General features: G+C 61.6%; 45 protein-coding genes and 2 tRNA genes. 31 read left to right on the top strand and 16 right to left on the bottom strand.

Annotation, left to right across the window (positions count from 1 at the left end):
- Positions 1-94: 94 nt before the first annotated feature.
- The 7 genes from lpdA to sdhC all read right to left on the bottom strand — a co-directional run bounded on the left by lpdA (position 95) and on the right by sdhC (position 9,489).
- Positions 95-1,534: a dihydrolipoyl dehydrogenase gene (gene lpdA / locus A9O65_RS02885; protein ID WP_064698103.1), complete on the bottom strand. Its 1,440-nt coding sequence runs from the start codon at positions 1,532-1,534 to the stop codon at positions 95-97.
- 48 nt (positions 1,535-1,582) lie between these two features.
- Positions 1,583-3,181, bottom strand: a complete 1,599-nt coding sequence (gene odhB, locus A9O65_RS02890) for a 2-oxoglutarate dehydrogenase complex dihydrolipoyllysine-residue succinyltransferase (RefSeq protein ID WP_064701301.1) — start codon at positions 3,179-3,181, stop codon at positions 1,583-1,585.
- 42 nt (positions 3,182-3,223) lie between these two features.
- Positions 3,224-6,055: a 2-oxoglutarate dehydrogenase E1 component gene (locus tag A9O65_RS02895; protein WP_064698101.1), complete on the bottom strand. Its 2,832-nt coding sequence runs from the start codon at positions 6,053-6,055 to the stop codon at positions 3,224-3,226.
- 216 nt (positions 6,056-6,271) lie between these two features.
- Complete coding sequence (locus A9O65_RS02900) at positions 6,272-6,982, bottom strand: succinate dehydrogenase iron-sulfur subunit (RefSeq protein WP_064698100.1); 711 nt, start codon at positions 6,980-6,982, stop codon at positions 6,272-6,274.
- Between the two features lie 12 nt (positions 6,983-6,994).
- A complete protein-coding gene (gene sdhA, locus A9O65_RS02905; RefSeq protein WP_064698099.1) occupies positions 6,995-8,767 on the bottom strand; it encodes a succinate dehydrogenase flavoprotein subunit in 1,773 nt (590 codons plus the stop codon).
- 3 nt (positions 8,768-8,770) lie between these two features.
- The gene (gene sdhD / locus A9O65_RS02910) at positions 8,771-9,118 is read right to left on the bottom strand and encodes a succinate dehydrogenase, hydrophobic membrane anchor protein (protein ID WP_064698098.1); all 348 of its coding nucleotides are present in this window, start codon (positions 9,116-9,118) and stop codon (positions 8,771-8,773) included.
- Positions 9,112-9,489, bottom strand: coding sequence for a succinate dehydrogenase, cytochrome b556 subunit (gene sdhC / locus A9O65_RS02915; protein WP_064701344.1), 378 nt, complete (start codon positions 9,487-9,489; stop codon positions 9,112-9,114). Before sdhC ends, sdhD begins: the two co-directional genes overlap by 7 nt.
- 452 nt (positions 9,490-9,941) lie before the next feature.
- Here sdhC and gltA point away from each other — a divergent pair, with 452 nt between their 5' ends.
- Complete coding sequence (gene gltA, locus A9O65_RS02920) at positions 9,942-11,228, top strand: citrate synthase (protein ID WP_064698097.1); 1,287 nt, start codon at positions 9,942-9,944, stop codon at positions 11,226-11,228.
- A gap of 98 nt (positions 11,229-11,326) precedes the next feature.
- Positions 11,327-12,211 (top strand): NAD(P)-dependent oxidoreductase, encoded by an 885-nt coding sequence (locus A9O65_RS02925; RefSeq protein WP_064701302.1) that lies wholly within the window; start codon positions 11,327-11,329, stop codon positions 12,209-12,211.
- 436 nt (positions 12,212-12,647) lie between these two features.
- Here A9O65_RS02925 and A9O65_RS02930 read toward each other — a convergent pair.
- The 8 genes from A9O65_RS02930 to A9O65_RS02975 all read right to left on the bottom strand — a co-directional run bounded on the left by A9O65_RS02930 (position 12,648) and on the right by A9O65_RS02975 (position 20,573).
- Positions 12,648-12,723, bottom strand: a tRNA-Glu gene (locus tag A9O65_RS02930).
- 23 nt (positions 12,724-12,746) lie between these two features.
- A tRNA-Ala gene (locus A9O65_RS02935) sits at positions 12,747-12,822 on the bottom strand.
- Positions 12,823-13,024: 202 nt separating this feature from the next.
- Positions 13,025-14,503 carry a glutamate--tRNA ligase gene (gene gltX / locus A9O65_RS02940; protein WP_064698095.1) on the bottom strand — a complete coding sequence of 493 codons (1,479 nt, stop codon included), beginning with the start codon at positions 14,501-14,503 and terminating at the stop codon, positions 13,025-13,027.
- Positions 14,504-14,614: 111 nt separating this feature from the next.
- Positions 14,615-15,196, bottom strand: a complete 582-nt coding sequence (locus A9O65_RS02945) for a hypothetical protein (RefSeq protein WP_064698094.1) — start codon at positions 15,194-15,196, stop codon at positions 14,615-14,617.
- A 173-nt stretch (positions 15,197-15,369) separates the two neighbouring features.
- Entirely contained in the window at positions 15,370-15,930 is a 561-nt protein-coding gene (locus A9O65_RS02950; protein ID WP_064701303.1) for a CBS domain-containing protein, read from the bottom strand.
- Positions 15,931-16,028: 98 nt separating this feature from the next.
- The gene (locus A9O65_RS02955; RefSeq protein ID WP_064698092.1) at positions 16,029-16,334 is read right to left on the bottom strand and encodes a hypothetical protein; all 306 of its coding nucleotides are present in this window, start codon (positions 16,332-16,334) and stop codon (positions 16,029-16,031) included.
- A 1,411-nt stretch (positions 16,335-17,745) separates the two neighbouring features.
- Positions 17,746-18,801, bottom strand: a complete 1,056-nt coding sequence (locus tag A9O65_RS02970) for a phage portal protein (protein WP_064701306.1) — start codon at positions 18,799-18,801, stop codon at positions 17,746-17,748.
- Positions 18,798-20,573 (bottom strand): terminase large subunit domain-containing protein, encoded by a 1,776-nt coding sequence (locus A9O65_RS02975; protein ID WP_064701307.1) that lies wholly within the window; start codon positions 20,571-20,573, stop codon positions 18,798-18,800. The genes A9O65_RS02970 and A9O65_RS02975 overlap by 4 nt, the downstream gene beginning before the upstream one ends.
- Before the next feature lie 146 nt (positions 20,574-20,719).
- On the opposite strand from A9O65_RS02975, the gene A9O65_RS02980 reads away from it, so the two are divergent.
- From A9O65_RS02980 to A9O65_RS03055, 16 genes are all read left to right on the top strand, one after another.
- On the top strand, positions 20,720-21,538 hold the full coding sequence (locus tag A9O65_RS02980; protein WP_064701308.1) for a GPO family capsid scaffolding protein: 819 nt from the start codon (positions 20,720-20,722) through the stop codon (positions 21,536-21,538).
- 9 nt (positions 21,539-21,547) lie between these two features.
- Positions 21,548-22,570: a phage major capsid protein, P2 family gene (locus A9O65_RS02985; RefSeq protein ID WP_064701309.1), complete on the top strand. Its 1,023-nt coding sequence runs from the start codon at positions 21,548-21,550 to the stop codon at positions 22,568-22,570.
- 11 nt (positions 22,571-22,581) lie between these two features.
- Positions 22,582-23,298, top strand: coding sequence for a phage terminase small subunit (gpM, locus tag A9O65_RS02990; protein WP_064701310.1), 717 nt, complete (start codon positions 22,582-22,584; stop codon positions 23,296-23,298).
- A 107-nt stretch (positions 23,299-23,405) separates the two neighbouring features.
- A complete protein-coding gene (locus A9O65_RS02995) occupies positions 23,406-23,876 on the top strand; it encodes a head completion/stabilization protein (RefSeq protein ID WP_064701311.1) in 471 nt (156 codons plus the stop codon).
- Positions 23,876-24,088 carry a tail protein X gene (locus A9O65_RS03000; protein WP_064701312.1) on the top strand — a complete coding sequence of 71 codons (213 nt, stop codon included), beginning with the start codon at positions 23,876-23,878 and terminating at the stop codon, positions 24,086-24,088. Before A9O65_RS02995 ends, A9O65_RS03000 begins: the two co-directional genes overlap by 1 nt.
- A gap of 2 nt (positions 24,089-24,090) precedes the next feature.
- A complete protein-coding gene (locus tag A9O65_RS03005) occupies positions 24,091-24,390 on the top strand; it encodes a hypothetical protein (RefSeq protein WP_064701313.1) in 300 nt (99 codons plus the stop codon).
- Entirely contained in the window at positions 24,387-24,734 is a 348-nt protein-coding gene (locus tag A9O65_RS03010; RefSeq protein ID WP_064701314.1) for a D-Ala-D-Ala carboxypeptidase family metallohydrolase, read from the top strand. Before A9O65_RS03005 ends, A9O65_RS03010 begins: the two co-directional genes overlap by 4 nt.
- A 15-nt stretch (positions 24,735-24,749) precedes the next feature.
- Entirely contained in the window at positions 24,750-25,187 is a 438-nt protein-coding gene (locus tag A9O65_RS03015; RefSeq protein WP_064701315.1) for a 3TM-type holin, read from the top strand.
- A complete protein-coding gene (locus A9O65_RS03020) occupies positions 25,184-25,669 on the top strand; it encodes a phage tail protein (RefSeq protein WP_064701316.1) in 486 nt (161 codons plus the stop codon). The genes A9O65_RS03015 and A9O65_RS03020 overlap by 4 nt, the downstream gene beginning before the upstream one ends.
- Positions 25,659-26,114 (top strand): phage virion morphogenesis protein, encoded by a 456-nt coding sequence (locus A9O65_RS03025; protein WP_064701317.1) that lies wholly within the window; start codon positions 25,659-25,661, stop codon positions 26,112-26,114. The genes A9O65_RS03020 and A9O65_RS03025 overlap by 11 nt, the downstream gene beginning before the upstream one ends.
- A 61-nt stretch (positions 26,115-26,175) precedes the next feature.
- A complete protein-coding gene (locus A9O65_RS03030) occupies positions 26,176-26,808 on the top strand; it encodes a phage baseplate assembly protein V (protein WP_064701318.1) in 633 nt (210 codons plus the stop codon).
- Positions 26,808-27,146 carry a GPW/gp25 family protein gene (locus A9O65_RS03035; RefSeq protein ID WP_064701319.1) on the top strand — a complete coding sequence of 113 codons (339 nt, stop codon included), beginning with the start codon at positions 26,808-26,810 and terminating at the stop codon, positions 27,144-27,146. Before A9O65_RS03030 ends, A9O65_RS03035 begins: the two co-directional genes overlap by 1 nt.
- Positions 27,143-28,033 carry a baseplate assembly protein gene (locus A9O65_RS03040; protein WP_064701320.1) on the top strand — a complete coding sequence of 297 codons (891 nt, stop codon included), beginning with the start codon at positions 27,143-27,145 and terminating at the stop codon, positions 28,031-28,033. The genes A9O65_RS03035 and A9O65_RS03040 overlap by 4 nt, the downstream gene beginning before the upstream one ends.
- Positions 28,026-28,565, top strand: coding sequence for a phage tail protein I (locus A9O65_RS03045; RefSeq protein WP_064701321.1), 540 nt, complete (start codon positions 28,026-28,028; stop codon positions 28,563-28,565). The genes A9O65_RS03040 and A9O65_RS03045 overlap by 8 nt, the downstream gene beginning before the upstream one ends.
- Before the next feature lies 1 nt (position 28,566).
- Positions 28,567-31,905 carry a phage tail-collar fiber domain-containing protein gene (locus A9O65_RS03050; RefSeq protein ID WP_064701322.1) on the top strand — a complete coding sequence of 1,113 codons (3,339 nt, stop codon included), beginning with the start codon at positions 28,567-28,569 and terminating at the stop codon, positions 31,903-31,905.
- A complete protein-coding gene (locus A9O65_RS03055) occupies positions 31,902-32,450 on the top strand; it encodes a DUF4376 domain-containing protein (RefSeq protein WP_082920100.1) in 549 nt (182 codons plus the stop codon). Before A9O65_RS03050 ends, A9O65_RS03055 begins: the two co-directional genes overlap by 4 nt.
- Before the next feature lie 74 nt (positions 32,451-32,524).
- On the opposite strand, the gene A9O65_RS03060 is transcribed toward A9O65_RS03055, so the two are convergent.
- Positions 32,525-32,857 carry a YegP family protein gene (locus tag A9O65_RS03060; protein WP_064701324.1) on the bottom strand — a complete coding sequence of 111 codons (333 nt, stop codon included), beginning with the start codon at positions 32,855-32,857 and terminating at the stop codon, positions 32,525-32,527.
- Positions 32,858-33,120: 263 nt separating this feature from the next.
- On the opposite strand from A9O65_RS03060, the gene A9O65_RS03065 reads away from it, so the two are divergent.
- The 13 genes from A9O65_RS03065 to A9O65_RS03115 form a co-directional block, all read left to right on the top strand.
- Positions 33,121-34,632: a phage tail sheath protein gene (locus A9O65_RS03065; RefSeq protein WP_064701325.1), complete on the top strand. Its 1,512-nt coding sequence runs from the start codon at positions 33,121-33,123 to the stop codon at positions 34,630-34,632.
- A gap of 12 nt (positions 34,633-34,644) precedes the next feature.
- Entirely contained in the window at positions 34,645-35,157 is a 513-nt protein-coding gene (locus A9O65_RS03070; protein WP_064701326.1) for a phage major tail tube protein, read from the top strand.
- Between the two features lie 66 nt (positions 35,158-35,223).
- Complete coding sequence (locus A9O65_RS03075) at positions 35,224-35,544, top strand: phage tail assembly protein (protein WP_064701327.1); 321 nt, start codon at positions 35,224-35,226, stop codon at positions 35,542-35,544.
- Between the two features lie 26 nt (positions 35,545-35,570).
- Positions 35,571-35,696, top strand: coding sequence for a GpE family phage tail protein (locus A9O65_RS16870; RefSeq protein WP_074749300.1), 126 nt, complete (start codon positions 35,571-35,573; stop codon positions 35,694-35,696).
- A 12-nt stretch (positions 35,697-35,708) separates the two neighbouring features.
- Positions 35,709-38,948, top strand: coding sequence for a phage tail tape measure protein (locus tag A9O65_RS03080; RefSeq protein ID WP_064701328.1), 3,240 nt, complete (start codon positions 35,709-35,711; stop codon positions 38,946-38,948).
- A gap of 11 nt (positions 38,949-38,959) precedes the next feature.
- Entirely contained in the window at positions 38,960-39,409 is a 450-nt protein-coding gene (locus tag A9O65_RS03085) for a phage tail protein (RefSeq protein ID WP_064701329.1), read from the top strand.
- On the top strand, positions 39,406-40,419 hold the full coding sequence (locus A9O65_RS03090; RefSeq protein ID WP_064701330.1) for a phage late control D family protein: 1,014 nt from the start codon (positions 39,406-39,408) through the stop codon (positions 40,417-40,419). Before A9O65_RS03085 ends, A9O65_RS03090 begins: the two co-directional genes overlap by 4 nt.
- Before the next feature lie 61 nt (positions 40,420-40,480).
- Positions 40,481-41,560 (top strand): hypothetical protein, encoded by a 1,080-nt coding sequence (locus A9O65_RS03095; protein WP_064701331.1) that lies wholly within the window; start codon positions 40,481-40,483, stop codon positions 41,558-41,560.
- Between the two features lie 73 nt (positions 41,561-41,633).
- Complete coding sequence (gene dcm, locus A9O65_RS03100) at positions 41,634-43,082, top strand: DNA (cytosine-5-)-methyltransferase (RefSeq protein WP_082920101.1); 1,449 nt, start codon at positions 41,634-41,636, stop codon at positions 43,080-43,082.
- 85 nt (positions 43,083-43,167) lie between these two features.
- Entirely contained in the window at positions 43,168-44,379 is a 1,212-nt protein-coding gene (locus A9O65_RS03105) for a type II restriction endonuclease (protein WP_064701332.1), read from the top strand.
- Positions 44,380-44,393: 14 nt separating this feature from the next.
- On the top strand, positions 44,394-45,086 hold the full coding sequence (locus tag A9O65_RS16875) for an HNH endonuclease (RefSeq protein WP_074749301.1): 693 nt from the start codon (positions 44,394-44,396) through the stop codon (positions 45,084-45,086).
- Between the two features lie 17 nt (positions 45,087-45,103).
- Complete coding sequence (locus A9O65_RS03110) at positions 45,104-45,571, top strand: very short patch repair endonuclease (RefSeq protein ID WP_064701333.1); 468 nt, start codon at positions 45,104-45,106, stop codon at positions 45,569-45,571.
- 9 nt (positions 45,572-45,580) lie between these two features.
- Positions 45,581-46,539, top strand: a 959-nt coding sequence (locus tag A9O65_RS03115; protein WP_146077109.1) for a DUF4365 domain-containing protein, incomplete at its 3' end; no start/stop codon positions are given.

Consider the following 46,539-nt stretch of genomic DNA (forward strand, 5'->3'; position numbering starts at 1 on the left):
TACCACCGACCCCTTCCGGTACATGGCCGAAAGGGACGCGCCGTCCTGGAGCGTCGGCAACTCTGCCAATCCTTTCCAGGCGGCGCTTCTTGTCTTACTTGCGCTTCTTGCGGTTGGCCATGTGGATGGCATGGCCACCCACGGCCAGGGCCGCCTCGTGCACCGCTTCGGAGGTGCTCGGGTGAGCGTAGCAGGTCAGCGCCAGGTCCTCGGCACTGGAACCGAATTCCATGGCGATCACGCCCTGAGCGATCAGTTCACCGGCGTTCTGGCCGAGGATGTGCATGCCCAGGATACGGTCGGTCTCGGCGTCGGCAACGATCTTGACCTGGCCATCCGGCGCATTGTTGGCCAGGGCGCGACCGTTGGCGGAGAACGGGAAGGAACCGGTCTCCACCTTGATGCCGGCGGACTTGGCCTCTTCCTCGGTCATGCCGACCCAGGCGACTTCCGGCGCCGTGTAGATCACGCTGGGAATGGCGTCATAGTTCATCTCCGCCTTATGGCCAGCGATGATATCGGCCACCATGACCCCTTCCTCGGACGCCTTGTGTGCCAGCATCAGGCCGCGCACGCAGTCGCCGATCGCGTAGATGCTCGGCACATTGGTGCGGCACTGGTCATCGACGCTGATGAAGCCACGCTCGTCCAGCTCGACGCTGACGCCCTCACCGATCACGCCCTTGGTGTAGGGACGACGGCCGACACAGACGATCAGCTTGTCGAAGGTGATTTCCTGCTCGCCCTTGGCGTCGGAGTACTTGACCACGACCTCGTTGTCCTTGACCTCGGAGCCGGTGACTCGGGCGCCAAGCTTGATGTCCAGGCCCTGTTTCTTGAACAGCTTCTGGGCATCCTTGGCGATGGCCTTGTCGACCATCGGCAGGAAGTCGTCCATGGCCTCGAGGATGGTGACCTCACTGCCCAGGCGACTCCACACGCTGCCGAGCTCCAGACCGATGACACCGGCGCCGATCACGCCGAGGCGCTTCGGAGCCTCCTGGAATTCCAGGGCGCCGGCCGAATCGACGATCAGGTCGTCGGTCAGTGGCGTCGGCGGAATTTCCACCGGCACGGAGCCGGCGGCGACGACGATGTTGTCGGCCTCGTAGGTCGTGGCCTTGCCATCATGGTCGGTCACTTCCACCTGCTTGCTGCCGGTGACCTTGCCGGTGCCGTCGATGGCAGTGACGCCATTGGCCTTGAACAGCGCGCTGATGCCACCGACGTTCTTGGCGATCACCTTTTCCTTGAACTCGAGCATCTTGGCGATGTTCGGCGTGGGCGCTTCCATGTCGATGCCGATCTCGGCGAAATGGTCGCGCGCCTCGACGAACTTGTGGGACGACTCGAGCAGCGCCTTGGACGGAATGCATCCCACGTTCAGGCAGGTGCCGCCATGGACGGTCTTGCCTTCCTTGTTGACCCACTTCTCGACACAGGCGGTCTTCAGGCCCAGTTGGGCGGCCCGGATGGCGGCGACGTAGCCGCCGGGGCCCGCGCCAATGACGATCACATCAAACTTGTCAGCCATGTCGGCTCCTATCGTTGCTCTTCGCTGAGAGGCTCGTTATCCCGCGGCTCAGATGTCCAACAGCAGACGCGCCGGATCCTCGAGCAGTTCCTTGATGGTCACCAGGAATTGCACCGCGTCCTTGCCATCGATCATGCGGTGATCGTATGACAGCGCCAGGTACATCATGGGACGGATCTCGACCTTGCCGTTCACCGCCATGGGACGTTCCTGAATCTTGTGCATGCCCAGGATCGCGGTCTGCGGCGGGTTGATGATCGGTGTCGACAGCAGCGAGCCGAAGATACCGCCATTGGTGATGGTGAAGGTGCCGCCCTGCATCTCGTCGATGCCGAGCTTACCGTCACGCGCCCGCTTGCCGAAGTCGACGATGCCCTTCTCGACGTCGGCGATCTTCATGCTGTCGGTGTCCCGCAGCACCGGCACCACAAGACCGCGGTCGGTGGAGACGGCCACGCCGATGTCCTGATAGCCGTGATAGACGATGTCGGTGCCGTCGATGGAGGCGTTGACGTCGGGGAAGCGCTTGAGCGCCTCGGAGGCCGCCTTGACGAAGAAGCCCATGAAACCGAGCTTGGTGTCGTGGGCCTTGAGGAAGGTCTCCTTGTACTGGGCTCGCAGGTCCATCACCGCGCCCATGTCCACCTCGTTGTAGGTGGTCAGCATGGCGGCGGTCTGCTGGGCCTGTACCAGACGCTTGGCGATGGTCTGGCGCAGCCGGGTCATCGGCACGCGCTTCTCGGGACGCTCGCCCTCGACGGCGGGCGCTGCCGCTGCCGGCTGCTTGGCGCCGCCACCGCCGGAAGACTTGGCCGTCTTCTTGGCAGAGCTATCCTTCACGGCCTTCTGCACATCCTCCTTGAGGATGCGTCCGCCCTTGCCGGTGCCTTCGATCTTGTTGACGTCCAGATCGTGCTCGGCCACCAGCTTGCGCGCCGCCGGTGCGAGGATCTTGTCCCCGACCTTCTCGTCGCTCTCGCCATCGTCGGCGGAAGCCGCAGCCTTGTCCTCGCCGGCACTGGGCGCGGCATCATCGCCACCGGCACCCTCGCCGAACACCGCCAGAACGGCTTCCGACTCGACCTGGCTGCCTTCCTCGGCCTTGATCTCGATCAAGGCACCATCGGCGGGCGCCACCACTTCGAGTACCACCTTGTCGGTCTCGATCTCGGCCAGCACCTCGTCGCGCTTGACCGCTTCACCGACCTGCTTGTTCCAGCTGGCCACGGTGCCTTCCTGGATGGACTCAGGGAAGGTCGGCGCCTTCACTTCATGCTTCGCACCGTCAGCGGCAGGCTTGGCATCGGCCGAGCCGCCGCCGGACGCCTTCTCGTCTCCCTCGTCTCCGGCACCGGCGTCGTCATCTTCGGACTTGGACGTGCTGTCGTCCTGGGATTCGCCACTCGCCTGGCCTTCGCCGAGGCGGCCCAGCACCTGCTCGGACTCCACGGTGTCGCCTTCTTCCACCAGCACCTCGCTCAGCGTGCCGGCCTCGGGTGCCACGACCTCGAGCACCACCTTGTCGGTCTCGATCTCGACGATCAGCTCGTCGCGCTCGACGCTATCACCCGGCTTCTTGTGCCAAGCAGCCACGCTGCCCTCGGCAACGGATTCCGGAAAGGTGGGTGCCTTGATCTCGGTAGCCATGTCGTTTCCCTTATGTGTTCTCTCTCGTCCCGGTGGTTCGCCTCAGAGGTTGAAGGCGTCTTCCACCAACTGGCGCTGCTGTTCGGTATGCACGGACATGTAGCCCGCCGCAGGGGCTGCGGAAGCCGGGCGACCGGCGAACTTGAGTCGTCCGCCCAATCCCGACTTCAGTCGTTCGACTGCAGCCCGCATGTGATGCTGGCTGGGATACCAGGCGCCCTGGTTCAGTGGCTCTTCCTGGCACCACACCGCGTCGGTGACGTTGGTGTAGTCCTTGATCGCCTCGTAGAGCTCCTCCTCGGGGAAGGGATACAGCTGTTCGAGTCGCAGGATGGCCACGTCGTCGCGGGCATTTTCCTCGCGCCAGTTGGCCAGGTCATAATAGACCTTGCCGGCACAGAGGATGATGCGCTCCACCTTGGCGGCGTCACGCTTGCCCTGGTCGGGCAGCACCATCTGGAAGTGGCCATTGGCCAGCTCATCGAGACTCGAGGTTGCTTCCTTGTGGCGCAGCAGGCTCTTGGGAGACATCACGATCAGCGGCTTGCGCAGCTTGCGGATCACCTGGCGACGCAACAGGTGAAAGATCTGTGCCGGCGTGGTCGGCACGCAGACCTGCATGTTGTGCTCGGCGCACAGCTGCAGGAAGCGCTCCAGGCGCGCTGACGAATGCTCCGGCCCCTGCCCTTCATATCCATGGGGCAGCAGCATGGTCAGGCCGCACAGCCGCTCCCATTTGGTCTCGCCGGACGAGATGAACTGGTCGACCACCACCTGGGCACCGTTGAAGAAGTCACCGAACTGGGCTTCCCAGATCACCAGGTCGTTGGGGGCGGTGGTGGCATAGCCATACTCGAAGGCCAGCACGGCCTCCTCGGAGAGGAAGGAGTCGTGGATGGTAAAGGTAGGCTGCCCCTCGGCCAGATGCTGCAACGGCACGTAGATGGAGCCGTCGTTCTGGTTGTGCACCACCGCGTGACGGTGGGAGAAGGTGCCACGACCACTGTCCTGCCCAGTCAGGCGCACCGGGTGCCCTTCATCCAGCAAGGTGGCATAGGCCAGGGTCTCGGCGAAGCCCCAGTTGGCCGCCATGCCGCCGGCCTGCATCTTGCGACGGTCGTCGTAGATCTTGGCGACCTGGCGCTGGACGGAGATACCGTCGGGAATCGCGCACATCTTCGCCGCCAGTCGCTGCAGGCGCTTCAGGTCGACACTGGTGTCGGTGTACCCGGACCATTCATGGCCGAGATACGGTTTCCAGTCGACGAACAGGGCGGTATTGGGTTGCTGGACCAGGGCATTGGCCACATGGTTGCCGGCCACCAGGTCGTCACGGTAGGTGTCGACCATCGCCTTGGCCTCATCCTCGGTGAGCAGCCCCTCGTTCACAAGGCGCTTGGCATAAAGGGCCCGCGAGGAAGGATGGTCCTTGATCTTGCGATACATCATCGGCTGGGTGCCGGAGGGTTCGTCGGCCTCGTTGTGCCCGCGCCGACGATAGCAGACCAGGTCGATGACCACGTCCTTCTTGAACTGCTGGCGATAATCCAGGGCCACCTGGGTCGCATGCAGCACGGCGTCCGGGTCATCGCCATTGACGTGGAAGATCGGCGCCTGGACCATCTTGGCGATGTCGGTGCAGTATTCGGTGGATCGCGAATCCCGCGGGTGCGAGGTCGTGAACCCGACCTGATTGTTGATCACGATGTGCACCGTGCCGCCGGTCTCGTAGGCACGGGTCTGGGACATCTGGAAGGTCTCCATGACCACGCCCTGGCCGGCGAAGGCCGCATCGCCGTGCACGTTGATCGGTAGCACCTTGCCGCCATCCGGGTCGTTGCGGCGATCCTGCCGGGCGCGTACCGAGCCCTCGACCACCGGCGCGACGATCTCCAGATGCGACGGGTTGAACGACAACGCCAGATGGACCTCGCCCCCCGGCGTCATGACGTTGGAACTGAAGCCCTGGTGATACTTGACATCGCCGGAGCCACGCTCGACCACTTTCTTGCCGTCGAACTCGTCGATCAGCTCGGAGGGATTCTTGCCGAGGATGTTGACCAGAACGTTGAGTCGGCCACGGTGGGCCATGCCGATGACGACTTCCTTGGTGCCGTATCCGCCACTGCGCTGGATCAACTCGTCCATCATGGGGATGAAGGACTCCCCCCCTTCCAGACCGAACCGCTTTGTCCCCGGATACTTGGAAGCCAGATAGCTTTCCAGACCCTCGGCGGCCGTCAGACGCTCCAGCACATGCTTGCGCACTTCCTCGCTGAACTTCGGTGCGCTGCGCACCGACTCGAAACGCTGCTGCAGCCAGCGCTTCTCCTCGGTGTCGACGATATGCATGATCTCGCAGCCGATGCTGCGGCAGTAGGTCTGCTGCAGCGCCTCGACGATCTCCTTCAGCGGTGCCTTGTCGGCTCCCAGGAAGAACGAGCCGGTCTGGAACTCGGTGTCCAGATCGGACTTGGAGAGCTGATGGAAGGAGAGGTCGAGATCGGGAACGGGCGTCGGGCTACGCAGGCCCAAGGGGTCGATATCGGCCTTCTGGTGTCCACGAACGCGGTAGGCGTTGATCAGCTGCAGGACCTTGACCTGCTTCTTGTTCTCGCCACTGCCGGACGAGGGGGCCTGCGCGGTGCGTCGTTGCTGGCCTAGCTGATAGAACTGTTCGCGGGTAGGGGCAAGCGGAACGTCTTGGGTGGCGCTGCCGTCGGGTCTCGGCAGTGTATCGAAGTACTCTCGCCATTCGTCGGGAACGGCTTCGGGATCATCCAGATACTGCTCGTAGAGCGCTTCCACGTAATGGACATTACTGCCACTCACGTGGGAGGAGCGCCACATCAACTCCATTATGCCTTGTTGCATCTCTCGGTCACCCTGCACTGATGGGGTGGTATCGGCGTCGCACGGCTCATCCGTGACGACATCGGTGGCGGCCACCGATGGTGGACCCGCCCTTGATTTCGATGGCCAAAAGCCGGTGCACATGGCACCGGCTTTCGACGAATCACCGGGTCAGGGCTGCGGCAATACGCCGCAACTCAGGGCCGGTGAGTATGATAACAAGCTGCGAGCCTCGATTTAAGTGGCATTGGCCAGCAACATCTCACGAATCTTGCCGATGGCACGTGTCGGATTGAGTCCCTTGGGACATACCGCCACGCAATTCATGATGCCCCGGCAGCGGAATACGCTGAACGGATCCTCGAGTTCGGCCAGGCGCTCGCGGGTGGCTTCATCGCGCGAATCAGCCAGGAAGCGGTAGGCCTGCAGCAGCCCGGCCGGACCGACGAACTTGTCCGGGTTCCACCAGAACGACGGGCAGGACGTCGAGCAGCAGGCACAGAGAATGCACTCGTAGAGGCCATCGAGCTTGTCGCGGTCCTCCGGTGACTGCAGACGCTCGATGGCGGGCGCCGGGTTGTCGTTCTGCAGGTACGGCTGGATGCGCTCGTACTGCTTGTAGAACAGCCCCATGTCGACCACCAGATCGCGGATCACAGGCAGGCCGGGTAGCGGACGCAGCGTCAGCTTGCCCTTCTTGACGACCTCTGACAGCGGCGTGATGCAGGCCAGGCCATTCTTGCCGTTCATGTTCATGCCGTCGGAGCCGCACACTCCTTCGCGGCAGCTACGACGAAAGGCCAGGCCGTTGTCCTGCTCTTTCACCATGTGAAGGACATCCAGGACCATGATGTCGCGACCCTGGGTGTCGACCTGGAACTCCTCCATGTACGGGGCGGAGTCCGTTTCCGGATTGTAGCGGTACAGAGATACCTGAAGCATGGACATCGTGACTCCCCCTTAGTAGGTGCGAACTTTCGGCTCGAACATGTCGACGGTCTTGGGCGCGAAATTGACATCGCGCTGCCCCAGGCGCTTCTCCGCCGGGAAGTACATCGAATGCTTCAGCCAGTTGGCATCGTCGCGATCCGGATAGTCGTAGCGAGAATGCGCGCCACGGCTTTCCTTGCGCTCCAGGGCGGCGATGGCAGTGGCCTCGGCGACCTCCATCAGATTGTCCAGCTCCAGCGCCTCGACACGCGCGGTGTTGAAGGCCTTGGACTTGTCCGGCAGATAGGCATTGGCGATTCGCTCGCGCAGCTCGGCGAGCTGCTGGACGCCCTTCTGCATGTTGTCCTCCTGACGGAAGACACCGAAATCACTCTGCATGATCTCCTGGAGGGCGCGCTTGAGTTCGGGCACGGTCTCGCCGTCCTCGGACTCGTTCCAGCGATTGATCCGCCGCATGGCGGCCTCGACATCATCATCACTGGCCGCGAGATAATCGATCCCCTCATTGAGGGCGCTCTCGATGAACATGCCCGCAGCACGTCCGAACACCACCAGGTCGAGCAGCGAGTTGCCGCCCAGGCGATTGGCGCCATGCACGGAGACGCATGCTGCCTCGCCCACGGCATACAGACCATTGACGATCTGATCGTTGCCATCGGCGTCCTGGGAGATTGCCTGGCCGTGCACATTGGTGGCCACGCCCCCCATCATGTAGTGGCAGGTCGGCACCACCGGAATCGGTTCCTTGGCCGGGTCCACGTGGGCGAAGGTCTTGGACAGCTCGACGATGCCGGGCAGGCGCTTGCTGAGCACCTCCTCGCCGAGGTGATCCAGCTTGAGATAGACGTGATCGCCATTCTCGCCGCAACCGCGCCCCTCCAGGATCTCCATGACCATGGAGCGTGCAACCACGTCGCGACCGGCCAGATCCTTGGCGTTGGGCGCATAACGCTCCATGAAGCGTTCGCCATCCTTGTTGATGAGATAGCCACCCTCGCCACGGCAGCCCTCGGTCACCAGCACGCCGGCACCATAGATGCCGGTGGGATGGAACTGCCACATTTCCATGTCCTGCATCGGAATGCCGGCGCGCAGCGCCATGCCGATACCATCGCCGGTATTGATGAGGGCATTGGTAGTGGACGAGTAGATACGACCGGAACCACCGGTCGCCAAGACAGTGGCCTTGGCCTTGACGTGTACGACTTCACCGGTCTCGATGTCCATGGCGATGCAGCCCACCACGTCGCCATTGGCGTTCTTGACCAGGTCGACGGCATACCACTCGTTGAGGAAGGTGGTCTGATTCTTCAGGTTATTCTGATAAAGGGTATGCAGCAGCGCATGCCCGGTACGGTCGGCCGCCGCACAGGTCCGGGCAGCCTGCCCGCCCTTGCCGAAGTCCTTGGACTGACCGCCGAAGGGACGCTGGTAGATACGTCCGTTCTCGAAACGCGAGAACGGAAGCCCCATGTGCTCGAGTTCGAAGACCGCCTTGGGCCCTTCGGAACACATGTACTCCGCTGCTTCCTGGTCGGTGATGTAATCGCCACCCTTGACGGTGTCGTACATGTGCCAGCGCCAGTCATCGTTAGGGTCGGCCGAGGCGATGGCGCAGGTAATGCCGCCCTGGGCGGAGACCGTATGCGAGCGGGTCGGGAAGACCTTGGACAGTACAGCGGTCTTCTTGCCGGACTTGGCCAGCTCGAGGGCGGCTCGCATGCCGGAACCGCCGCCGCCGATGATGATGGCGTCGAATGTCAGACTACGCATGTTGGACATGGATCAGGCTCCCCACAGAACTTGGATGCCCCAGACCAGAAACACGAAGATGGCCAGGATGATGATGGACTGGGCGGCGACACGAATGCCGGTCGGCTTGATGTAATCGGTGGTCACGGTCCACAGGCCGACCCAGGCATGGGCCGCCAGCGACACGAACGCCAACAGCGAGAAGATCCGCATCCAGGTCTGGGCGAACAGGCCACTCCAGGTGGCATAGTCCAGCCCCGGGGAGAACAGCAGGTAGCCGACGATGAAGAGAGTGTAGAGCGCCAGCACGATGGCCGAAGCGCGTTGCACGAGCCAGTCGGACAGCCCGCTGCGCCCGAGATTCGTGATATTGGTTACCATACCCAGACTCCCGCCAGAATGATCAGAACCGCACTCACCACAACGGTGATCTGCGCCTTCTTGACGCCCCCCTCGAGGGTCACGCCGATATTGATATCCATCAGCAGGTGCTTGATACCGGCCACGAAGTGAAAGGCCAGCGCGGACAACAGCCCCCAGGCGATCAGCTTCGCCAGGAAATTGTGAGCCAGCGCGTCCTGCACGGTCGCGAAGCCTTCGGCCGACGACAACGACGCATCCAGCGCCCAAAAGCCGAAGATCAAGCCGATGAAGAGAATGACGCCGGTAATGCGGTGCGCAATGGACGTCAAGGCGGGGAGAGGGAACTGTATCGTGGACAGATCCAGGTTTACGGGTCGTTTGCTATTCACGGCGCTATACACACTCTCTTGGCCCGCCGCTGGGCACTCGAGCTTGCCCCGAAGCGGGCGGTGGTTTCGGGAAGGAGCCATCGTGACCGACACGGTCACGATTGCCGTTTCCTGCCAGTCGCGGGACAAGATTATAGGGTCCAGCCCCATCCCTGACAAATCGCTCCCCACCCACACGGTCCTGACGGCAGGGAATGCATCGAAAAATTTCGATGCTCCCGCCGCACCTTCCCTCCCTCGCCGAGGACCTCGCGAAGCCCGCGGCATGCATGGTGCGAAGCACCATTTCATGTACAAAAGCCATACAAGACAGGTGAATAGGTAGAACTAATGGCGCCGATAGACCAATTGACAATCACGAGGACGCTTCTATAGTGGGCGAACCTTTTTGCCGGCAAGTCCTGCGAGATGGCGACTTATCGGCTCATCAAGAACACGTAGAGGAGGCCATCATGGCTGACAGGAAAGCGACTTTGACGGTAGAGGGCCTAGACAAGCCGATCGAGCTGCCGATCTACTCCGGCACGCGCGGCCCGGACGTGATCGACGTTCGCGGCCTGGGCTCGGAAGGTCTCTTCACCTACGACCCCGGCTTCATGGCCACCTCCTCGTGCCAGTCCGCCATCACCTACATCGACGGTGGCAAGGGCATGCTGCTCCATCGCGGCTACCCCATCGAACAACTGGCCAAGCATTCCAACTTCGTCGAGCTCTGTTATCTGCTGATGTTCGGCGAGCTGCCCAGCAAGGACGAGTACGAGGACTTCACGCAACGCGTCACCTCGCACACCATGGTCCATGAGCAACTGGCCAACTTCTTCAAGGGCTTCCGCCGCGACGCCCATCCGATGTCGGTCCTGTGCGGTGTGGTCGGTGGCCTGGCGGCCTTCTATCACGACCACCTGGACATCACCAAGCAGGAAGACCGCGAGGTCAGCGCCATTCGCCTGATCGCCAAGATGCCGACGCTCGCGGCGATGTCCTACAAGTACAACATCGGCCAGCCCTTCAACTATCCCCGCAATGACCTGAACTATGCAGAGAACTTCCTCTACATGATGTTCAGCAACCCCTGCGAGGAGTACAAGATCAACCCGGTGTTCGCCAAGGCCATGGATCGCATCTTCATGCTCCATGCCGATCACGAGCAGAACGCCTCCACCTCCACGGTACGCCTGGCGGGCTCCACCGGTGCCAACCCCTTCGCCTGCATCAGCGCCGGCATCGCCGCCCTCTGGGGCCCGGCCCACGGTGGCGCCAACGAGGCTGTGCTGAACATGCTCGACGAGATCGGCGACGAGAGCGAAGAGAACATCCAGCGCTTCGTCGACCGAGCCAAGGACAAGGACGATCCCTTCAAGCTGATGGGCTTCGGCCATCGGGTCTATCGCAACTTCGATCCCCGCGCCAAGGTCATGAAGGAGACCTGCGACGAGGTACTGGAGCAGCTCGGCCGTGCCGACGACCCGCAGCTCAGGATCGCCAAGCGCCTCGAGCAGATCGCCCTGGAAGACGAGTACTTCATCGAGCGCAAGCTCTACCCGAACGTCGACTTCTATTCAGGCATCATCCTCAAGGCCATGGGCATTCCGAAGAACATGTTCACCGTGATCTTCGCCGTGTCACGCACCATCGGCTGGATCTCCCACTGGCACGAGATGATCAGCGACAGCTACAAGATCGGCCGCCCGCGCCAGCTCTACGTGGGACACGACAAGCGCGATTATCCCGCCGAGTGATTTCGCGCCGATGATGCAGATGCAATGACGAAAAGGCCACCCTTGCGGTGGCCTTTTTCGTTTCGCCGACGACTGCTCGATTCCAGAGGAGAAACAACATGAGCCAGACAATTCAGCGTATTGCCTTCATCGGCCTCGGCGTCATGGGATATCCCATGGCCGGCCACCTGGCCAGGGCCAGTCTGGAGGTTCACGTCTACAACCGCACGACCGCCAAGGCCGACGCCTGGGTCGCGCACCACGGTGGCCATCAACACGGCACACCTCGCCAGGCCGCAGAACAGGCTGATCTGGTACTGCTCTGCGTAGGCAACGACGACGATGTCCGGCAAGTCACGCATGGCGACGATGGCGTCCTGGCCGGCATGCAGGCAGGCAGCCTGCTGGTCGACCACACCACGGCCTCCGCCCGACTGGCCGAAGACCTCGACGCAGCCTGTCGTGAGCGCGACATCGGCTTTCTCGATGCCCCAGTGTCCGGTGGCCAGCAAGGCGCCGAGAATGGCGCCCTGACCATCATGTGCGGCGGAACCGAAAGCGACTTCGCCCGCATCGAGCCTTTGCTTGCCCATTACGCACGCGCAGTGAACTTGCTCGGCCCGGCCGGCAGCGGCCAACTGACCAAGATGGTCAATCAGATCTGCATCGCCGGTCTGGTCCAGGGACTCTCGGAAGGACTGCATTTCGCTGAACGTGCCGGACTGGACCAGTCCCGGGTCATTGAGGTGATCTCTCAGGGTGCCGCGGGCTCATGGCAAATGGACAATCGCCACCGCACCATGATCGACGACGAGTATGACCACGGCTTTGCGATCGACTGGATGCGCAAGGATCTGGCCATCTGCCTGGAGCAAGCACGCCACCTCCAGGCCCGACTCCCCGTCACGGCACTGGTGGACCAGTTCTATGGCGACCTCCAGGCCATGGGAGGCGGACGCTGGGATACGTCCGCCCTGTTGCGTCGACTGCGCGCCTTCGACTGACCAGCGCTCGAGAGGGGGATTCATCACCTCGCCCCCTCTCTTCATGCCCTCTCTGTGTGCTTGAAGCCTTTTCCACACATTCTGTGGATAACCCTGTTCAAAACCTTTCCAAAACGTCCCTGAATCGCCATGAACAGCGGGTCGCTCTCAAATTGGTTAATTTTTAACCCAACTCCAAGACATTGATTTACCTAGCTTTTTCAGAGAAGCCCAGTACCATGCGGGTTGACGGCGCGTCACCACAGACTCGCACTGGAAAAGAACAGGGGACGTGGACAAGTCAAGCCCGAATTCAGGCTTTATGGCGCTGAGTGAGACGCAGACTCACCCGGATACCGATGCCAGCCACAGAGTTATGCCGGCGGCATGAGGACTCATGGCAAATCGCCTCGCCGACTGACGGAAAGGAAGTGACACGCAAGAAGAGAAAAGGGAGTGGCGTCCCATAGGGGGTTCGAACCCCTGTTACCGCCGTGAAAGGGCGGTGTCCTAGACCACTAGACGAATGGGACGCATCGACTTCGAGACGAGATGGTGGTGGAGCCTAGCGGGATCGAACCGCTGACCTCAACACTGCCAGTGTTGCGCTCTCCCAGCTGAGCTAAGGCCCCACATCTCGTGAAGACGGGGCGTATGATACTGATCCCCCCCGCCTTCGTCAACGGGAAAACGAGAATTTCCTGCTGCGCTCGATATCCTGGCCGCCGGCGGTGCTCGCGCTCCTCATGTAGCAGGCTACACTCCGGGCGCTGCGCTCCGGCGACGACCAGTTTACCGTCGCTCGCGACGGAACTTCAGCGTTTTACTATGACATTAGAGTTCGCGGAACTCCTTCTCGAAGCGCTTGGTCTGCTTCTTGGAGACGCCGCCCAGCACTTCGATGGCATGACGAAGGCGCGCACGCGTCATGTCAGACCCCAGGATGGCCATGGCATCCATGACCGAGGTGCTCGATGACGACCCGGTGATGGCGATGAAGACCGGTGCCAGAAAATCCTTCATCTTGAGCTCGAAATGCGCCGACAGTGCCTTCACCTCGCCCAACAGGGCTTCCTTGTTCCAGGCCGGGACGGCTTCGAAGCGCCAGACCAGGAACTGCAGCAGTTTCAGCAAGGACTCCCGCTCGAGCTTGACCTGGGCGAAGCTATCCTCATCGATGCTCGGCAGCCCGGAAAAGAAATGCCCGGCCAACGGCATCACCTCGGAAAGCGTCTCCACACGAGGACGTACCTGGGGCAGAATCTCGCGCACATAGGCGTCGTTGAAAGCCCACGTTTTCAATGCCTCCAGCAGGGCATCGTCATCGAGGTCCTCGCGAATATAGAGGCCATTGAGCCAGGTCAGTTTCTGCAGGTCGAAAACCGGTCCGCCCAGGGAGACGCGCTGGATATCGAAATGCGCCATCATCTCGTCGAGGGTGAATTTCTCCCGTTCATCAGGCATCGACCAGCCCATGCGACCCAGGTAGTTGGCCACCGCCTGCGGCAGAAAGCCCATGCGTCGATAGTAGTTGATCGATGTTGGATTCTTGCGCTTGGACAGCTTGGACTTGTCCGGATTGCGGAGCAAAGGCATGTGGCACAACGCCGGCATCGGCCAGCCGAAGTACTCGTAGAGCAACTGGTGCTTGGGTGCGGAATTGATCCATTCCTCCCCACGCAGCACATGCGTGATGCCCATCAAGTGATCGTCGACCACATTGGCCAGATGATAGGTCGGCATGCCATCGGACTTGAGCAGGATCTGGGCATCCACCTGCGCCCAATCCACCTCGATGGTGCCACGCAGCATGTCCTCGACCACACAGGTCCCATCGGTCGGCACCTTCATTCGCACCACATGAGGCCACCCCTCACGCTCGCGACGCGCCACTTCCTCCTCGGGCAAGGCCAAGTCATCAGGCTTCAAGGCCAGATGCTGACCAGCGGCCTTGCGTTCCTCCCGCAAGGCATCGAGCTCCTCGCTGGTTCGGTAGCACTTGAAGGCATGGCCCGCATCAAGTAACTGCCGAGCATACTCGACGTAGATATCACCGCGTTCACTCTGCCGGTAGGGACCATGAGGCCCGCCCACATCCGGCCCTTCATCCCATTCGAGCCCCAGCCAGCGCAGCGAATCGAGGATCATCTGCTCGGACTCGGCGGTGGAGCGCAGGCGATCAGTATCCTCGATACGCAGGATGAACTGACCACCCTGCTGACGTGCAAAGCACAGGTTGAACAGGGCAATATAGGCCGTGCCGACGTGAGGATCCCCGGTGGGGGACGGAGCGATACGAGTACGTACGGTCATGTCGTCCTAGGTCCGATCAATGAAAAGAAGCCCTGGCACCAGGGCGGTTGACCGCATTATACGCACCCAGCAAGCCATCCGCAGGGCCCTTCGTCATGCCACCGGGAGATGTCACGGCATCATGCGTACACCGTCCGGCTCGATGCGCAAGGACCACCGCGCCTCGACGACCTGCCCCAGGCCATGCTCCGAACTCACGACCCAGGGGCCACTGAGATGCTCCCCCCGTTGCCCCAAGCGGGATTGCACGGCTGAAGGTTGAACACTGATCGGCGGCATCGTCACGCGGAGCCGGTAGATCCCCTCGGGCAGCCCGCTTCCCGGCCCGAAAGGCCCCGCAGCAAAGCCATCAGGGCCGACCTCGACCCTTTCCCGCCAGCTCACACCACTGGCATCGCGCTCTGCCATCACACGCAATCGAGTGCCCGGCGGCAAGTTGGTCGTCCCCTCGACCAGCAGTCGACTCGACGCATCCAGACGTATCGACATATCGAAGGCGACATCCTGATCGAAGGGTGCCGGCTCGGCCACACGCTCCGCCTCTTCCCCCTCTCCCGGCTGGGTGGCCTCTTCCGGTTGGGCGACACCACCGAGGCGTTCTGTCGCCCCACTGTCTTCCTGCTCCCCGCCATTGCCGCACCCCGCCAACAACGACAGCATAAGGCCCGCCATGACTCGATGCCATCCGTTCATGCATCTTCCCTCGATCCGAGGATGAGCTGTCAGATTATCATTCCCCCCTTGCTCCTTCCGATACATCAGGGGACATTATCCAACGAAAATCGCCCTGATCTCGGGCTGCAAGCACGGCCATCGCCTTCAGGCGGCCCCTTTCAGGGCCGCCTGTACGGTTCGCAGGATGTCTGTCAGCCGAGCGCATCCAGCATCTTGAGGACCGAGCTCTTGGGCTTGAGTGACACTTGCTGGTGCAGGCGAACGGATACTTCCCGCACGGAGATCAATCCTCGTATCTGCCGATGCGCATTGTCCCGCACCAAGCAGTACGGCTCGCCCGCTTCCCGCAGGGTAGCCACCAGATCCGCCACGGTGGCATTCACCAGATCGCCATAGTCGAGTGCCGGCATGGAGGAACGAGGCAACATCAGGTCGGCTGCGGTCAGGCTCTCGCGATCGATGCCAAGAGTCGTCTGGGCAGCAATCAGGCTCTGCTCCGAGAGACGCTCCTGGGACAACAATCCGATGAATTCCCGTTGGCGATCGACCACCAGCTTGCAATCCACCTGCTCCGAGGCCATCGAATTGGCGGCCCACAGAGCCGGCGTCGAGGCACTGATGGCACGAGGACGATACTGGCGAAAGTCCATCATCAGACTCAAGGCCGGCGAGTCGCCGTCAATGTCGAAGAATTCCTGGGGAGTCACCAGATGGTCGGCGATATCGAGTCGTGACAAGGGCAAGAATTTCATTTGGCAAACCTCTGAACAGCCCGCGTCGGCATGGCCCATAGCGCGGGAGACATTCTCGGAAACGGCCCGTGACGGACCAGGATGTTGAAGAGAAGGATTCAGAGGTACTGTGGCGGAGCCCGGATAGACAGCGACGTGCGATGGCGGTGGCCATGCGCGGAAGAAGGTGACACCAGGCCCGATGCCGGGGCGCCCCACGAAGCGAGAAAGACGAAAGCGGCAAGCTGATCGCTGTCCCCTTCGTGCGTGTCCGACAGCGGCGTTCCTGGTTGGAAAGCATCCCACGAGAAGGCCGTCGTCAGCGCCTTGTCCGAAGCCTGCACGCCGGCCAGCCCCACAGGCGACGTCGACAGCATGGCGCCGACAATCAGAAAGGCCAGACAAGCAGTGACAAAACGACGCATGGACAGACGCTTCCCCCAAAGAGAAGATAAACTGGGGTGTTTCCCTATACATTTCCAAGTTACTGCACTGACCGCAGTAGCACAAGAATGTTTCCACCCTTCACTTCCATCATGGCCACTCGTCGGCGGCGCATGACATCCCGAGAAGTTCGGTTGCCCGAGATGGCACTGCCAGGTCAGTGCTGCATCACCCCCGTCGGGAAAGCCTTCCTCCCAGCATGCCTGCCTATGCCGAGTAGTCCGTCTTTCGTACAATACCGCCCATCGAAAACCGCACTACCGGCATGTCACCCATGATGCACCACTCGACCATGGAACACAGACGCCGCGCCATACCTGATAGGCAGAAGATGCATCAAGGTCGGTTCTGGACGGCATTTAGAGGGTATTGACGTGATCGGACGACACCGACACGAAGGATAGCAATCTGATATGACGAGACATAACGCCGCAGACGAGGCGCGCCGCTTTTCTGTGGCCCCCATGATGGATTGGAGATAAGGCCGACAACCACGGGCCTCATCATCACCGAGTACCAAAAATGTCACACTGCGTTGACTGTTTACCCTCCTTCGACTAACCAACTATTGCTAGTTTGGGTGTAGCCCCTGCCCCGAAGGAGCCATCCAATGCAGCCTTACCTCAACCTAGGTGGAGACTCCGGCGTCCGGTTCTACGAGATCCTGGCTGACCGGATTCTCGTTCAGTTTTCCACCAGAGCTCCTTACACGTACTCATATGCTAGCTGTGGCCAGCACCATGTCGAGCAGATGAAAATACTGGCCCAGAACGGGCATGGCCTGAATGCCTATATCAATAGGTTTGTCCGGTTCGGGTATGAGCGGTAACTCAATGCGAAAAGTCGCATAAATCCGCATAACCGACAGGCCCCCTCTCGAGCCCCCTCCCGCCCAATATCAAGGGGGTTAGATCTAGAACGCATGAGTGCATAAAAACCGACACATGTAGCGCGCAGGCGGGGCGGGGTGTCGACGGCGCGCTAAGACCTATCACATAGAAGCCATACCCCGCTGGAGGCATCAGTGATAGCCTTCTACCTACAACAAACCTAATCAGGAGGAGCTGGCATGGCGCGCCCATATGACTTTCCGGACCCTAACGATAGAAGCCCAAACCATCCCTCTGAGCTTGCCGAGCGAGATCGGATAATAGGCCTATACAACTCTGCAAACGCAGAACAGGCCCAGAGGATGTCACAATCTGTAAAGGACTGGTTCAGTGAAGCTGCAAAGGAAGTAGGATGGACCAACGTCCAGTTCGTGGATGATCAGGCAGTACTGACAGCCAATGTCGTGCTTCAATGAAACTGAACCAGCGCGAGCCTCGCTCGTGCTGGTTTAATTAACGCATCAGAAGATCCCTGCTAGTGCGGCCTACTAGGTCAACGTGGCTAGGTATAGGAAAAATCACCTCCCAAGACGTACTCTCGGAAACGTACAATCTCTTCACCTACATACTCGTTAATCTCCCTCATAGTGGCCTGGAGCGGCTCGAGCTCGTTGGCCACGAATACCCGGGCGGCCTTCTCGACATCGCCGAAGCCACCGGTGTTCTGGGGGATGATCCCCATCATCTGCGGGGGGATGCGATGCCCGGCAAGTTGGTCGTCCCGGGTGATGTTCTTGATGTTCCAGAAATCGTCCTTGGCAGCCACCTCGCTCACTGGGATTACCTGCACCCCATCCTTCTTCCCGTTCGGCGAGTAGAGGAACAGGTTACGAAAGTTACCGGGGCCCTTCGACTCCTTGAGCGCAGTCCGCATGGCGTCGATGTCCTTCTGATCGTGGGCCGGGTCGTTCACGTACATGATGAAGCCGGCGTGGCTGCCGTTGAGGTAGTAGCGGCGCCGGAACAACGTAGCTGACTCATTGAGCCAGGCACTCTGCAAGCTGCCCAGGTAGTCCGGCACACCGTAGATGCTCTGGTCTATATCCGGCTCGAGCAAGTGCACTACCCTTCCCTTCGGCAACTCAGTACGCTCGAGATAGTTGGGTACCCACCAGTAGCGGTCGGCGCGTTTACCACCACGGCGCATGTATTTGGCGCCTAGGTGGCGGAACGGCAGTCGCTTGCCCAACTGGCCACGTACTTCTTCGAGATACGCGTTGCCGAACACCAGGTAATCCAAGGCCAGCGAGGAAAATGCCCGCCGGCCGAGCAACGGATGCGGCTTGAAGGTGCGCAGCAAGATGTTGCGCTTCACCTGGAGCGCCGAACCGTGGTGTGCCGTGGCCCGATAGGACTTGGCCAGGATCGACATAGGTACCGGTGGCTCGTACCACTCATCTGGTGACAGCCAGACACCCTCATAGAACACGTCACGCATCGAAGTCACCGGCTCGGGGTCGCCGAAACTGAACACCTCGGTATGCGGTGTCGTCGGCGCCGAGACGGTGGAATATCCCGCCGGCAGGCGGACACGGGGTTTGCTTGCAGTGGCGGTCATTCGTACATCTCCATGAGGGACTGGCCGGCCCCCTCGGCGGGGCCGTCGATCGGTTCGTGTGACAGGGCATGCATGGTCGCCCAGGCCAGGTCGGCATGGCCGGTGGCCTGGCTGCGCCCGCTGGTGTAGGTGTACTGGCGGCCTGAGGCGGTGAGTTCGCGCTTGATGGCCATGAACGACTGCGCCATATCGCTCCAGCCGGCATCGAACTCGAGGCGGCTCTTGCGCATGATCTGCTGCGCCTGCATGACCAGACGCCCTTTGACCGCCGGGTCATAGCGAAAACGGGTGAGTGTGGGGAACCACTTCTCGACGTGCTCGGCCACCGCCTCGCCGAGGCCGCTGACGTCGATGCCGATATGCTCGATCCGGTACCGTTGGGTGAGCTTGCGGATCTCCGACGCCTGGGCTTCGTAGTCCTCACCCTTGAGACGCTGTCGCTCCAGGATACGGTGCTTCTCGTCGGCGCTACGCGCCGGGAGTACCACCACCAGGCCGGCACCATCGCCGTTCTCGCCGGTACCAGTCGGGTCGTAACCCACCCACACGCCTCGGTCGCCCACCGGTCGCGGTGCAAACGGGCGATAGTCGTCCCAAACCTCCCAGGCATCGACCATGCAGGGATGCACCAGGCTGAGTGGAAATGCTGACTGGCTGTCGTCGACGAACTGGCACATCAGCAGGTTGGCGAACTCGTCGGGGCTGTACTCCAGCTTGAGCTGCTCGAGGTCGAACAGGTCGCAGCCGCCGGCGATGGCGTCTTCCACGGTGACGATCTGCCGCCAGTGACCGTCCGGGCACAGCCGGCCATTGGCAAGGGCGTCGTGAGAGACATCGAACTCGGCGCGATCCGCCTTTGCCCGGCGCTTGTTGAACAGCTCACCGCTCCAGAACGGATAGGCTTCATGTCCCAGGCTTGAAGGCGTTGAGAAATACGTCTGGCGCCATTTCTTGTGCATGGCCATGCCAGAGGTGACCTTGCGGAACTCCTGGAAGCGGTGAATCCAGAAATACTCATCGAGGTAGACGTCGCCGTGATACCCCTGAGCAGTCTTCGAGTTGGTGCCCAGGAAGTGCAGCTCAGCACCGTTGTCGAGCACGATCGGATCGCCCTTGAGGTCGACGTCGCAAACCTCCTTCACGAACTGGACGATGTAGTTGCGGAAGATGTGGGCCTGCGCCTTCGAGGCCGAGAGGAATATCTTGTTACGGCCGTGCTCGAAGGCATCGACGATCGCCTCGCGGGCGAAGAAGAAGGTCGCACCGATCTGGCGGCTCTTGAGAATGTTGCGGATGCGGTACTTCTGCCCAGCTTCGTACCAGTCGAGCTGGTATTGGAAGCACGTGTCGAGGAACGCCGCCTTGAGCTGCTCGATCTGTTCTTCGTCGAGGTAGTTACGTCGCGGTTTCTTCTTCTCGCCGGCGTTGCGTCGCTCGATGTTCGGGTTGAGGTCGGCCTCCTTGCCGGTCCCCTGATAGCGGTGCACCCGGGCCAGCCGCTCGATCTGCCGGCCGAGCAGGTCGATTTCCTTGAAGTCTCTGCCTTCCTTGGGCTCCTTTCCGATCAGCTGCACCAGTCGAGCCTCGAGCGCACCTTCCACCCGTTCGGTGGGGCTGGCTGTCGCCCAGCCATCGCGCTCCTTCCAGCTATGCACCGTCGGTGTCTTGATATCGAGGAACTCGGCAATACGCACAACCCGCCAGCCCTGCCAGTATAGGTGGCGGGCCGTCAGGCGTGGGGAATCCGGGGTATCGGGTAGCGGTGTCGTCATGCCGACAGCCTACCCGCGAGATCGTCTTGGCAACCGGCCATGGCGTTGTATATCAGCCATCTACAACACCCGCGCGTTGAGCAATACGAACCGGGGGCGGAACCTGTCGGCAACGCTCGCAGTTACCGCAACCCAACGAGGCACCCATGGCCAAATTCCGCGTCGCCACCGAAGGCGCAACCACCGACGGCCGCGAGATCAAGCGCGAATGGATCAAGCAGATGGCCGCCAACTACGACCCCGCAAAGTACGGCGCCCGCGTATGGATGGAGCACATGCGTGGAGTGTTCCACGACGGTCCCTTCGCTGCCTTGGGCGATGTCACTGCCGTGGAAGCCAAGGAGGTCGAGGACGGCAAGCTGGCCCTGTTCGCCGACATCGACCCGACCGATCGGCTCAAGGAAATGAACAAACAGCGCCAGAAGATCTACTCATCCATCGAGGTGAACCCTTCCTTCTCCGACACCGGCGAGGCCTACCTCGAGGGCCTGGCGGTCACCGACTCCCCGGCCAGTCTGGGCACCGAGATGCTCAAGTTCTCACGCTCCGCTGGCGACAAGTCGCCGCTGGCCGCTCGCAAACAACACCCCGACAACCTCTTCACCGAGGCTGTCGAGATCGCATTGGACTTCACAGAAAAGCCCGCCGAGGCCGAAGGCCCGAACCTGCTCGAGCGCGTCACCGCCTTGTTCAAGAAGCACGACGCCAAGACCGCCAAGGGCTTCGAGGCCTTCAGTAAAGAGCTCGAACAGACCCTCGAGCTGTTCGTCGAGAAGCACAAGGCGCTGGCCGATGACCTCGCCAGCCGCCCTGACGCCCCTGCCTTCAACGAGCTGAAGCGTGCCCACGAGGCCACCAAGCAACGCCTCGACGAGCTCTATGCCCAACTAGACAACACCCCCGATACCCCGACCCGCACCCCCGCCCTGGGCGGCGAAGGCGGAGTCGAGCAAACCGACTGCTGAGGACCCCTAATGCGCAACGATACCCGTCAAGAATTCAACCGCTTCGCTCAGCGAGTCGCCCAACTATCGGGCGTGCCCAGCGCCGGCGAATCCTTCTCGGTGGAACCGAGCGTCCAGCAGACTCTGGAAAACCGCATCCAGGAATCGAGCGAGTTCCTGAGCAGCGTCAACATCATCGGCGTCGATGAGCTCAAGGGCGAGAAACTCGGCCTGGGACTGACCGGCCCGATCGCCGGGCGCACCGACACCACATCCAAGGACCGTACCCCGCGCGACCTGACTTCCCTGGATGCCATTGGTTATGAGTGCCGTTCCACCGAGTTCGACACCTACCTCCCCTGGAGCAAGCTGGACGCCTGGGCCAAATTCCGCGACTTCCAGGCCCGGGTGCGGAACCAGATCATCAAGCAGCAGGCACTCGACCGGATCATGATCGGGCTCAACGGTACCAGTGCCGCTGTGGAAACCGATCGCGTCGCCAATCCGCTGCTTGAGGACGTCAACATCGGCTGGCTGCAACACTACCGCGACCAGGCGCCTGCCCGCGTACTCAGCGAGGTGGTCGCTTCCTCCGGTGAGGTCCGCGTCGGCCCCGGTGGCGACTACGAGAATCTCGACGCCCTGGTCTACGATGTCGTCAACGAAATGATCGACCCCTGGCACCGCGAGTCCACTGACCTGCGAGCGATCTGTGGTCGCAAGATCCTGGCAGACAAATACTTTCCGCTGATCAACAAGGACCAGCCACCTACCGAGCAGCGCGCCCTCGACATGATCGTCAGCCAGAAGCGCATGGGCGGGCAGCAAGCCGCGCGGGTGCCCTACATGCCGGACGGTACCCTGCTGATCACTCCGCCGGAGAACCTCTCCATCTACTGGCAGCGCGGGAGCCGCCGTCGCTACCTCAAGGACGAACCCAAGCGCAAGCGGGTGGAGAACTACGAGTCCTCCAACGACGCCTACGTGGTCGAGGACTTCGGTGCTGGTTGCCTGGTCGAAAACATCGTCTTCGGCGACTGGTCAGGCGCCTAAAGGAGGAAGCCATGCATAGCCCCGCCCGTCAGCACTTCGCTCGTGTCTCCGCCGCCCTAGCGGCGGGGGCCGTCGATCCCAACCAGCCCCAGAACGGCGAGCAGTACGAGCTGCACGCTGCCGCGCTGTATGAGGCCCGGCGCACCCTCAAGGGCATCAAGTCCACCGAGGCCAAGATCGCCAAGAAGCGAGAGCTGTTGCCCGAGTTCGACGCCTACGTCGCCGGCGTGCTCGAAGCCGGAAACGGCGCCCAGGACGACGTCGTCGTCACCGTCATGCTATGGCGGCTCGATGTCGGCGATCTGGGCGGTGCACTGGCCATCGCCGAGTACGCCCTGCGGCACGGGTTGGACACGCCCGACCGCTTCGAGCGTGACACGCCGAGCATCGTCGCCGAGCAGTTGGCCGAGGAAACCATGCGGCAGTTGGAAGCACCGCATGACGACACCGACGAGGGCCGAGCCCAGGCAGCTAATACCGCCGCCGAACTGGCCATGCACCTCAGTCGCACCGAAGCACTGACCCGCGACGCCGATATGCACGATCCGATCCGCGCCAAGCTGCACAAGGCGCTGGGGTATGCCGAGCGAGCCCGGGGCGGACACGCCGCCGAAGCCCTCGGGCACCTGAAACGCGCCCTTGAGCTCAACGACCGCGCCGGGGTGAAGAAGGACATCGAACGCCTTGAGCGCGAAGTGAAGAACTCCGGCGAGCAGGCCAACGCCTGACGCCGACACCGAGTCGCACGCCGACGCCAAGGGGGCACCGGAGTGAGGGCGGTCCCGGCCTAACCCTCCACCCCGGTCCACCCCCTTCCTGACACCGAGAGATCGCCATGTCCCTGATCGCCGCCGGTACCGGGCAACCACCGGAAGACACGCCCAGTCTCGCCAACAACGGATTCTGGCCGGACATCGAGCCGGCCGACTTCCGCGAGGCCACCCGGCTGGACGGCACGGTCACCGCGCCCCGGCTGGTGCAGGCGTTGCAGATCGCCATGGCCGACATCAATCGCCAGCTCGCCGAGTGGCAACAGGCGCGACAGAACGACGGCGCCACCACCCTGGATGACGTCACCGGCCCGAACTGGGCAGGGCCTGACCATTACGCGGTGCTCTACCGTCGGGCCGTCTATGCCACGGCCCACGCCAGCCTGCTCGAGCGCTACCGCGACGTCTCCGCCACCGGTGAAGGCGACGAGCGCGGCGAAGCCAAGGACCTAGCCGCCGATGACGTACGCCGGGATGCCCGTTGGGCCGTGGCCGAGATCGAGGAACGCCATCACACCACGGTGGAGCTGATCTGATGCCCGAGGTACGTGCCCACCAGGGCGAGACCCTAGATCGACTCTGTTACCGAGTGCTCGGCCGTACTGCCGGCGTTACCGAGCAGGTGCTCGAACTCAACCCGAGGCTGGCCGAATTCGGCCCTGAGTTGCCCCACGGCACCCTCGTCACGCTGCCCGACGAGCAGGCCGTCGACCCACCGGTCGCCGACACCATCCAGCTCTGGAGCTAGCCATGGCGGAGCCATCAAACAGCACGAATTTCGAGGGCCGCTTGCAAACCGGAATCCAGCTGCTTCTGGTCGCGTTGCTTGGCTGGGCAGGGTTCGAACTCGTCGACCTCGGCAAAAGCACCGCCGTGCTACAGCAACGCCTGACGTACCAAGGCGAAATCATCAGCGAGCTACGCGCCGAACTCCGTAACTATGGCGACCTGTACTACCGCAAGGACACGGCACAACGCCAGATCAGCGAGCTACAGGACTCAATGGGCGAGCTCGAAAGTCGTGTCACCGACCTGGAGAACCACCGATGAAATCCAAGCACTTTGCACGCCATGAGTTCGCCTGTTCCTGCGGCTGCGGTTTCGACACCGTCGATGTCGAAACCCTCGCTGTGCTCGAGGAATTGCGCGACCACTTTGCCACCCCGGTGGTCGTCACCAGCGGCTGTCGCTGCCCTACATATAACGCCAGGGTCGGCGGTGCCGAGCACAGCCAGCACAAGCTCGGCCGCGCCGCCGATATCCAGGCCCAGGGCATCGATCCCAGCGAGGTCCATCATTACCTGGTGAACCGGTACCCCGGGCAATACGGCATCGGCCGCTATAACACCTTCACCCACATCGATACCCGCAGCGGCGGGCCGGCACGCTGGTAAGCGAGAGGACACCCCATGAGCATCATTGCCAACATTCTCGGTATCGTCGCCGGCCCGGTGATGGAAGTCATCGACCAGGCGGTGACCGACAAGGACCAGGCCAACAAGCTCAAGGCCGAGCTGCGTCGGCGGCTGATCGACCAGCAGGACGCCGCCCTCCAGGCGCGCATGAAAATTATCCTGGCCGAGGCCACCGGCGAGAGCTGGCTGCAGCGCAACTGGCGACCGCTGCTGATGACCGTTATCGTCGCCATCATCGCCAATAACTACCTGGTCGCCCCGTACCTGGGCGCCATGTTCGGTGTCGGGCTGCAGCTCGAATTGCCACAGCAGCTCTGGCAGTTGATGACCATGGGGGTGGGGGGCTATATCGCCGGCCGCTCCGGCGAGAAGATCGCCGGTTCGCTACGCGGCAAGAAAGGCCGGCTGATGGATGAGGTCGCTACCAAATGAAAAAGCTCGAGTCCCTCCGCGAGCACCTGATCCGGGCGGTGCCGGAACTCGAGCGCGATCCCGACAAGCTGCTTACGTTCATCCAGGACGGCAATGTCGTCTTCGCGCAGGGGCAGCACCTCAGCCATGAATATCGGGTCGACGCCCAACTGGTCGTCACCGACTACAGCGGTAGCCTCGACACCTTGATGATCCCGCTGCTGCAGTGGCTCTCCCACTACCAGCCCGACCTAGTACCCGAGGAGGCGGTACGCCTCGAGGCCGAGATCCTCTCCAACAACAGTTGGGATCTTGCCCTGACCGTGCGCCTCACCGAGCGCGTGGTGGCGCTTGTCGACTGCGAGGCCGGTCGCATCAACAGCGAGCACCGCATGCCCGAATATCCCATCGAAGCATGCCCCGCCACGCACTGGCGGCTCTACGTCAAAGGGCCCCACGACGACTATCAATTGAAACAAGAGTGGGGGAACGATGGCGGATGACCTCCAGGCCCTCGAGGACTGGGTCCAGCCGCTGATCGCCCAGCTCGACCGTAAGGCCCGCCGGCAGCTTGCCCGCAAGGTCGCCCTGGAGCTGCGCCGCTCACAGCGCGAGCGCATCAAGGCCCAACGCAACCCCAACGGCAGTCCCTACGAGCCCCGCAAACCCCAGCACCGCACCCAGCAGGGCGCGATTCGCCGGCGAGCCATGTTCAGCAAGATCCGCACCGCCAAATACCTCAAGGCCAAGGGATCGGCCGAGGCCGCCGAGGTTGGTTTCACCGGTCACGTGGCCCGCATCGCGGATATTCACCAGAAGGGCCGGCGGGCCATGGTCGATCGTGACGGCCCGCGCATTCGCTATCCCGAGCGGCGCTTGATCGGCTACACCGCCGAGGACCGCGAGCGGGTCATGGAGTCCGTCCTCCAGCACCTCGATACGTTGTAAACGGCCCATCTACAACGCCCATCGCTAGAGCTTGGCCACTTCCCGCGCAACCATCGGCGGCATGAACGAACATCCCCTGCATGGCGCCGCCGAGCTGCTGCGCCTGATCCACAACATTGCCCGCCTGGGCACCATTGCCGCCGTCGACCATGGGCGAGCCCGCGTGCGCGTTCGCGCCGGCGAGCTGCTCACTGCCTGGCTGCCTTGGGTCGAGCAGCGTGCCGGTACCACCCGCACCTGGAATCCGCCCACCGAGGGCGAACAGGTCCTGCTGATCTCCCCGGGCGGCGATCCGGCGGCGGCGGTGGCCATCACCGGCCTGTACCGCCAGGCACATCCCGCACCGGTTGCCAGCGGGGATGTCTGGCACATCGTCATGCCCGACGGCGCCGTCATCGAGTACGACCACGCCGCCAGCCATCTACAGGCCACCTTGCCAGGCAGTGCCGCCCTCGATGCCCAGGGGGCGGTCACCATCACCGCCGCTGCCGGCGCAACGGTCAATGCCAACACCGTCATCAACGGCAACCTCACTTTGAACGGTAACTTCAGCCAGCCCGGTGGCCAATCGGCCAGCATCGCCGCCGACGTAGCATTCACCGGCGCCGTCACCAGCAACGGCAAGGACATCAGCAGCCACCACAGCCACACCGATGTCCAGAGAGGCGACGACATCTCGGGAGGCGTGAGCTGATGCCGGGCGTCGACCGCACCAACGGGCAACGCCTCGAGGGACTGGCGCATATCCGCCAGTCAGTGGCCGACATTCTGACCACCCCGCTGGGCTCGCGCGTCATGCGTCGCGACTACGGGTCGTTGCTCCCCGAGCTGATCGACCGGCCCCTGCATGACGCCACCCTGCTGCAGGCCTATGCCGCCAGTGTTATGGCGTTGATTCGCTGGGAGCCACGTATTCGCGTCACCGCCATCCGCCGTCGCGTCAGCACCACCGAGCCAGGCCAGGTCGTTCTCGAGATCGTCGGCATCACCACCGACGGCGATAACGTCACTCTGGAGACCCCCTTGTCATGAACGACGCGATCGACCTCTCACAGCTCCCCGTGCCCAGCGTCATCGAGGAGCTCGACTACGAAGTCATCGTTGCCGAGCAGCTGGACGACCTGGTCGCGCGTTATCCGAGCTACGACGTGCCCGCCGAGTCCGATCCGGCCTACAAGATCCTCGAGGTCGCGGCCTATCGCGAGATGCTGGTCCGGCAGCGCGTCAATGAGGCCGCCAAGGCGGTCATGCTGGCCTATGCCATGGCGGGCGATCTCGACAATCTCGGAGCGCTCTTCAATGTCGAGCGTTTACAGATCTCCCCTAGCGATCCCGAGGCCGTGCCACCGGTACCACCGCAGTACGAGACGGATGAGGCCTATCGTCGGCGCATCCTGCTGTCGTTGCGCGGGCTCAGCACGGCCGGTCCCGAGGGCGCGTATATCTATCATGCGCTCTCTGCCGAGGGCGGAGTGCTCGATGCCAGTGCCACCAGCCCGACTCCCGGGGACGTTGTTGTCACCGTACTCGCTAGGGAGGGGAACGGCGCCGCCGGTTCTGCCCTGCTGCAGGCCGTGGAAACTGCCGTCAATGCCGAGGATGTGCGGCCGCTGACCGATCACGTCATCGTCCAGTCCGCCGAGATCATCGATTACAGCATCACCGCCACGCTGTATTTCCAGCCCGGGCCGGATAGCCAGGTGGTGCTCGTCGAAGCGCAGCGACAGGCCCAGCGCTATGTCGAGCAGCAACACCGCCTCGGTGTCGACATCACCCTGTCCGGCGTGTACGCCGCCCTGCATCGGCCTGGTGTCCAGCGCGTCGAACTCGAAAACCCCACCAGCACCATCACCATCGACCCCACCCAGGCCGGGTACTGCACGGCCATCACCTTGACCGATGGGGGCATCGATGAGTGATCGCAGCCTGTTGCCACCCAGTGCCCACCGCTACGAGCGAGCGCTCGGCGACGTCACCGCCCGTCTCTCCGACGTGCCAGCACCGATCCGCCCGCTGTGGAACCCCGACACCTGCCCGGCCGAACTGCTGCCGTGGCTGGCCTGGACCATGGGGCTATCGGCGTGGAAGTCCTACTGGCCCGAGTCCATCAAGCGCGAGCGTATCCGGCAGGCCGTCGAGATCCACCGTCGTCGCGGTACCAAAGGCTCGGTCCGCCGCGTCGTCGAATCGTTCGGCGCCGGTGTCTCCATCCGTGAGTGGTGGCAGATGGACCCACCCGGCGAGCCGCATACCTTCGAGCTGGTCATGACAGTGCGCGGCGATAACACCGCCGGCCGGCTGCAGGGGGACATCATCGAAGAGGTCTGGCGCGTCAAGCCGGTGCGCGCTCACTTCACCTTTATCGCCGGCGTCGCCGCCGAAGGTGGCATCGGCCACCAGGGCGCCGTCCGACCACTCATCTATCGTCGACTCGACTTAATAGAGGGATGACATGGCTCTGAATCTGACAGTTACCGATGCCGGCCGTGCCGAGATCATCAACGCCTCGAACACCGGGACCGCCCAGGTCACCGTCACACATGTCGCGCTGGGCCGTGCCGGTTATCAGCCAACCCCGGACCAGACGACGCTCCAGGACGAGATCAAGCGGGTCGACACCATCGCCGGGGATGTGGTCGCCGATGACACCATCAGTGTCACCGTGAAAGATGAAGGGGCCGACGCTTACTCCGTCCATGAAATCGGGCTGATCAGCGACCAGGGCACGTTGCTCGCCGTCGCAGCGCAGGACGCGGCCATCATCGAGAAGACCCGCGATGCCACATTGCTGCTGGTGTCGGATCTCGTGCTCAAGGATCTCGACGCCAACAGCGTGACGTTCGGGGATGTCGTGTTCCTCAACCCTCCAGCGACGGAAACCGTCAAGGGCGTGGTCGAACTGGCCGACGAGACCGAAGCCCTACGCGGTGACGATGCAAAGCGAGCGATAACCCCGGCTCGGGTTCACCAGGCGTTCAGGCAGTACGGACTGGGTGGTTCCGGCGCGCATGTCACCGATGTCTCCGCTATAACCGAGAGTGGTTTTTACGCGCTTTATAGAAGCACCGAGGATGCCTTTCCCGGACAGAAATCCGGTGACACGCTGCTGCATGTGTCGTGGGGCAGCGGTCATCACGCCCAAATAGGCATCAGCCAGAACAACGAGCTTTTCTTCAGGTATCAGGACAACGGAACCTGGAAGGGATGGAACAAGGTCTGGCATGCCAGGAACATGGGCCCTGGCTCCGGGCTCAATGCCGACATGGTCGACGGTATCCAGGCCAGCGAGCTCCTCACCAAGGAGGGTACACAGACCATCACTCTGACAGGAGAGAAGGACGCGCTTCGTATCCTGAAAAGCAGCCAGAACATGGATGCCACAGCAGGGCTGCTGCTGACTGCCGACAATGATGGTGGCCAGTTGGACGTGGCCTTCGAGTTGCGTGGCGCCCCTGATGCGACTGGTATCGACGAGAGTGCGCATAACAACTCCGCGCACACCCGTTTTGCCATCCTGGGAAGCGGTGAAACCCTCATCGGCTATACCCAGTTGGAGGCCAACGGCTATCGAATCGGCAACCTTCCAGGTGGCGCCATGCTGGCCGTCAATGGCCCCATCGCCGTGCAGGGCCATGTGGTCTGGCATGCGGGGAACATGGGCCCGGGCAGCGGCCTCAACGCTGACAAGCTGGACGGACAGCACATCGGGTATTTCCGTAACGCCAACAACCTCAACGCGGGGATGGTCCCCCTTTCCCGTCTCCCCATGGGCCCGGGCAAGGGCCTCGATGCCGATACGGTGGATGGGCTGCATGCGACATTTTTTGCGCCCATCGAGAATGCCAACCTGATCAACCCGGATATCAATAGCGCCGCCGCTCGGACCATCACCTTTGACAACCGCGAAGCCAATACACTCGCAGGAAGCGATGGGACGCTGGCCTACGATGCTTCGCAGGGACTGCTGATCTTCCGGGATCAACAGATCGGAGATGCGTCAGGCGCGGGATTCTATACCGTACTGGACAGATCGAATATCCGGGGTGGTGACAACATTGTCCTGTCGGGAAACACGCCCAACGAAACGGGCACGACCCCGCTGACGATCGACGTGAAGCAAGGCCCTGGTAGTGGACTGAATGCCGACGCAGTGGATGGCCTTCATGGTGATCAGCTACTTCGGTCCGATGCCAACCAGAGCATGAAAGCCGGTGCCAGCACCGTCCTGAAAATACTGAGCGATGGTGGAGGAAAATCGCAGCTGGCCTTACACAGCGAAGGGGGGCAAGGAACCGGGCAGCTTTACGTGGGCCAGAATGAGACTCACGGTGGGGGCATTGAATATAATGGCGATGGTCAGCCAGAAACGACAGGTGCAGGCAGTGACTATGTCACATTATTTCGACGTTCAAGCGGAGTCGACTACTGGACAGCCAGAAACAAATATAACACTAACGCCTGGGAGTTTCGGGTAACCCCCAATGTCAACGGAAACGATGTATGGCATCAAGGAAACATGGGACCGGGATCCAGGCTCAATGCCGACATGGTCGATGGCAAACATGCCAGCCAGTTCCTCCGCTCTGATGTGGCAAATCCAAGTATTCCGCTCGAAAATAAAGAGCAACAAGACATTACCGTAGACGGGGAGATTTTCTGGGACAAATCAGCCGGCATCTACATACAGTCCAGCAATGCTAATCACAACCGCCCTGCCCTAGCATGGACCAGTGCAAACGTCACGATAGGAAATGGCCTATCGGTCAACTATGATAGCGAGGACAAGCCCTCACTTAATATTCCCCAAGGTTCGGCAAGCGGCCTGAATGCCGATCTGCTGGACGGCTATCATGCCCAGTTCTTCCGTGATGCCGGGAATCTGATCAATGGTACGCTCCCCAAGGGAAGGCTTGCGGGCACCTACAACATCAACATCGCAGGAAGTGCCGACCAACTGGATGGCAAGCACGCCAGCAGTTTCGTGCGAAGCGATGCACCAACCCGATTCGATGTCGGCCGAGGTGTGGTCAACGTCGAGAACCATGCCCAGGACAACCAGGACGGCGCAGGTATCACGCTGCGAACGTCCAACAATCCCGGCAACGGTTCGCCCGGTGGTGACATCGGCTCGATTTTCGCTGTCCGGTCGTCAGGGGATGCGCTGCGGCTGTGGGTCGGCCAGTCGGTCACCTCAACCGGCGACAACGACTTCGAGACGAAGAAGATCACGGCGACTGGCCCGATTTATGCGCAAGGCGGACTGCAAGCGTCCGGCTACTTCTACATGATGGACTATGACGATGCCGCCAGTGCCGAAACAGGATGGGAGACATATGTTCGCGATGGCATCTGGCACATCCGGGGGCGGCGCAATGAGAATCACGCTCTGGATATCAGTCTGGGAGGTAACGCTGTTTGGCACCAAGGTAATACCAGAAACGCTGTAGGTGGACGAGAGCTAGCCGACAACACTGTCGAAATGCGCCACATGCGGGCCAATTCGATTGGAAAAAACCAACTGAGAGCGACAGGTAGTGAAGACGACTGGGTTGCTCGCCGTGTCGCTACGCGAGGTGTCGGCTGGCTGGGAACCTATGCATTTCTTGAGTGCCTATCACAGACCGACCCTGGAGTTAACAGGCCAGCGAGTGCACTGAGATATTCCAGCTCCTATAACGGCGGCGCCCGGGGGTTCGGTCAAGGCCTCTCGGGAACGTGGAAATGTATGGGACGGGTCAAAGGCGGTGACTCGGACGGCGACGATGCAACACTCTGGCTGAGGATCGCATGATGGACTATCGCAACGCGCAATATCTCAACGACGGCGGCATCGACTGCGAGATCAATCACCCCGAGTTGGGGTGGATACCGACCACGCTGCGCGAGGACGACCCGGACACCGCCGAGCTCCATGCCATCGCCAAAGCCCAAGCCGCCCCGGCGCAACCCGAACCCTTGGAAAACGTGGCGCGTGATCGTCGCCGCACGATCGATACCGAGCGGGACCGCGCGATCCAGGCTGGGATGCCCTACACGTTCCCGGATGGCAGTGAGGATGTGGTGCAGATGCGTGACCGGGATCGACCCAACCTGACGGGTCTGGCGCTCGAGGCCCAGCACCTGGTGGCGAAAGGGGAAACCGAGCCGACACTCGAGTTTCGCGCTGCCTCGAATCGCCACTATGTGATGACGCCCGTGCAGATGCTTGAAATGACCGATGCCGCCCAGAGATGGCACAAGGCCATGCTCAAGCGAGCCTGGGATCTCAAGAACCAGATCGATGCGGCGATCGCCGCCAGCGATCGTGAAGCCCTGCAAGCCATCGCGTGGACGTAGCCAGTCTCCTGGCTTGAAGTGCAAATGATCATGGTCCATGAAAAGCCCGCGAGATGCGCGGGCTTCCCTGTCTATCAGGACTCCTTGAACTTCATCGGCCCTTGACCATTCTTTTTCACGGACTGGATGCCATTCTCCCTAGCATCTACAGACGAATACATCTCGCTGGTTCCGATCACCTGGCCATTCCCGGCTTTCAGGTTGAAGTAGGGCTGGCCATTCTTCGCCTCTTTCCGATCATAGCGGTCATCGTTGCCACTGTTGGTGCGGCACGATTCGATGCCATTCTCCGCAGCGGATCGTGTCGTGTAGCGCTCACTGGTCAGAATGACTTCGTGGTTACCTGCCTTGAGCGTGAAGTGGTACTGGCCATCGGTCGCCTGCTTGAGTTCGTAATAACCCGCCATCGTTCGGCCTCCATGTTGGTTGCATAGCCTGACCGCCCCATCCAGCACGGACATGCCTTTACCACTTGTAGCCACCATATGGTGACTCTGCCAGCACGCTCTCTTGCCCCGCCACCTACCGAACCATGGTTTGCCGTCGATAGCACCGCGCGTTGTAGTCCGCGCATCTACAACACCCATCGCTAGAGCTGTATCGCCTCCCGCGCAACGATGGCCACATTGGAAAATCTGGTCCATCCCACGAACCTGCGCAGGAGCCCTTCATGGCCCAGGACTATCATCACGGCATTCGTGTCGTAGAGATCAACGACGGCACCCGGCCGATCCGCACCGTCGCCACGGCAGTCATCGGCCTGGTGGCCACCGCCCCCAATGCCCAGCCGGGTAGCGCCGCGACGACCACAGTCGACTTCGCGGCGGCGGGCAGTGGTGTCCAGTTCACGGCGGCATCTGTCGGCTCGGACGGCAACCAGCTTCGCATTCGCTATGTTGACCCCGGCAGTACCGAGGCGGGGATGCGGGTCACCGTGGACGGTACCGACATCAGCGTCAGTCTGGCCACGGACATCGACGGTATCATCACCACCACCGCTGACGAGGTTGTCACGGCCATCAATGGTGAGCCCGATGCTGCCGCTCTGGTGGTGGCCGTCAGTACCGGGAATGGTACCGGCGTGGTCGCAGCGACCGGTTATCAGCGTTTCACCGGCGGGGCTGATGCCCCCTTCCCTCTGAACACGCCGGTTCTGGTCACCGATCCCCTTGGCGCCCAGAGCAAGGCTGGCAGTGAGGGCACCCTAGCTCGCTCGCTGGATGCCATCGCCGATCAGGCCAAGACCATGATCGTGGTGGTGCGCGTTGCCGAAGGGGTGGACAAAGACGCAACCAAGAGCAACGTCATCGGCGGCGTCGATGAAAACGGCCGGAAAACCGGCATGCAGGCGCTGCTCTCAGCCGAGCAACGCCTCGGCGTCAAACCGCGCATTCTCGGCGCCCCCGAGCTCGACGATGCCGACGTCACCAGCGAATTCCTCGCCATCGCGCAGAAGCTCCGCGCATTCGTGTATGCCTCCGCCGGCGACAGCGCGACCAAGGAAGAAGCTGCCATGTATCGCGAGAGTTTCGGGGCTCGCGAGGTCATGGTCATCTGGCCGGCGTTCACCGGCTGGGATACCACCACCAACAGCACACGCCAGCTGTCCGCCGTCGCCCGGGCCATGGGGCTGCGGGCCAAGCTCGACAACGATGTCGGCTGGCACAAGACGCTCTCCAACGTGCCGGTCAACGGGGTGACCGGTATCAGCGCCGACGTGTTCTGGGATCTGCAAGATCCGAACACCGACGCCGGCTACCTCAACAGCCATGAAGTCACCACGCTGATCAACCGCGACGGGTATCGCTTCTGGGGCTCGCGCACCTGTTCGACCGATCCGCTGTTCGCCTTCGAGAACTACACCCGCACCGCCCAGATCATCGCCGACACCATTGCCGAGGCGCATCTCTGGGCCGTCGACAAGCCCATGCATCCCAGCCTAGTGCGCGACCTTGTCGAGGGCATCAACGCGAAGTTCCGTGAGTGGAAGCGCCTCGGCTACCTGATCGACGGCATCGCCTGGTTCGACCCCGAGATCAACACCCCGGAGGTGCTCAAGGCCGGCAAGCTCTACATCGACTACGACTACACCCCCGTTCCACCGCTCGAAAACCTCATGTTCCAGCAGCGCATCACCGACCGTTACCTGGTTGAGTTTGCCGAGCGCGTCGCCGCTGGCTGATAGGAGAACCACATGGCACTTCCCAAGATCCTCAAGGACTTCAACCTGTTCGGTGATGGCAACAACTGGCAAGGCCAGATCAACACCATCAGCCTGCCGGACATGGCCCGCCGCATGACCGAATACGAAGGCGGTGGCATGGATGGTCCGGTCGAAGTCGACATGGGCCACCAGCTCATGGAAATGACCTGGACACCGGGCGGGCTACTCGTCGACGGCCTCTTCGACACCTTTGGCTCCCCGATCCACGACGCCGCCCTGCTGCGTTTCACCGGCAGCTACGAGAGCGACGAGACCGGCGAGGTGCTGCCGGTCGAGATCGTCGTGCGCGGTCGTCACAAGTCCATCGGCATGGGCGAAGCCCAGAAAGGCGAGAACACCACCGGCGAAATCTCCACCACGCTCAGCTATTACAAGCTGGTCATTGGCGGCGAGGAAATCATCGAGGTCGACAAGCCCGGTTACGTGTTCCGCGTGCGTGGCGTCGACCGCATGGCCGAACGCCGCCAGGCCCTGGGCGTATAGCGCACATCACGCCAGCGGCTCCAAGGCGAGCCGCCATCTCATCCCGATCCACTGGAGCATCACCCTATGACCGAGCAAACCCAAACGCCCGAGCTGCCGAAAGCCATCACCGAGACCATCACCCTCGACGAGCCCATCCAGCGCGGCAAACAGACCGTCACCGAGTTGCAGATCCGCAAGCCGCGATCGGGCGCCCTGCGTGGCGTTGCCCTTACCGACGTGCTGCAGATGGACGTGGCCGCGCTCACCAGCGTGCTACCACGCATCACCGAGCCCGCGCTGACCGAGACCGAGGTGCGCAACATGGATCCCGCCGACCTCGTCCAGTGCGGCAGCAAGGTGGCCGTTTTTTTGCTGCCACGCTCGGCCCGCGAGGAGAGCGTGTAGCGCTCCCCGAGCACATCGACGACGCCATGGCCGACCTGGCCATGGTGTTCCACTGGGGGCCCACCGAGATGGACCCCATGCCCCTCGAGGAACTGATGGACTGGCGTGAGCGCGCCCGCCGCCGCGTCGAGCCGCCCAATACATCCCGCTGATAAGGACGGACCATGGCGCGTGATCTCAAGCTCCAGGTGGTATTGGATGCCGTGAACCGGGCCACCCGGCCACTCAAGAAAATCACCGAAGGTAGCGAGGGCACCGCCAAGGCCCTGCGGGAAAGCCGCGAGCAGCTCAAGACACTGGAGCGTGCGCAGAAAGACATGCGCGGCTTCCGCGATCTCAAGCGACAATCCGACAAGACCTCCCGCGCCCTGGGCGAACAGCAGCAGGAGATCCACGACCTCACCCGGCAGATGAACAATGCCGAAGGCGCGACCGTCGACCTCACCCGCAAGCGTGCCGCCGCCATCCGCCAGGCCAAGAAACTCAAGGATCGCTACCGCGACGAGCAACGCCAGCTCCACGAACTGCGCGGCAGCATGACCCGCGTCGAGGGTGTAACCGGCAGCTACAGCGATCAGCAACGCCAACTCGCCGAGCGCATCCGCCAGGCCAACCAGCAGATTCAGGAGCAAAAACAACGCCTCAGCGAGGCGGCGCGGCAGCAGCGTCGCGCCGCCGACGCGGCCAACCGCTACCAACGGGCGACCGGTCGTGCCTCGAGCATGGCCGGCACCGGTGCCGCCGGCATCGCCACCGGCGGCGCGGCCCTGTATGGCGGGGCACGCATGCTGGCTCCGGGGGTCGACTGGGGCACGCAGATGAGCGCCGTCCAGGCGGTGGGCCGTTTCGCGGATGACGACCCTCGGCTCAAGGCACTCAAGCAACAATCCCGTGACCTGGGGGGATCCACCGCTTTCAGTGCCAACGAGGTCGGCGCCGGTCAGGAATTCCTGCTGCGCGCCGGCATGAGTGCCAAGGCCATCCAGTCCTCCATGCGCGACGTGCTCGACCTGGCCATCGCCAACAATACCGAGCTCGGGCGCACCGCCGATATTGCTTCCAACATCGCCGGCACCTTCAAGATCGACCTCGAACAGGAAGGCGCCATGACCCGCGTGGCCGACGTGCTGTCGGCCACCGCCAGCCGGGCCAACGTGGATCTCGAGAAGCTCGGCGAGACCGTCAAGTACCTGGGTGGTGCCGACGATCTGAACCTGACCCTCGAGCAGGCCACCACCATGGCCGGCCTGCTCGGCAATGTCGGCATCCAGGGTAGTCAGGCCGGTACGACGCTACGCGCCATGATGAACCGGCTTACCGAGCCCACGGCCGAGGCCGCCGGCGTCATCGACAGCCTGGGCATCAAGGTGGCCGACGCCCAGGGCAACATGCGCGCCATGCCCGAGATCCTGCGCGACATCAACGACGCCACCAGGGAAATGGGCAACGTCGAACGCAAGGCCGCCCTGCAGAAGATCTTCGGCGCCGAGGCCGGCTCGGGCCTAGCCGAACTGGTCAGCCAGATGAGCACGGGGAAACTCGATGCCCTTCTGACCGAGATTCAGAATGCCACGGGCGAAAACGCCCGCATGGCTCGCACCATGGAAGACAACATCGGCGGCGACCTGAAAGCCCTCAACAGTGCCTGGCAGGAGGTCGGCATCACGCTGACCGACACCAACGAAGGGCCGTTGCGCGATCTCGTCCAGAACATCACCGCCATCACCCGCGCCGTGGGCGACTGGATGAAGGCCAACCCGGAACTGACCGGCCAACTGGCCACCGCTACTGTTAGCATCGCCGCGCTGATTGCCGTGGGCGGTGCGCTGACGCTGTCTCTGGCCTCCGTTCTTGGTCCAGTGGCCGCCGTTCGATATGGGATGACGCTGCTCAATATCAGGGCTCATGGTGCTGGTAAGGGAATCAAGCGGCTCGCAGGTCGGTTTCTGCCATCCCTCGGGGCTGCATCGGAGACGACGACTGGCAAGGCATCGCGGTTGCGCGGGGCCTGGCTGGGTGTCGGCAGGGCGTGGCGGAAGGCAGATCCACGTCGCACGACCGGCGCTATCAAGCGCCTCGGCAAAGGGGTGGCGGCGTTGCTTGGGCGATTGGGAGAGACGACCAGGTCGGTCCGTTCGCTGTCCCGTTCTGGCTTCGCGTCGCTCACCGCTACGCTGGGAGATGCGACGCGCGCTGCTCGCCATTATGTCGCGGTCAATGGTCTGCTCGGTACAGGGATGAACCTGACACGGGCCAGCCTCAAAGGTCTATGGAAGTTGCTGGCTGGGGGCTTCACAGGGGCCCTGAGTGGGGCAGCCGGTGCCCTGCGTCTGGTCGGCCAGAGTCTGCTGTTCGTGGGCCGCTCCGCCCTGCTCAATCCCATCGGTCTGGTGATCACCGCCATCGCCGGTGCCGCACTGGCCATCTACAAATATTGGGAGCCGATCAAGGCGTTCTTCGCGGGATTCTGGCAAGGGCTGCGTGAAGGGTTGGCTCCGATCGTCACCACCTTGGAACCGGCCTTCACTGCCCTGGGCGCGGCGCTCTCGCCGCTCAAGCCAATCTGGGACGGCATTGTCACGGTGCTCGGCACCGCTTGGGACTGGGTTACCAAGTTGCTGGCCCCGGTGGAATCCACCAGCGAAAGTCTGGAGGGTGCCACCAGCGCAGGGCGCCGCTTCGGCGAGGCGCTGGCTGGCATCATCAACTTCATCCCCAATGCCATCGCCGACTTCACCGAGTTCGGGGTCAATATAGTCGCCGGCATTACAACGGGGATCTCCAGTGCCATCGGTGGGCTGCGCGACGCCATCGTCAACCTGGCCACCGGCGCCATGAGCTGGTTCAAGGACGTCCTCGGCATCAACAGCCCGTCACGCGTCTTCGCCGAGTTCGGTGGCAACCTCATCGAGGGACTGATCAATGGCCTCGACGAGAAATGGCAGCTACTCAAGGACAAGATCAGCAACGTCGCCGAAGGCGTGGTCGGTTGGTTCAAGGACAAGCTCGGCATCAACAGCCCCTCCCGTGTGTTCGCCGAGTTGGGCGGTCACACCATGGACGGCTACCAGCTGGGTTTACAGCGCCGTGAGGCAAGGCCGCTGCGTCAGTTGAGCGAGTTCGGCAATCGCCTCAAGCGCGCCGGCGCCGGCCTGGCCATAGGCACCGCCGCCAGTTTGCCGGCTGAGGCCGACATGCCCATCGACAACCGGCCACCGCTCCAAGCTACTGGCGGAGGTGACGTCCACATCACCATCGAGGGTGGCATCAACGTGCACGCTGCCCCGGGCATGGACGAGCAGGCCCTAGCCAGGATGGTCAACGCCGAAGTCCGGCGGGCTATCGCCGACGCCGGCCACGAGGCCGCCGCACGCCGGCGCTCGTCCTTCCACGACATCGACTGAGGACCAGCACCATGATGATGGCCTATGGCCTGTTCGTTTTCGGTCTGACCACGGCCGCCTACCAGGAACTGCAACGCCAGACGGATTGGCGACACCAGGGTCAGGCTCGTGTAGGACGCCGACCGGCCCGGCAGTTTCTCGGCCCGGGGGACGACAGGGTCACCCTGACGGGCACCCTACTGCCGCAACTCACCGGAGGCCAGCAGAGCCTCGATCAACTGCGCAAGATGGCTGGACAGGGCGCTGCCTGGCCGCTGATCGAGGGTACGGGCGCCTACTATGGGCTCTACGTCATCGAGTCCCTCAGCGAGCGAAAGTCGGTGTTCATGCGCGATGGCATCGCCCAGCAGATCGAGTTCGACCTCAGCCTGCAGCACGTCGACGATGACGAGCCGGATCGACTGCCCAGTGATGCGAGCATGCGCGCCATGCTCGGGGGTCTGGTTGGAGGTGGGAATTGAATCTCTTACGCCATCCAGGACGTCCTGCCCGAGCGCCGGATTACCGCATCACCCTGGCCGGACAGCAGATCAGTCCACAGATCGACGCACGCCTGCAGCGTCTGCGACTGACAGACAAACGAGGCATGGACGCCGATCAGCTCGATATCACACTCGAGGACAGCGACGGCCGTCTGGCACTGCCGCCACGCGGCGCCAAGCTTCATCTGGCCATGGGCTGGCAAGGGCATCAGCTGGTGGACCGTGGTTCTTACATCGTCGACGAGATCGAGCACAGCGGCGCCCCCGATCAGCTCACCATCCGTGCCCGCTCGGCGGACATGCGCCAGGGGCTACCCGGCAAGCGCACCCAGAGCTGGGACGAGTTGGCCCTGCGCGACATTATCACCACCATTGCCGACCGACACGATCTCATGCTCAAGATCGGCGACAACCTGGGCGGCATCTTGCTCGAACACATCGACCAGACCGACGAGTCGGATCTGCACTTCCTCACTCGCCTGGCCGAACGCTTTGATGCCATCGCCACCGTCAAAGCCGGCAACCTGCTGTTCATCCCCGAGGGCTCCGGGACGACCGCCAGCGGGGTGGCCATCCCCCCGATCACGCTTACCCGGCAGGTCGGCGATCGGCACCGCTACGTCGTCACCGATCGCGACGCCTATAGCGGCGTCATCGCTCACTGGCACGATCCCGACGCTGCCGAGCGCCGCGAAGTCGTCGTGGGTACTGACGACAACGCCAAGCGCCTGCGACCGACTTATGCCACCGAAGCGGACGCCCTCGCCGCCGCCAAGAGTGAATGGCAGCGCCTGCAACGCGGCGCTGATAAGGCCTCCCTCGATCTCGCCGAGGGCCGACCCGACCTCTACCCCGAAACTCCCGTCACCCTCAGCGGATTCAAGCCCGAGATCGACGCCATCGACTGGCTGATCACCGAGATCAGCCACGATCTCAGCGACAGGGCGTTCACCAGCTCGGTGGAGATGGAATTCAGGGGGAACGGCTGAAACCGGTAGCAAGCAAGGGCATCATGATAAGTTGTGAAGGGAAAACGAAAAGGATTTCATCATGGCCCTGCAGACCCCCCTGGGATCACTCGATACCCTCGATATCGCCGACCCGGCCACGCAACGCGAGATCCTGATGAGAGACAAGCACCGGCTATTGGAAGGACTGGTCGTCGAGGAGGTCTTTCGCGGTATTCTGGGGCGCCTCTCCGATCAAGGCGCAAGGTCGTTGCCATTGTCGCTGGTCAGGGCCGCGAGCAGAGGTCGCCAAGATGCCTGGTTCATATGGAACCAGGCAAGCGACGATAACAGCGCAGACAGGCTGCACTCACTTCTGGAACAGAGCTATCGCAACAGGGTCGTGACCTGCCGCTATCATCCGGAACAGCACGATTTTCTGATCGAGCGATATGCACAGCTCCAGGGCCACCCCCTGCAGGAACTGCTGGGCCAGCGCCGTAACGTGCAACCTTCCTTCGGAATACCCGAGCAGAGCGTTCGTGACACGGAAAGGTTGATGGAATCCATCTATCGACTGAAGGGTAGCCGGGCGGATTTCGACATGTTCGGTGAGGTCGTGCTTCACCGGCTCTTCAAGAACTGTGCTATTTCGGCTTACCTCGATTGGGTGTGGGACACGGACAACATCATCGAACTGCCGGATGGACGATTCATTCAGCTGGAGATCAAGCACAAGTTTCCCTATCCCGTGAAAGGCCAATGGCCCCTGAGGTTCGGCATCAACACCGGTCAGGTGACCACCATGAAGAGGCTGTCCGAAGGTGGTGTCGACACCTTTCACCTGATTCTCGTGAAGCCCCGCTGGGAGGACAGAACCGGCACCGGCTATCTGACACAGGATGTGGCCAACATGGACAGGGTCATGTTGATCGGACGCTACCTGGATGCGGATACCCTCGAAGGTCTCGATCATGCCGCCCAGCAGGCCAGCGGAAAGACAGAATCCTATTCAGGCAACCAGAAGCAGAACTTCAAGCCCGTACCGGTCAGTGGGTTTGTCAATCTTGGCACCTTGGCTGACGGCGCGGACAGGCTCGGAGCCAAGATCCTTGCCGGCATGCAGCGACGGGACCTGCCTCTGGTACGGGATGAAGATCTCCGAGAAAAAAGACTCTCCTAGCCCTGGCGCGAGATCGATCCCAGGGATACAATTGAGGCATCTCGTCACAGATTTGACCCAGAGGAAGGCAGGCATGACACTCTTACCGGAACTGGATATCGCGGCGGAGCCCGCGCCGGCACCTCTGCCGGTCTCTCCTTATGAGCAACTGAGCGAGCGGGGGATTCTGGACAGGGTCCTCGAGATCTATGATCAGGGAACCATCGCGGTAGCTCTGTCAGAGGCCGATCCGGGAAACTGGTGTCGAGAGACGGTCAACCGTTGGGCCAAGGGCAAGGCCACCCCCAGGGTCACGCATGCAGCACACCAGCGGTTGATCTCGATGCTGCCATCCCCGCCCGCACATCAGGGGAAAGCCGACTTCTCCTTCATCGACCTCTTCGCCGGTATCGGTGGAATCCGTCAGGGGTTCGAGTCGATCGGCGGCGAGTGCGTGTTCACTTCCGAATGGGACAAGTACGCCGTTCGTACCTACAAGGCGAACCACTACTGCGACCCGGCCATCCATCGGTTCAACCGCGATATCCGTGATATCACCCTGTCGACCCGTACAGACGTGGGCGAGGAAACCGCCTACGCCCACATCGACAGGGAAATACCGGATCATGATGTGCTGCTGGCCGGCTTCCCCTGCCAGCCGTTCTCGCTGGCAGGCGTATCCAAGAAGAACTCCTTGGGTCGCAAGCACGGATTCGAGTGCGACGCCCAGGGTACCTTGTTCTTCGATGTTGCCCGGATCATCGCCGCCAAGCGGCCGGCCGCCTTCGTACTGGAGAACGTCAAGAACCTCAAGAGCCACGACAAGGGCAAGACTTTCCGCGTGATCTGCGAGGCACTGGACGAGCTGGGCTATGACGTGGCAGACGTTAACGCCCCCAAAGGACAGGATCCCAAGGTGATCGACGCCCGGCACTTCATACCCCAGCACCGCGAGCGCATCGTGCTGGTCGGCTTCCGCCGCGACCTGAACGTCCATCAGGGCTTTACTCTGAAAGATATCGAGAAGGTCATCCCGAAGCAGCGCCCCTCTTTCGGAGACCTCCTGGACGACGAGGTCGATGACAAGTACATCCTGACTCCCAAGCTCTGGGACTACCTGTACCGCTACGCCCAGAAGCATCGCGAGAAGGGAAACGGCTTCGGATTCGGACTTACCGGCCCGCATGGCGTGGCGCGCACACTATCGGCCCGCTACCACAAGGACGGATCTGAGATTCTGGTCGACCGCGGGTTCGACGAGGGGAAACCTTTCGACTCCCCGGAAAACCAGCGCAACCGCCCTCGTCGCCTGACACCACAGGAGTGTGCTCGTCTGATGGGCTTCGATGGGCCGGGGGAGTCGAGTTTCGTGATCCCGGTCTCGGATACACAGGCCTATCGACAGTTCGGCAACTCTGTCGTGGTGCCCGTCTTCAAGGCCGTGGCCGAACTGATGAAGCCTCGTATCGTGGAGGCCCGGCGCAAGCTCAGGGAAATGGAGCAAGCAGCACACCAGCAGCCTGAACTGGACCTTGCCATCTAGTCCCGGCTCCCTGCACTATCTCGGTAAATGATGTTTCGACCGGAGCGGCTTCTGCCGCTCCGGCGCTTTTGCAGGGGTAGCCACCATGTCCTCACTCAACCAGTACTTTGCCGGCATCTCGGTAAAACGGCTCAGCGCGGTGGAAACCCAGCGCGAGACCTCCAATCAGCACGAATTCAACGGTACCAAGGCCATGCAGGACTATCTGGGGCATGAACGCCGGATGATCCCTGCTGCCTTTGTCTATCTGGGCGTTACGGATGAGGACCGGCTTTCACTGCAGGATCATGTCACCTGGTATGATGCCCGGGAGCAACACCCGACACGTTCGGAATATCGCCTCTACTTCCGGGACAACGAGGTCATGCAGAAAGCGGCCGAGGGGGATTCCCTGATAAGTGCCGTACACCATGATGGTACGATGTTGCTGCTCGTGATCAGCGAGGATAGCCCGGCACTGCGGGAAGTCCTGTGGATGTTCGGCATGCCCCGTCTCCCGGAAAACCGGTTTACCACGGTTGATACGGAGGGGGTTGGCCCTCAGTCCCGAGCATTGTTCAATTACGTTGCCGAGAATGCGGGCATCGAGCTCGAAGAGGAGACCTCGGACGACTGGCTGGACCTGATGCTGGAACGGTTCGGGGCAAGTTTTCCCAGCACCCGGGATCTGTCCGGCTTGGCACTGGAAACCCTCGGCCAGGATGTCTCCCCTATAGAAGCTCCTGATGAGGCTCTGGTCCAGCTCATCGATCGCGAGGAAGTCCTGTTCCGCCAACTGGAGCGTTACATTGTCAGTGACCAGCTACGGGAACATGCAGAGGCATGGGCTGATGATATCGACGAATTCATGAGCTTTTCACTTGGTGTGCACAACCGCCGGAAGTCCCGCGCCGGACATGCGCTCGAGAATCATCTTGAACTGATCTTCAAGGAGAACGGCATCGAGCACCAACGAGGGGCCCATACCGAGGGACGCTCGAAGCCCGACTTTCTCTTCCCTGGTGGACAGCACTATGCCGATCCGAAGTGGCCTGCGAATCGCCTGACCATGCTTGGCGTCAAGACCACCTGCAAGGACCGTTGGCGCCAGGTGCTCAATGAGGCCCAACGAATACCCGAAAAACATCTCCTGACACTTCAACCTGGCATTTCCGAGCACCAGACGGCCGAAATGGCGGCAGCCAGACTGACGTTGGTACTCCCGCGTACACTCCACGAGACCTTCACTCCTGCTCAGGCAGGCAGCCTGATGGACCTGGAAGACTTCCTGCACCTACTCAAGGACAGGCAACGCTGATCACGGGAGGCACCATGTACCAGAGTATCGGGAATATCCACTTTGCCTTCAAAAAGATCACCCGCAATGACATGAACAAGAATGCTGTGTGCGTAACGGTTGATCAGCAGGCTGTACTGCGTATGGCAGGACTGGAACCCGAAGGTGGTGGCACCGGCTGTTACACGGTACGGGCAGGCTATTGGGGAGAAAACGGCGAACCTGTAACGTTCACCTACTATGGATCGGAGAGAAACTCCATCCGTCGAGCAGAACCGAGAATCGGCAGACTGACCAACCGACTTACCATCGGGATATACTTTTTTGTCGTGTGGGATGGATACGGCATAACATTTCATCGATGCGAACACACGGACGACTTCCCCCCTACTCCCCTTCCCAACCTGCCACCGGCTTTCCAACCGATACGTGTGGCTGGGTACTCCCGCTGGAAGCGCGATACGGAAGTGATGGTAGCCGCCAAGGAAAGAGCTGGATATAGATGCGAGTATCCCGGTTGCACATGGCGTCCTTTCCGGGATGCGGCCGGCTACTCCTACGTCGAAACGCATCATATTGTGCCACTGGCAGTGGGCGGGCCGGATAGTCTGGAAAACTGTGCCGCGTTGTGCCCCGGTTGCCACCGGCGCGCGCACCTTTCATCGCCCGAGGAACAGATCGAGATGAAACAGACCCTTCTGGCCTTACGTGGTTTTCCAACAGCCTAAGGTGATTTACAAACCGGATGGACATCGTTGATGCAAAAACCCGATCGCGGATGATGTCCGCGATCAGGGGCAAGAACACGAGCCCCGAGCTTGCAGTGCGCCGCTATCTGCATGCCCGAGGCTTTCGTTATCGCCTTCACCGAAGGGACCTGCCCGGCAATCCGGATCTCGTCCTGCCGAAATACCGGCTTGTCATCTTTGTACACGGCTGCTTCTGGCACCGGCATGAGGGCTGTTTCTATGCCACCTCTCCGGCCACCCGCAAGGACTTCTGGCGAAGGAAGCTCGACGGCAACGTTGAACGTGACAGGCGTCAGCAGGCCGAACTGATCGAAGCCAGCTGGAGGGTGTTGGTGATATGGGAGTGTGGCCTGAAGCACCTGCTACACGAAATTGATGCTATCGAAACATTGGTCAAGAACACCGCTACCCTCGAGGAATGGCCTGTCAGACCACCAAGAACCAGATCAACAGCAGGGAGATAAAGCCAAGCGATGGCTTCTACAAAATATAAGGAAGAAAAGGGAATTGAAAAAGTAAGGGAAGTAGTCACTAACTGGAGATGTGACTGGCAGGAGTTTGACCACAAAAACGATGACGGCATAGACGGAATAATAATAATGCGGCGCGGGCATAAAAAACCCACCACTACTGGTTCCGTCATTTACGTTCAGGTCAAATGTGGAAAAAGCTACTTGGATAAGAAGAAGGACCCTGACAAAATAGGCATAAAACTCGGAAAAGAACATATAAAAACTCACCATCCACGCTGGAACCGGATGCCGGGAAAGGTCATCCTGATCTACAGAAAATCCCCGAATTCCCAAAAGGCCTGGTGGATCGACCTCAAGGATGAAAACTCTTACTCAACGACAAATAAGGCTGTCGTGCACGCCCCCAAATCACAGGTTTTCAATACGGGGCAAAAGGGAGTGTTTCTCCGACTTCTGGGCGATCACTCAAGATACCAAGGACTTGATCCCATCCATCTCAATAGACAGGAAGACTTGATCCCTAAAATTGGATACGAGCATGGCGCCTTCAAGCAGCAGGCGTGGGAGTATTACAAACAGTGGAAGTCAGAATGCAATGGAAAGGAAAAATCCCCGATAGACGAAATAAGATCAGTCCTGATCACCAGAACTGGCTGGAAGCATATCACCAGAAATAAGAGGCTCCCGGAAAGAGTCTTTCAATCATGGCTATTACTCGCTACCGCCAGAAAAATGATAAAGACCTGCACCCAATATTTTCGACTGGGTGGAACTCATGCTGTCGAGGACAACGAAAAAAATATCGTTGGCATCATTGACTACATCGCCCTTCGAGCAAACGTAAGCTACACACACAAGGATAGCAGTATTGTCCAGGTAGTCCTGAAACGTTACATCCCCACCAGCGAAAGCCAGTCAGGTGAGAGCAGGGTGTGGTTTTATGGGTCATCATCTAATGT

The sequence above is a fragment of the Halomonas caseinilytica genome, from assembly GCF_001662305.1.
Taxonomy (GTDB): Bacteria; Pseudomonadota; Gammaproteobacteria; order Pseudomonadales; family Halomonadaceae; genus Halomonas; species Halomonas caseinilytica.

What these genes read in the sequence shown, in the direction of transcription:
- A9O65_RS02945 (WP_064698094.1), bottom strand. Translation starts at nt 15,196, where the DNA reads ATGAACGGATGGCATCGAGTCATGGCGGGCCTTATGCTGTCGTTGTTG.
- A9O65_RS02970 (WP_064701306.1), bottom strand. Translation starts at nt 18,801, where the DNA reads ATGACCGCCACTGCAAGCAAACCCCGTGTCCGCCTGCCGGCGGGATAT.
- A9O65_RS02975 (WP_064701307.1), bottom strand. Translation starts at nt 20,573, where the DNA reads ATGACGACACCGCTACCCGATACCCCGGATTCCCCACGCCTGACGGCC.
- A9O65_RS03060 (WP_064701324.1), bottom strand. Translation starts at nt 32,857, where the DNA reads ATGGCGGGTTATTACGAACTCAAGCAGGCGACCGATGGCCAGTACCAC.
- A9O65_RS02985 (WP_064701309.1), top strand. Translation starts at nt 21,548, where the DNA reads ATGCGCAACGATACCCGTCAAGAATTCAACCGCTTCGCTCAGCGAGTC.
- A9O65_RS03025 (WP_064701317.1), top strand. Translation starts at nt 25,659, where the DNA reads ATGGCGGATGACCTCCAGGCCCTCGAGGACTGGGTCCAGCCGCTGATC.
- A9O65_RS03000 (WP_064701312.1), top strand. Translation starts at nt 23,876, where the DNA reads ATGCCCGAGGTACGTGCCCACCAGGGCGAGACCCTAGATCGACTCTGT.
- A9O65_RS02925 (WP_064701302.1), top strand. Translation starts at nt 11,327, where the DNA reads ATGAGCCAGACAATTCAGCGTATTGCCTTCATCGGCCTCGGCGTCATG.
- A9O65_RS03110 (WP_064701333.1), top strand. Translation starts at nt 45,104, where the DNA reads ATGGACATCGTTGATGCAAAAACCCGATCGCGGATGATGTCCGCGATC.
- gltA (WP_064698097.1), top strand. Translation starts at nt 9,942, where the DNA reads ATGGCTGACAGGAAAGCGACTTTGACGGTAGAGGGCCTAGACAAGCCG.
- gpM (WP_064701310.1), top strand. Translation starts at nt 22,582, where the DNA reads ATGCATAGCCCCGCCCGTCAGCACTTCGCTCGTGTCTCCGCCGCCCTA.
- A9O65_RS03030 (WP_064701318.1), top strand. Translation starts at nt 26,176, where the DNA reads ATGAACGAACATCCCCTGCATGGCGCCGCCGAGCTGCTGCGCCTGATC.
- dcm (WP_082920101.1), top strand. Translation starts at nt 41,634, where the DNA reads ATGACACTCTTACCGGAACTGGATATCGCGGCGGAGCCCGCGCCGGCA.
- A9O65_RS02950 (WP_064701303.1), bottom strand. Translation starts at nt 15,930, where the DNA reads ATGAAATTCTTGCCCTTGTCACGACTCGATATCGCCGACCATCTGGTG.
- A9O65_RS03005 (WP_064701313.1), top strand. Translation starts at nt 24,091, where the DNA reads ATGGCGGAGCCATCAAACAGCACGAATTTCGAGGGCCGCTTGCAAACC.
- A9O65_RS03040 (WP_064701320.1), top strand. Translation starts at nt 27,143, where the DNA reads ATGAACGACGCGATCGACCTCTCACAGCTCCCCGTGCCCAGCGTCATC.
- A9O65_RS03065 (WP_064701325.1), top strand. Translation starts at nt 33,121, where the DNA reads ATGGCCCAGGACTATCATCACGGCATTCGTGTCGTAGAGATCAACGAC.
- A9O65_RS03010 (WP_064701314.1), top strand. Translation starts at nt 24,387, where the DNA reads ATGAAATCCAAGCACTTTGCACGCCATGAGTTCGCCTGTTCCTGCGGC.
- A9O65_RS02900 (WP_064698100.1), bottom strand. Translation starts at nt 6,982, where the DNA reads ATGTCCATGCTTCAGGTATCTCTGTACCGCTACAATCCGGAAACGGAC.
- A9O65_RS03035 (WP_064701319.1), top strand. Translation starts at nt 26,808, where the DNA reads ATGCCGGGCGTCGACCGCACCAACGGGCAACGCCTCGAGGGACTGGCG.
- A9O65_RS03020 (WP_064701316.1), top strand. Translation starts at nt 25,184, where the DNA reads ATGAAAAAGCTCGAGTCCCTCCGCGAGCACCTGATCCGGGCGGTGCCG.
- A9O65_RS03085 (WP_064701329.1), top strand. Translation starts at nt 38,960, where the DNA reads ATGATGATGGCCTATGGCCTGTTCGTTTTCGGTCTGACCACGGCCGCC.
- A9O65_RS03095 (WP_064701331.1), top strand. Translation starts at nt 40,481, where the DNA reads ATGGCCCTGCAGACCCCCCTGGGATCACTCGATACCCTCGATATCGCC.
- A9O65_RS03050 (WP_064701322.1), top strand. Translation starts at nt 28,567, where the DNA reads ATGGCTCTGAATCTGACAGTTACCGATGCCGGCCGTGCCGAGATCATC.
- lpdA (WP_064698103.1), bottom strand. Translation starts at nt 1,534, where the DNA reads ATGGCTGACAAGTTTGATGTGATCGTCATTGGCGCGGGCCCCGGCGGC.
- sdhA (WP_064698099.1), bottom strand. Translation starts at nt 8,767, where the DNA reads ATGTCCAACATGCGTAGTCTGACATTCGACGCCATCATCATCGGCGGC.
- A9O65_RS03070 (WP_064701326.1), top strand. Translation starts at nt 34,645, where the DNA reads ATGGCACTTCCCAAGATCCTCAAGGACTTCAACCTGTTCGGTGATGGC.
- A9O65_RS02995 (WP_064701311.1), top strand. Translation starts at nt 23,406, where the DNA reads ATGTCCCTGATCGCCGCCGGTACCGGGCAACCACCGGAAGACACGCCC.
- A9O65_RS03080 (WP_064701328.1), top strand. Translation starts at nt 35,709, where the DNA reads ATGGCGCGTGATCTCAAGCTCCAGGTGGTATTGGATGCCGTGAACCGG.
- sdhD (WP_064698098.1), bottom strand. Translation starts at nt 9,118, where the DNA reads ATGGTAACCAATATCACGAATCTCGGGCGCAGCGGGCTGTCCGACTGG.
- A9O65_RS03045 (WP_064701321.1), top strand. Translation starts at nt 28,026, where the DNA reads ATGAGTGATCGCAGCCTGTTGCCACCCAGTGCCCACCGCTACGAGCGA.
- A9O65_RS03075 (WP_064701327.1), top strand. Translation starts at nt 35,224, where the DNA reads ATGACCGAGCAAACCCAAACGCCCGAGCTGCCGAAAGCCATCACCGAG.
- A9O65_RS16870 (WP_074749300.1), top strand. Translation starts at nt 35,571, where the DNA reads ATGGCCGACCTGGCCATGGTGTTCCACTGGGGGCCCACCGAGATGGAC.
- gltX (WP_064698095.1), bottom strand. Translation starts at nt 14,503, where the DNA reads ATGACCGTACGTACTCGTATCGCTCCGTCCCCCACCGGGGATCCTCAC.
- A9O65_RS03015 (WP_064701315.1), top strand. Translation starts at nt 24,750, where the DNA reads ATGAGCATCATTGCCAACATTCTCGGTATCGTCGCCGGCCCGGTGATG.
- A9O65_RS03055 (WP_082920100.1), top strand. Translation starts at nt 31,902, where the DNA reads ATGATGGACTATCGCAACGCGCAATATCTCAACGACGGCGGCATCGAC.
- A9O65_RS02895 (WP_064698101.1), bottom strand. Translation starts at nt 6,055, where the DNA reads ATGCAACAAGGCATAATGGAGTTGATGTGGCGCTCCTCCCACGTGAGT.
- A9O65_RS03105 (WP_064701332.1), top strand. Translation starts at nt 43,168, where the DNA reads ATGTCCTCACTCAACCAGTACTTTGCCGGCATCTCGGTAAAACGGCTC.
- A9O65_RS02955 (WP_064698092.1), bottom strand. Translation starts at nt 16,334, where the DNA reads ATGCGTCGTTTTGTCACTGCTTGTCTGGCCTTTCTGATTGTCGGCGCC.
- A9O65_RS16875 (WP_074749301.1), top strand. Translation starts at nt 44,394, where the DNA reads ATGTACCAGAGTATCGGGAATATCCACTTTGCCTTCAAAAAGATCACC.
- odhB (WP_064701301.1), bottom strand. Translation starts at nt 3,181, where the DNA reads ATGGCTACCGAGATCAAGGCACCCACCTTTCCGGAATCCGTTGCCGAG.
- A9O65_RS02980 (WP_064701308.1), top strand. Translation starts at nt 20,720, where the DNA reads ATGGCCAAATTCCGCGTCGCCACCGAAGGCGCAACCACCGACGGCCGC.